57 protein-coding genes and 1 riboswitch (2 of these 58 only partly in view) are annotated in these 55,899 nt (G+C 71.3%); of the genes, 37 read left to right on the top strand and 20 right to left on the bottom strand.

Going from position 1 to position 55,899, the window contains the following annotated elements; translation table 11 throughout:
* The 3 genes from O7624_RS02345 to O7624_RS02355 form a co-directional block, all read left to right on the top strand.
* Window positions 1-188, top strand: partial view of a ThiF family adenylyltransferase gene (locus O7624_RS02345; protein WP_282238717.1) — the 3' end only. Its footprint begins 913 nt before the window's first position; only the last 188 of its 1,101 coding nucleotides appear in the window; its start codon lies beyond the left edge, outside the window; the stop codon is at window positions 186-188.
* Window positions 185-1,492: a hypothetical protein gene (locus tag O7624_RS02350; RefSeq protein WP_282238718.1), complete on the top strand. Its 1,308-nt coding sequence runs from the start codon at window positions 185-187 to the stop codon at window positions 1,490-1,492. The genes O7624_RS02345 and O7624_RS02350 overlap by 4 nt, the downstream gene beginning before the upstream one ends.
* Before the next feature lie 216 nt (window positions 1,493-1,708).
* Window positions 1,709-2,311, top strand: coding sequence for a DUF6879 family protein (locus O7624_RS02355; protein ID WP_282238719.1), 603 nt, complete (start codon window positions 1,709-1,711; stop codon window positions 2,309-2,311).
* On the opposite strand, the gene O7624_RS02360 is transcribed toward O7624_RS02355, so the two are convergent.
* Window positions 2,235-3,332 carry an NAD(P)/FAD-dependent oxidoreductase gene (locus O7624_RS02360; protein ID WP_282238720.1) on the bottom strand — a complete coding sequence of 366 codons (1,098 nt, stop codon included), beginning with the start codon at window positions 3,330-3,332 and terminating at the stop codon, window positions 2,235-2,237. The genes O7624_RS02355 and O7624_RS02360 overlap by 77 nt on opposite strands.
* Before the next feature lie 62 nt (window positions 3,333-3,394).
* Here O7624_RS02360 and O7624_RS02365 point away from each other — a divergent pair, with 62 nt between their 5' ends.
* From O7624_RS02365 to O7624_RS02445, 17 genes are all read left to right on the top strand, one after another.
* On the top strand, window positions 3,395-3,736 hold the full coding sequence (locus O7624_RS02365) for a metalloregulator ArsR/SmtB family transcription factor (protein ID WP_282238721.1): 342 nt from the start codon (window positions 3,395-3,397) through the stop codon (window positions 3,734-3,736).
* Between the two features lie 78 nt (window positions 3,737-3,814).
* Window positions 3,815-4,501, top strand: coding sequence for a helix-turn-helix domain-containing protein (locus tag O7624_RS02370; protein ID WP_282238722.1), 687 nt, complete (start codon window positions 3,815-3,817; stop codon window positions 4,499-4,501).
* Window positions 4,498-5,157, top strand: coding sequence for an arsenate reductase ArsC (locus O7624_RS02375; protein ID WP_348774974.1), 660 nt, complete (start codon window positions 4,498-4,500; stop codon window positions 5,155-5,157). Before O7624_RS02370 ends, O7624_RS02375 begins: the two co-directional genes overlap by 4 nt.
* A 22-nt stretch (window positions 5,158-5,179) precedes the next feature.
* Complete coding sequence (locus O7624_RS02380; protein ID WP_282238723.1) at window positions 5,180-5,923, top strand: MIP/aquaporin family protein; 744 nt, start codon at window positions 5,180-5,182, stop codon at window positions 5,921-5,923.
* Between the two features lie 55 nt (window positions 5,924-5,978).
* Window positions 5,979-6,386, top strand: coding sequence for an arsenate reductase ArsC (locus tag O7624_RS02385; protein ID WP_282238724.1), 408 nt, complete (start codon window positions 5,979-5,981; stop codon window positions 6,384-6,386).
* A gap of 112 nt (window positions 6,387-6,498) precedes the next feature.
* Window positions 6,499-6,894, top strand: coding sequence for a DUF1330 domain-containing protein (locus O7624_RS02390; protein ID WP_282238725.1), 396 nt, complete (start codon window positions 6,499-6,501; stop codon window positions 6,892-6,894).
* Between the two features lie 91 nt (window positions 6,895-6,985).
* A complete protein-coding gene (locus O7624_RS02395; protein ID WP_282238726.1) occupies window positions 6,986-7,561 on the top strand; it encodes a GNAT family N-acetyltransferase in 576 nt (191 codons plus the stop codon).
* A gap of 111 nt (window positions 7,562-7,672) precedes the next feature.
* Window positions 7,673-8,386 (top strand): siderophore-interacting protein, encoded by a 714-nt coding sequence (locus tag O7624_RS02400; protein ID WP_282238727.1) that lies wholly within the window; start codon window positions 7,673-7,675, stop codon window positions 8,384-8,386.
* Window positions 8,387-8,411: 25 nt separating this feature from the next.
* Window positions 8,412-9,581, top strand: a complete 1,170-nt coding sequence (locus O7624_RS02405; RefSeq protein ID WP_282240521.1) for a siderophore biosynthesis protein — start codon at window positions 8,412-8,414, stop codon at window positions 9,579-9,581.
* Window positions 9,578-11,200, top strand: a complete 1,623-nt coding sequence (locus tag O7624_RS02410; protein WP_282238728.1) for an IucA/IucC family siderophore biosynthesis protein — start codon at window positions 9,578-9,580, stop codon at window positions 11,198-11,200. The genes O7624_RS02405 and O7624_RS02410 overlap by 4 nt, the downstream gene beginning before the upstream one ends.
* Entirely contained in the window at window positions 11,197-12,864 is a 1,668-nt protein-coding gene (locus tag O7624_RS02415) for an IucA/IucC family protein (protein WP_282238729.1), read from the top strand. The genes O7624_RS02410 and O7624_RS02415 overlap by 4 nt, the downstream gene beginning before the upstream one ends.
* Window positions 12,861-13,988, top strand: a complete 1,128-nt coding sequence (locus O7624_RS02420) for an alanine racemase (RefSeq protein WP_282238730.1) — start codon at window positions 12,861-12,863, stop codon at window positions 13,986-13,988. The genes O7624_RS02415 and O7624_RS02420 overlap by 4 nt, the downstream gene beginning before the upstream one ends.
* Window positions 13,989-14,114: 126 nt before the next feature.
* Window positions 14,115-14,900 (top strand): hypothetical protein, encoded by a 786-nt coding sequence (locus O7624_RS02425; RefSeq protein ID WP_282238731.1) that lies wholly within the window; start codon window positions 14,115-14,117, stop codon window positions 14,898-14,900.
* A 123-nt stretch (window positions 14,901-15,023) separates the two neighbouring features.
* Window positions 15,024-16,112 carry an iron ABC transporter permease gene (locus tag O7624_RS02430; RefSeq protein ID WP_282238732.1) on the top strand — a complete coding sequence of 363 codons (1,089 nt, stop codon included), beginning with the start codon at window positions 15,024-15,026 and terminating at the stop codon, window positions 16,110-16,112.
* Window positions 16,113-16,137: 25 nt separating this feature from the next.
* Window positions 16,138-17,127: an ABC transporter substrate-binding protein gene (locus tag O7624_RS02435; protein ID WP_282238733.1), complete on the top strand. Its 990-nt coding sequence runs from the start codon at window positions 16,138-16,140 to the stop codon at window positions 17,125-17,127.
* A complete protein-coding gene (locus tag O7624_RS02440) occupies window positions 17,124-17,909 on the top strand; it encodes an ABC transporter ATP-binding protein (RefSeq protein WP_282238734.1) in 786 nt (261 codons plus the stop codon). Before O7624_RS02435 ends, O7624_RS02440 begins: the two co-directional genes overlap by 4 nt.
* A gap of 22 nt (window positions 17,910-17,931) precedes the next feature.
* Window positions 17,932-18,645, top strand: a complete 714-nt coding sequence (locus O7624_RS02445) for a class I SAM-dependent methyltransferase (protein WP_282238735.1) — start codon at window positions 17,932-17,934, stop codon at window positions 18,643-18,645.
* A gap of 82 nt (window positions 18,646-18,727) precedes the next feature.
* On the opposite strand, the gene O7624_RS02450 is transcribed toward O7624_RS02445, so the two are convergent.
* The 4 genes from O7624_RS02450 to O7624_RS02465 all read right to left on the bottom strand — a co-directional run bounded on the left by O7624_RS02450 (window position 18,728) and on the right by O7624_RS02465 (window position 24,107).
* Window positions 18,728-19,723 carry a ribonucleotide-diphosphate reductase subunit beta gene (locus O7624_RS02450; protein WP_282240522.1) on the bottom strand — a complete coding sequence of 332 codons (996 nt, stop codon included), beginning with the start codon at window positions 19,721-19,723 and terminating at the stop codon, window positions 18,728-18,730.
* Between the two features lie 35 nt (window positions 19,724-19,758).
* On the bottom strand, window positions 19,759-22,086 hold the full coding sequence (locus tag O7624_RS02455) for a ribonucleoside-diphosphate reductase subunit alpha (RefSeq protein ID WP_282240523.1): 2,328 nt from the start codon (window positions 22,084-22,086) through the stop codon (window positions 19,759-19,761).
* A 187-nt stretch (window positions 22,087-22,273) separates the two neighbouring features.
* A riboswitch (cobalamin riboswitch) is annotated at window positions 22,274-22,479 on the bottom strand.
* Between the two features lie 232 nt (window positions 22,480-22,711).
* Window positions 22,712-22,954, bottom strand: a complete 243-nt coding sequence (locus O7624_RS02460) for a hypothetical protein (RefSeq protein ID WP_282238736.1) — start codon at window positions 22,952-22,954, stop codon at window positions 22,712-22,714.
* 145 nt (window positions 22,955-23,099) lie between these two features.
* Window positions 23,100-24,107 (bottom strand): helix-turn-helix domain-containing protein, encoded by a 1,008-nt coding sequence (locus O7624_RS02465; RefSeq protein ID WP_282238737.1) that lies wholly within the window; start codon window positions 24,105-24,107, stop codon window positions 23,100-23,102.
* A gap of 253 nt (window positions 24,108-24,360) precedes the next feature.
* Between O7624_RS02465 and O7624_RS02470 the strand changes: the two genes are divergently transcribed.
* Together O7624_RS02470 and O7624_RS02475 are read left to right on the top strand one after the other, a co-directional pair.
* Window positions 24,361-24,648: a hypothetical protein gene (locus tag O7624_RS02470; RefSeq protein ID WP_282238738.1), complete on the top strand. Its 288-nt coding sequence runs from the start codon at window positions 24,361-24,363 to the stop codon at window positions 24,646-24,648.
* Between the two features lie 111 nt (window positions 24,649-24,759).
* Entirely contained in the window at window positions 24,760-25,221 is a 462-nt protein-coding gene (locus O7624_RS02475) for a hypothetical protein (RefSeq protein ID WP_282238739.1), read from the top strand.
* On the opposite strand, the gene O7624_RS02480 is transcribed toward O7624_RS02475, so the two are convergent.
* Window positions 25,222-25,473 carry a hypothetical protein gene (locus O7624_RS02480; protein WP_282238740.1) on the bottom strand — a complete coding sequence of 84 codons (252 nt, stop codon included), beginning with the start codon at window positions 25,471-25,473 and terminating at the stop codon, window positions 25,222-25,224.
* A gap of 207 nt (window positions 25,474-25,680) precedes the next feature.
* Between O7624_RS02480 and O7624_RS02485 the strand changes: the two genes are divergently transcribed.
* A complete protein-coding gene (locus O7624_RS02485; RefSeq protein WP_282238741.1) occupies window positions 25,681-26,391 on the top strand; it encodes a hypothetical protein in 711 nt (236 codons plus the stop codon).
* 186 nt (window positions 26,392-26,577) lie between these two features.
* On the opposite strand, the gene metH is transcribed toward O7624_RS02485, so the two are convergent.
* Entirely contained in the window at window positions 26,578-30,093 is a 3,516-nt protein-coding gene (gene metH, locus O7624_RS02490) for a methionine synthase (RefSeq protein WP_282238742.1), read from the bottom strand.
* A 303-nt stretch (window positions 30,094-30,396) separates the two neighbouring features.
* Here metH and O7624_RS02495 point away from each other — a divergent pair, with 303 nt between their 5' ends.
* Complete coding sequence (locus O7624_RS02495; protein WP_093402074.1) at window positions 30,397-31,266, top strand: PAC2 family protein; 870 nt, start codon at window positions 30,397-30,399, stop codon at window positions 31,264-31,266.
* A gap of 129 nt (window positions 31,267-31,395) precedes the next feature.
* Window positions 31,396-32,187, top strand: a complete 792-nt coding sequence (locus tag O7624_RS02500; protein WP_282238743.1) for a GntR family transcriptional regulator — start codon at window positions 31,396-31,398, stop codon at window positions 32,185-32,187.
* A 360-nt stretch (window positions 32,188-32,547) separates the two neighbouring features.
* On the opposite strand, the gene mshC is transcribed toward O7624_RS02500, so the two are convergent.
* From mshC to O7624_RS02520, 4 genes are all read right to left on the bottom strand, one after another.
* Window positions 32,548-33,786 (bottom strand): cysteine--1-D-myo-inosityl 2-amino-2-deoxy-alpha-D-glucopyranoside ligase, encoded by a 1,239-nt coding sequence (gene mshC / locus O7624_RS02505; protein ID WP_282238744.1) that lies wholly within the window; start codon window positions 33,784-33,786, stop codon window positions 32,548-32,550.
* Between the two features lie 65 nt (window positions 33,787-33,851).
* A complete protein-coding gene (locus O7624_RS02510) occupies window positions 33,852-34,670 on the bottom strand; it encodes an SCO1664 family protein (protein ID WP_282238745.1) in 819 nt (272 codons plus the stop codon).
* Window positions 34,667-35,248: a DUF3090 domain-containing protein gene (locus tag O7624_RS02515; RefSeq protein ID WP_093402070.1), complete on the bottom strand. Its 582-nt coding sequence runs from the start codon at window positions 35,246-35,248 to the stop codon at window positions 34,667-34,669. The genes O7624_RS02510 and O7624_RS02515 overlap by 4 nt, the downstream gene beginning before the upstream one ends.
* Before the next feature lie 118 nt (window positions 35,249-35,366).
* On the bottom strand, window positions 35,367-36,077 hold the full coding sequence (locus O7624_RS02520) for a histidine phosphatase family protein (RefSeq protein WP_093402069.1): 711 nt from the start codon (window positions 36,075-36,077) through the stop codon (window positions 35,367-35,369).
* Window positions 36,078-36,857: 780 nt separating this feature from the next.
* Here O7624_RS02520 and O7624_RS02525 point away from each other — a divergent pair.
* Window positions 36,858-37,445 (top strand): hypothetical protein, encoded by a 588-nt coding sequence (locus O7624_RS02525; protein ID WP_282238746.1) that lies wholly within the window; start codon window positions 36,858-36,860, stop codon window positions 37,443-37,445.
* 311 nt (window positions 37,446-37,756) lie between these two features.
* Here the strand turns inward: O7624_RS02525 and O7624_RS02530 are convergent, their stop codons facing one another.
* Both O7624_RS02530 and O7624_RS02535 read right to left on the bottom strand, forming a co-directional pair.
* A complete protein-coding gene (locus tag O7624_RS02530; protein ID WP_093402796.1) occupies window positions 37,757-38,593 on the bottom strand; it encodes an undecaprenyl-diphosphate phosphatase in 837 nt (278 codons plus the stop codon).
* Window positions 38,590-39,642, bottom strand: coding sequence for an LLM class F420-dependent oxidoreductase (locus O7624_RS02535; RefSeq protein ID WP_210935793.1), 1,053 nt, complete (start codon window positions 39,640-39,642; stop codon window positions 38,590-38,592). The genes O7624_RS02530 and O7624_RS02535 overlap by 4 nt, the downstream gene beginning before the upstream one ends.
* Before the next feature lie 139 nt (window positions 39,643-39,781).
* On the opposite strand from O7624_RS02535, the gene O7624_RS02540 reads away from it, so the two are divergent.
* A complete protein-coding gene (locus O7624_RS02540) occupies window positions 39,782-40,753 on the top strand; it encodes an aldo/keto reductase (protein ID WP_282238747.1) in 972 nt (323 codons plus the stop codon).
* Window positions 40,754-40,808: 55 nt separating this feature from the next.
* The gene (locus O7624_RS02545) at window positions 40,809-41,000 is read left to right on the top strand and encodes a DUF5703 family protein (protein ID WP_093402794.1); all 192 of its coding nucleotides are present in this window, start codon (window positions 40,809-40,811) and stop codon (window positions 40,998-41,000) included.
* 72 nt (window positions 41,001-41,072) lie between these two features.
* Here O7624_RS02545 and O7624_RS02550 read toward each other — a convergent pair whose 3' ends face one another.
* Both O7624_RS02550 and O7624_RS02555 read right to left on the bottom strand, forming a co-directional pair.
* Window positions 41,073-41,726, bottom strand: a complete 654-nt coding sequence (locus O7624_RS02550) for a hypothetical protein (RefSeq protein ID WP_282238748.1) — start codon at window positions 41,724-41,726, stop codon at window positions 41,073-41,075.
* 34 nt (window positions 41,727-41,760) lie between these two features.
* The gene (locus O7624_RS02555) at window positions 41,761-43,089 is read right to left on the bottom strand and encodes a M20/M25/M40 family metallo-hydrolase (RefSeq protein WP_093402792.1); all 1,329 of its coding nucleotides are present in this window, start codon (window positions 43,087-43,089) and stop codon (window positions 41,761-41,763) included.
* A 114-nt stretch (window positions 43,090-43,203) separates the two neighbouring features.
* On the opposite strand from O7624_RS02555, the gene O7624_RS02560 reads away from it, so the two are divergent.
* The 3 genes from O7624_RS02560 (at window position 43,204) to O7624_RS02570 (ending at window position 45,135) form a co-directional block, all read left to right on the top strand.
* Window positions 43,204-43,803, top strand: a complete 600-nt coding sequence (locus tag O7624_RS02560; protein WP_093402841.1) for a hemerythrin domain-containing protein — start codon at window positions 43,204-43,206, stop codon at window positions 43,801-43,803.
* A gap of 77 nt (window positions 43,804-43,880) precedes the next feature.
* A complete protein-coding gene (locus O7624_RS02565) occupies window positions 43,881-44,879 on the top strand; it encodes a LysR family transcriptional regulator (protein ID WP_282238749.1) in 999 nt (332 codons plus the stop codon).
* 19 nt (window positions 44,880-44,898) lie between these two features.
* Window positions 44,899-45,135, top strand: coding sequence for a hypothetical protein (locus O7624_RS02570; RefSeq protein ID WP_282238750.1), 237 nt, complete (start codon window positions 44,899-44,901; stop codon window positions 45,133-45,135).
* Between the two features lie 62 nt (window positions 45,136-45,197).
* Here O7624_RS02570 and O7624_RS02575 read toward each other — a convergent pair whose 3' ends face one another.
* From O7624_RS02575 to O7624_RS02585, 3 genes are read right to left on the bottom strand one after another with little or no spacing between them, the layout of a single operon-like run.
* A complete protein-coding gene (locus O7624_RS02575; RefSeq protein ID WP_282238751.1) occupies window positions 45,198-45,548 on the bottom strand; it encodes a DUF3140 domain-containing protein in 351 nt (116 codons plus the stop codon).
* Window positions 45,548-45,712, bottom strand: coding sequence for a hypothetical protein (locus tag O7624_RS02580; RefSeq protein ID WP_282238752.1), 165 nt, complete (start codon window positions 45,710-45,712; stop codon window positions 45,548-45,550). The genes O7624_RS02575 and O7624_RS02580 overlap by 1 nt, the downstream gene beginning before the upstream one ends.
* Window positions 45,713-45,726: 14 nt before the next feature.
* On the bottom strand, window positions 45,727-48,273 hold the full coding sequence (locus O7624_RS02585) for an ATP-dependent Clp protease ATP-binding subunit (RefSeq protein WP_282238753.1): 2,547 nt from the start codon (window positions 48,271-48,273) through the stop codon (window positions 45,727-45,729).
* 114 nt (window positions 48,274-48,387) lie between these two features.
* Between O7624_RS02585 and O7624_RS02590 the strand changes: the two genes are divergently transcribed.
* From O7624_RS02590 to O7624_RS02610, 5 genes are all read left to right on the top strand, one after another.
* Window positions 48,388-48,777 (top strand): hypothetical protein, encoded by a 390-nt coding sequence (locus tag O7624_RS02590; RefSeq protein WP_282238754.1) that lies wholly within the window; start codon window positions 48,388-48,390, stop codon window positions 48,775-48,777.
* A 147-nt stretch (window positions 48,778-48,924) separates the two neighbouring features.
* Entirely contained in the window at window positions 48,925-49,185 is a 261-nt protein-coding gene (locus O7624_RS02595; RefSeq protein ID WP_092379879.1) for a hypothetical protein, read from the top strand.
* Between the two features lie 8 nt (window positions 49,186-49,193).
* Window positions 49,194-50,123 (top strand): hypothetical protein, encoded by a 930-nt coding sequence (locus O7624_RS02600; protein WP_282238755.1) that lies wholly within the window; start codon window positions 49,194-49,196, stop codon window positions 50,121-50,123.
* On the top strand, window positions 50,116-52,785 hold the full coding sequence (locus O7624_RS02605) for an FtsK/SpoIIIE domain-containing protein (RefSeq protein WP_282238756.1): 2,670 nt from the start codon (window positions 50,116-50,118) through the stop codon (window positions 52,783-52,785). Before O7624_RS02600 ends, O7624_RS02605 begins: the two co-directional genes overlap by 8 nt.
* Window positions 52,782-53,450: a hypothetical protein gene (locus tag O7624_RS02610; RefSeq protein ID WP_282238757.1), complete on the top strand. Its 669-nt coding sequence runs from the start codon at window positions 52,782-52,784 to the stop codon at window positions 53,448-53,450. Before O7624_RS02605 ends, O7624_RS02610 begins: the two co-directional genes overlap by 4 nt.
* 96 nt (window positions 53,451-53,546) lie before the next feature.
* Here the strand turns inward: O7624_RS02610 and O7624_RS02615 are convergent, their stop codons facing one another.
* Together O7624_RS02615 and O7624_RS02620 are read right to left on the bottom strand one after the other, a co-directional pair.
* On the bottom strand, window positions 53,547-54,860 hold the full coding sequence (locus O7624_RS02615; protein ID WP_282238758.1) for a cupin domain-containing protein: 1,314 nt from the start codon (window positions 54,858-54,860) through the stop codon (window positions 53,547-53,549).
* Window positions 54,861-54,869: 9 nt separating this feature from the next.
* Entirely contained in the window at window positions 54,870-55,112 is a 243-nt protein-coding gene (locus O7624_RS02620) for a hypothetical protein (protein WP_093402782.1), read from the bottom strand.
* A 201-nt stretch (window positions 55,113-55,313) separates the two neighbouring features.
* Here O7624_RS02620 and O7624_RS02625 point away from each other — a divergent pair, with 201 nt between their 5' ends.
* A protein-coding gene (locus O7624_RS02625) for a PIG-L deacetylase family protein (protein WP_282238759.1) crosses the window boundary here: on the top strand, window positions 55,314-55,899 show its 5' portion. It continues 152 nt past the right edge of the window; only the first 586 of its 738 coding nucleotides appear in the window; it begins with the start codon at window positions 55,314-55,316; its stop codon lies off the right edge, out of view.

The raw sequence follows: 55,899 nt of genomic DNA on the forward strand, positions 1-55,899 counted from the left end.
CGGTTGCCGCACCAACGGCGGGAATCTCGGGTCACCTGGCGGCACACCATGCCATGGCGTTGATCACCGGCGTACCGGCGCTGCCGGCGGGGCGGGTCGACGCGGTCAACCTCCTGGCCCCCGACGCGACCTTCGTCCGCGACGACCCACGCCGACCGGACTGCGCCGCCTGCGGGACGCCGGCATGACCGCCCCCGGGGTGAGCGGACGCGCCATGCCGGGGGCAGGCACGTCCGCGCCGCAGGTGTCCGAGACGAAGCCGATCGCCGACCGCAGTCGGGTCCGGCTGCACCGGCTCCATTTGCGTGCCGAGGGCAACTCCTGGGTCGTCGGCCGGGTCGACACCGGGTCGTTCGTCCGACTTCCGCCGATCGGGCACCGGGCCATCACGCTGCTGCCGCACACCACCGTCGGCGAGGTGCGAACCACGCTGCGGGAGGAGAGCGGCGCCGACGTGGACGTCGCCGAATTCGTCTCCGACCTGGTCGCCCTCGGTTTTGTCGCGGAGATCGACGGTCGACCGCTGCCGACGGCGCCGGTACCCAGACCGATGTTGCCGTGGCTGCGTCAACGGCACGTCCGCTGGCTGCTGCATCCGGTGGTCCCGCTGATCGCGGGTGCGGTGGTACTCGCCGCCGCGGTGGCGATCGGACGCGAGCCCGTGCTGGCGCCACGCCACCAGGATCTGCTCTGGAGCGACAGCGGCGGGCTGATCCTGCTCGGCAATTTCGGGATCGTCTGGACGCTTATCGGTCTGCACGAGTTGGCGCACCTGGTCACCGCCCGCGCGGCCGGGGCACCCGGTCGAATCAGCTTCGGTACCCGGTTGCAGTTCCTGGTCGCGCAGACCGATGTCAGCGGCGTGTGGGCGGCGCCCCGCCGCGACCGCCTGGCCGTCTACCTCGCCGGTATCGCGACGAATCTGGTGATCTACGCCGGAACGGTGCTGGCGCGGGCCACCGGTGTCGCGGGTCCAGCCGATGGCCTGCTCGCGGCGGTGGGCCTGCTCTCGCTCGGTCTCGTCCCGGTGCAGTTCCTCGTGTTCATGCGTACCGACATCTACTTCGTGCTCCAGGACGTGACCGGCTGCGCCAACCTGTACGCCGACGGCTCGGCCTATCTGCGACACCTGGCGGCACGGCCGGTGCGCCGGTTCCGGCGGGCAGCCGACCCGGGCGAGGACCCGAGCCGGCGACTCACGGCACGGGAGCGCCTGGCCGTGCGGGCGTACGCCGTCGTGCTGGTCGGTGGGACGGTCGCCTGCCTGGCGGTGGCGGTTCTGGTCACCCTCCCGGTGGCGGTCACCGTACTGACCTCGGCCATCGGCGCCGTGCTGGTCGGCGGCTCGGCCGGCGACCTGTTCGACGCGGGCGCGGTAGCTGCCATCAGCGTCGTCTTTGTCGTCCTTTGGACCCGTGCCTGGTGGCATCGCCACGGGCACCGGGTCCGACGGGGGATCAGCCGCCATCGGCGGCAAACCGGAAGGAGGTGAACCGCATGGAGAAGACGGACGGCCGCAAGGCCGACAAGCCGCAGGCCGGCAAGCTCGACAAGATCGAGATCCGCAAGCTCGACAAGATCGAGACGACCGCGCTGAGCAGCAACCCGTCCGGCTGATGCCGACGGACCGCCGGCTCGACGCGATTCCGGTCGCGCCGAGCCGGCGGCACCCGGGAAGGTAACGGTATCGAGACAGAGAGGTGAGGCCGTGCGGGATCTGCTCGATCAGGCGACCGGGAGGCGGCTGGCGCGGGAGGAGTACCTGGCGGACTTCTGGGAGCGGTTCTGGGCCGTCGACGGCGCGCACATCTGGAAGCTGGAACGACGACAGCACTTTCAGGAGCCGGGCTACGGGGTGTGGGAGGCGTTCGCCCGGGGCGACTGGCCGGAGTCGATGCGGCTGCTCCAGGCCGACCGGCAGCAGATAGCCGCCGAGCACCGGCGGATGGCCCGGCACGCGATCAGGCTGCACTGGGTTCGGGTGGTGGAGCCGCCGCTGAGCGAGTACGTGCGGTGGAACCTGCACGTGCTGCGGATCAGGGCGGAGTGCGGCACCGATGTCCGGATCGTCGGGCCACCACAGGTCGCGCCACTGGAAGTCAGCGAGCCGCTGCCGGAACTCGTCGCGGTGGCCGACGAGACGCTCTACGAGGTGTGTTACGACGTCGACGGCGTACTCGTCGGCGCGGACCGCTACGCAGACGCGGACCTGGTCCGGGCGTGCCGGCAGGTGGTCACCGACCTGCATCGGGCGGGCGAGCCGCTGGCCGACTACTTTCCCCGCGTAACTGCGCGACGACCGCGTTCATGACGTGTGCCGCATCGCGTCCGACACCGCGCAACGTGTTCGAGGCGAAGGAGCGCTGGAACTCCAGGCCAAGGTAGGCAAGGCCGGCATGGGTCGTCGACACTCCACCGACCTGCCGGGGCGCGTTGCGGTCCACCCCGAGCGGACTGAGGTAGTCGAGGTCCGGGCGGTAGCCCGTGGCGAAGATGACAGCATCGACCTTTTCGGTCGTGCCGTCGCGCCAGCACACACCGTCGGGGGTGAAGGCGGTGAACATCTCGTGCCGGGGCAGCGCACCAGAGGCGAGGGCGTCGCGGTAGCGGCCGGTGTCCAGCACGGCGGCGTGCCGGATCAGCCGGGTGACGGCGGACCGTGGAAGGCGGTCCGCGCCGGTGACATGTAGCCAGTGGTGCAGGTCGCGACCCCGGATCCGCTGCGGCAGGAAGCGGACGGGCTCTCGGGTAGCCAGCGTGGTCCGGGCGTGCATGGCCAGTTCGTAGGCGACCTGGACGGCGGAGTTTCCAGCGCCCACCACCACGACCCGCCTACCCGCGTACGCCTGTGGCCGGCGGTAGTGGGCGACATGGCGTAGGTCTCCCGCGTAGTCGGCTTGGCCGGGCAAGCTGGGCAGGTGCGGTCTGCCGAAGGAACCGGTAGCGGCGATGACACCGGCGGCGGGTATTTCGTCGCCGGTGCCGGTTCGGACGAGGTATCCCCCGTCAGCACGGCCGTGTACCGCGACGACCCGGGTCTGGTTGCGGATCTCGGCGTCCAGCACCCGCGCGCAGCGTCGGAGGTAGGCGACCACCTCGTCCCGGTGAGGGTAACGGTCAGGGTCACCACCGAAGGGCAGGCCGGGCAGGGAACTGTAGCGGGCGGGAGAGAAGAGGGTGAGGCTGTCGTAGTAGTCCGGCCAGGACCCCACCGGCTCGGCACCAGCGTGCAGCACGATCGGTCGCAGACCGGCGGTGAGAGCGGCGCGGGCGGCGGCGAGGCCGGACTGGCCTGCACCGATGACGACGAGAGGGTCGCTGGAGGGGCGCACGCCGCGACCATATCGTCATTTCGTTGAATGACAAAATGACTGGTTGAGGGAAAGGTGGAACGATGAGCGACAGCGCCGCCGACACATCCCCCGGGACGCCGGTCACCGACGGAACCGATTGGCACCTCGCACCGCAGACCCAGGACTTCCTGAAGGCCCTCGGCAGCCCGACCCGACAGCGGATGATGATGCTCTTCTCCGCCGGCGCGGAACTCTCGGTAGGGGAAGTGGCCGAGCGGGTCGGCGTCAGCCAGGCCACCGCGTCGCAGCAACTGACGCTACTGCGACGCGGCGGGATCGTCAGGTCACGTCGCGACGGCAAGACCGTGCTGTACCGAGCCGACCCAGAGGGTGCCCTGACCGCCCTGTCGGACCTGCGCTCCTATCTGACGAACTGCTGCTGAGTCACATCGGTCCGAGGAACTGCGGACGCCGGGGGCGCGAGCTTGACGGACGAGAATTAGTCAGCAATAGTTGAGTCTATGGAGGTTGAGCTTTCTTCGTTGGCGGCGCGAGCGCGCACCCATGCCGCACTCGGTGACCCGGCGCGCCTGGCGATCGTGGACGCGCTCACCCTCGGTGACGCCTCGCCCGGCGAGATCGCCAACCGGCTCGACATGCCGACCAACCTGGTCGCCCATCACGTCAAGGTCCTCACCCAGGCCGACCTGGTGGTGAAGGTCCGCTCCGAGGGCGACCGACGGCGCACCTACCTCCAGTTGCGCCCCGAAGCGCTCGCCGCCCTCGCCACCCCCCGGCTGACCGGGGTCGGTCGGGTGGTCTTCGTCTGCACTCACAACTCGGCCCGCTCGCAGCTCGCCGCCGCGCTGTGGCGACACCGCACCCGCGGCGCCGCCGCCTCGGCCGGCACCCAACCGGCGGCCCGGGTCCACCCCCGCGCGGTCGCCGTGGCCCACCGCCACCACCTCGACCTCGACCCCACCGGCACCGCCCACGTCGCCGACGTCGTGCGCAGCGACGACCTCGTCATCGCCGTCTGCGACAACGCCCACGAGGGACTGACCGACCAGCTACGCCCCCGGCTGCACTGGTCGGTGCCCGACCCGGTCCGGGTGGACACCGACGAGGCGTTCGAATCCGCCTACGCCGACCTCGCCGACCGGGTCGCCCGGCTCGCTCCCGCCGTCCTACCCGGAGACCCACGATGACCCACCTCACCCGCAGTCCCCGACCAGACCTCTCGGTCGATCAACGTCTGGCCCTGCGTACGGCCGCAACCCGCCTCGCCGAAGAGTTCCACGGCACGTACGGCAGCGAGACGATCGAACGTTTCCTGCACAGCAGCTACGACCAGTTCGCCGTCGACGGTCGGATCCCCCACTACCTGCCCCTGCTCGCCGAACGCTTCGCCCGCCAGCGGCTACAGGCACTGGCCCGCGTCGAAGGCCTTCACCGTGACGGCCGGCCCGTCGTCCTGTTCCTGTGCACCCACAACGCCGGCCGCTCGCAGATGGCCCTCGGGTTTCTCACCCACCTGGCCGGCGATCGGGCCGTGGCCTGGTCCGGTGGCAGCGAACCGGGCACCGAGATCAATCCCGCCGCCGTGGCGGCCATGACCGAACGCGGTATCGACATCTCGGACGAGTTTCCCAAGCCCTGGACCGACGAGGTGGTCCGCGCCGCCGACGTAGTGATCACCATGGGCTGCGGTGACGCCTGCCCGGTCTTCCCGGGGACCCGCTATGAGAACTGGGACCTTGCCGACCCTGCCGGCCTCGACGTCGACGATGTCCGGCCGATCCGCGACGAGATCGAACGGCGGGTACGGCGGCTCCTCGACGAGTTGAACGTTCCCACCCCATAGCCATCGAGGAGAAGCACAACCGATGACCATCGCACTCCCGCGGCGCCTGCTGGCCGAGTTCACCGGCACCGCCCTGCTGGTCACCGCCGTGGTCGGCTCCGGCATCATGGCCGCCGACCTCTCCCCGGACGACGTCGGCCTGCAACTGCTGCAGAACTCGATCGCCACGGCCTTCGCCCTCGGCGTACTGATCCTGATGTTCGGGCCGGTCTCCGGCGCTCATTTCAACCCGGTCGTCTCCGCCGCCGACTGGCTGCTCGGCCGCCGCTCGGGCACCGGGCTCTCCCCCCGGGAGCTCGCCGGCTACGTCGCGGCACAGGTGACCGGGGCCATCGCCGGGTCGGTGCTGGCCAACCTGATGTTCGACCTGAGCGCGGTCAGCTTCTCCGGCCGGGACCGCAGCGGTGGCAACCTGTGGCTCGGTGAGGTCGTCGCCACCGCCGGCCTGGTCCTGCTGATCTTCGCGTTGGCCCGGTCCGGCCGCGCCACCGTGGCGCCGGCCGCCGTGGGCGCCTACATCGGAGCCGCCTACTGGTTCACCTCGTCCACGTCGTTCGCCAACCCCGCCGTCACGGTCGGCCGGGCGTTCACCGACACCTTCGCCGGCATCGCCCCGGCCTCCGTACCAGGCTTCGTGGTGGCACAGGTCGTCGGTCTCGCCGTCGGTGTCGGCCTACTGGCGGCCCTCTACCCGGACGCCGGTGCCGCCGCCGACCTGGTGGTCGTGCCGGCCGACGACCAGGCGACCGCGAGCCGACACCCATGACCTCCACGCACGACCGACCGCCAGCCACGACCCCCGTACCGCAGAAAGGCACCTCGTGACCGACAAGCCAAGCATCCTGTTCGTCTGCGTACACAATGCCGGCCGCTCGCAGATGGCCGCCGGCTGGCTACGCCACCTCGCCGGCGACACCGTCGAGGTCCGCTCCGCCGGCTCCGCGCCCGCCGAGACGATCAACCCGGCAGCCGTCGCGGCCATGCGCGAGGTGGGCATCGACATCACCGACCAGACCCCCAAGCTCCTTGAGTACGCGACTGCGGAGTCCTCCGACGTCATCGTCACCATGGGTTGCGGTGACGCCTGCCCCGTGTTTCCCGGCAAGCGCTACGAGGATTGGAAGCTCGACGACCCGGCCGGCAAGGGCGTGGCGGCGGTACGCCCGATCCGTGACGAGATCCGTACCCGGGTCGAGGCGCTCCTGGCCGACCTGCGGAGAGCCGGCTGACGCCCGCCGGCCAGAAACGTGCACCGTGAGTGCAAAATCCCACCGCCTTTTCGTTGACGAGCCTGACCTCGATGCCGGAATACTGCTTCCAGTCCCGAGATCGGAGGCAACGATGACGGCGGATCCACACGGCAAGCTTCCCACCGGGTTTCTCGCCGACGGACCTGACGAACCTGTGGTCATGCTCAATCTGCTGCGGTTCGCCGACGGCGGCCGCGCGCGGTACCAGCAGTACGCGAAGGCTTTCGCCACGACCGTCGCGCCGCACTACGGAGTCGAGGTCGTCTACGCCGGCGACGGTGACGACGCCCTCATCGCCGCGGCGGATCAGCAGTGGGACGCGGTCCTGCTGGTGCGCTATCCAACCCGCCGGGCGTTCAGTCAGATGATCGCCGATCCGGCGTACCAGCGGATCGCCCACCTGCGGCGGGAGGCACTGAGCGATGCCGTGCTGCAACCCACCCGCCCCTGGGGACGGACGCCACGAGACGATTCCAGACAGCCGTGACCGACGCGCGCACCGCGCCACGAGACGGAGACTTGCCCGAACGCCGACCGGCTGGTTAGGTATGCCTAACCAAAGTTCGGGGAGGGTTCACATGTCGTCGCCCGCTGTGTCCGAGGCGATCGACGGTCTGGACAGCGCCGTCGTCACCACCGACCAGGTCGACATCCCGGCGCTGGCCGAGGTCTACCGCCGCGTGCACGCCGCCGACCTGCACCTGGTCGACCACACCGTGCCGACGGTGGAGGAACGCCTGCGGCGGACCGCCGAGGCCCCCGGTTTCGAGGCGGCGCTCGGGTACGTCGACGGCCGGCTCGTGGGGACGGTCATGGGTTGTCCGCTACCACCGGAGACCCTCTGGTGGCGTGACCTGACCTCCGCCAAGGATCCCGACCTGGCGATCGAGTGGCCGGGCCGCACCTTCGCGGTCTGCGAGGCGTTCGTGCTGCCCGAGTACCGCCGCCACCGGCTCGGATTCCGGATGACTGTCGAGTTGCTGGCCCGACGGCGCGAGGAGCGGGTGTCACTCGCCGTCGCCGAGACCAACACCCGGGTGTGGCACGCGCTGCAACGAACCGGGTTCGACCACGTCGGCGACCTCGTGCCGTTTCCCGGCTGGCGCTCGCACCGGATGCTGGTGCGGGCACTGCCACTTGCCGCTCGGCCCTGAGCCCGACGCCCACGCGCGCCCGTCGGCAGTCGCCCGGCTTCGACCAGGGACGTGCCATCGAGGGTCGGCAGGCTCCTCGTCGCCCGAACCGCATCCACAGTGGAGAACCGAGTGAAACGCAACTGGGAAGCCCTCGTACTCAAGGCGTTCGGGGGCCGGAACTTTGAGCTGACCGTCCTGGAGAACGAACCCGTCGGAGACCGCTACCAGCGGCTGCTCGTCGACGGGGGCGACCTGCTGCGTACCTGCGGTGTGCACCCCACCATGTGGATCCGGCTGTGGTTCGACAACGAGGGCCGACCCCACCAGCGGGCGTACACCCTTGTCGACCCGGACGCGGACAGCGGGCGCTTCCAACTCGTGTTCGCCCTGCACGACGGCTGCGCGGCACGCTGGGCCACGACGGCTCGGCCCGGAGACACCATCGAGGCGACCGTGCAGGGCAGCTCCTTCACGCTCCCCGAACCGGTGCCCGGCCGGCTCTACCTGGTCGGCGACGCGGCGTCCCTACCCGCGGTCAACAGCCTGCTCGACGCCGCCGGGCCGGTGTCGGCGAGCATCTGGCTCGAGTACGCCCATGATGGCGAGCGGAACCTGCCGCTGCGTACCCGGCCACACGACGAGGTGGTGTGGGTGCCGCGTCGCGACGAGGGTCAACACCTGGTGGACACCGTCACCGCCGCCCTGAACGCCGCCCAGGAGGACGGCCTGTACTGGGTGGCCTGCGAGGCGGCCAGCACCCGCAGCATCGTCAGACACCTGCGGCGCGGGCTGGGCGTCGGCAAGGAGCAGGTGGCGGCGCTGGCCTACTGGCGCGCTCGGTGACGGCCCATCACCGAGTCGGCTCGTGATGCTGTACCTGACCGCCCTCAACCCGACCGACTCCGTGCTGGACGGCCTGCTGCCGGCCGCCGACACGCTCGGCGTGCCGGTCACCGTGTTGACCGACCGGCCCGACGACTGGCCCACGGCGGTGCCGACGCGGGGCTGCCCGGTGCGGGACCCGCAGGCCGTCATCGACGTGGTCCGGAACGGGCCAGCCGCGGTGGGACTCTTCTCCAACAGCGATCACCTACAGGCCGCGACGGCGCTCGCCGCCCGTCGTCTCGGCCTGCCCGGTAAGGATCCCGAGTCGGCGCGACGCTGCAAGGACAAGGCCGCCACCCGGCAGGCCGTCGCCGACGCCGGTCTCGACGTGGTCCACGCCCAGCGCCTCACTCCGGGGCAGCCACCGACGTTCGACGTCTTCCCCGCTGTGGTCAAGCCGCGTGACGGCGTCGCCAGTGAGGACGCCTACCTGGTCACCGACGCGGACGAGTTGGCCCGGCGGGTGACCGAGATCCGCGGTCGCCGACCGGACGCGGCACTGGTGGTGGAGGAGTACCTGCCGGGTGAGGTGCGCACCCACGACACGCTCGGAGACGCCGGGACGCTGGCCGTGCTCGGTGGCTGGCGTACCACGCTCGGCCCGCCGCCCACCTTCACCGAGCTGTGCCTGGAATGGGCACCCGCGACTCCGGCGACGGCCGAGCGGCTACGCGCTCAGCTGGACGCGCTCGGCGTACGGTTCGGCCCCTGCCACACCGAGTTCGTCATGCACCGGGAGCGACCTCGGCTCATCGAGGTCAACGACCGGTTGATCGGTGACCGGATGGATCTCATCCTGGCCGAGCTGCTCGACGTGCCGCTGTTCGAGTACGTCATCCGGCTGCACCTCGGCGAATCCGTCGCCGACCTCGGTCTGCCCGACCCGACCGCGATCAACCAGACCGCCCGGGTGGAGTACGTCTGCGCCGAGCGCGGCGGCACCCTCGTCGCCGCCCCCGGTCCGATCGACGCGGTACGCGACGGGATCCGGCTCGGCTGCCGCCCGCTGCGGCCGATCGGGACCACCGCTGAGCACACCGGCACCAACCGCGACTACCTGGCCGTCCTGCACGCCATCGGGTCGGATCCGGCCGTGGTGCGCCGCGCGCTCGTCGAGTTCCGCGCCGGACTGGACTGGGTGATCGACACGTGACCGATCCGGTGGAGCAGCAGCTGTTCCGCCGGGTGCTGGACGCCCTGCTGCGCGAGGACCATCTCGGCCTGAGCAGCGGCGGCGGCCCCGACGGCCCCGGCTGGTGGCAGGCAGCGCACCGCGCCGGCCGGTTACGCCTTCCTGTTCGACCCGACGGCTTCCAACACGCCGTCCGCCTCGCCCGCGCCGAACTGCACGTGCACCCGCCCGGCCGGGCGCCACACCGGGTGGACACGCTTGCGGGGCTGCTGGAGCTGCTCGCGCCGCACGACGACGTCGAGGCCGAGCAGGGGTGGCGCGCCTTCACCGACGAATGCCGGCAGGACCTGCTCGCCCGCCGGCTGGCCGAGACCACCCGGTCGGAGACGTACGCCCGGATCGCCGCCGACCGGGTCGACCCGCCCACCGGCTTCGGCGGCGCGCTCCTCGACGACGTGCTCGCCGCCCACGCCGGCCACGCCGTCTACCCCACCGACCGGTGCCGGCACGGCCTGGACGAGGCCGAACTGCTCCGGTACGCACCCGAGCACGCCCCCACCTTCGCCCTGCGTTGGCTGCCCGTACCGGCCCGGACCCTGCGGCTGAACGGGCGGCTGCCCGCCTGGTGGCCGACGCCGCGCCAGGCCGGGGAGGTGCTGCTGCCGGTGCACCCGCTGACCGCCGACCGGTCGGCCCTACCGGTACTCGACGTACCGGAGATCACCGTGCGACCCACCCTGTCGATGCGGACCGTCGCCCTGGACCGCTATCCGACGACCCACCTGAAACTGCCGCTGCCGACCGCGAGTCTGGGTGCCCGCAACCGCCGTACCCTCGCGCCTGACGCGCTCTCCGACGGCGCGGCGGTGGCCGCGCTGCTCGACCGCATCGCCGCGGAGCAGCCGCGCTTCGCCGACCGGATCACGCACGCTGACGAGAGCGTCTTCGGTCACTGCGACGACGACGAGCTGCGGTCCTTTCTGTTGCGTCGGCTACCCGCCGGGCTGGAGCGGGCGACCGTGGTGCCGGTGGCCGCGCTCGCCGCGACGGATCCCACCGCCGGCACGGTCGCCCAGCGAATCGGCGGCGCCGACCCGACCCGGCTCCTCGGGTCCTATCTGGATCTCCTGCTCGACTGGCACGTGTGCCTGTGGTTACGGTACGGAGTGGCGTTGGAAGCACATCCGCAGAACATCCATCTGGTCCTACCGTCCGACGGTCCGATCCGGCTGTTGTACAAGGACAACGACGGCGCCCGGCTGGACCCCCGGCACGCGGGCACGGTCCGACTGCGCGATCAGCGGATGTGGATCCGCCATCCCGGGGAGCTGGCCGACATGTTCGTCACGATCACACTTCACCTGGCGGCGACGGCCCCCCTGCTGGCCCTGGCGGATCAGGGGGTCGCCGTGCCCTCCCCGGCCGAGGCCCTCGCGCCCCGGCTGCGCGCCGCCCGCGACCGGTGGGGCGACACACCCGCCGCCCGAGAGCTGGTCGACCGCGTCCTGACCGCCGACCGGTTGCCGGTCAAGGCGATGCTGACCGCCGGCACACTGCTGCCCAAGCAGCGGATCGGCTGCACCGACGTGAACAAGTTCTACCACCGCACCGGACCCAACTACCTGCGGAACGCCTCGTGACGCCGCAGACCGCCGAGGCCACCGCCGGGCCGGCGGAACGCGCCGCCGACCTGGCCGCCACGCACACCCTGCTCTCCTGCTACCTGCGGGAGGTGGCCGCGCCCGACGGTGCGGCCGAGAACGTGGGCGGGCAGCTTCGGATCCGGTTGCCACACCTGGGGCTGACGCTCTCCTGCCGACTGGCCCGGGTCTCCCCCGTGCTGGCGCACCGCTACGTCGGTCCGGTCCGCTGCCGGCCTGCGGCGGCACCGGTCGCCCGCCGCCACCCGGCGGTTCCGGATCCGCCGGCCGCCGACACGCTGGGCGACGGCTCGACGGACGCCGACGGGCCGGTCGACGGCGCACAGCTCGCCCGGCTGCTCGCCGCCGAGCTGCGCGCCCGCACCGGGCTGGTTAACGACGAATTCGTCGAGCAGGTGCTCGGCAGCCGGGACGCGTTGGCCACCCTGTTGCGGCAGCGCCCGTCCAACGACCCCACCCCCACCGGCGACCCGGTGGTCGACGACTATGTCGACTCCGAACAGTGCCTGGTACACGGCCACCCGCATCACCCCAGTCCGAAGTGGCGCAGTGGTGATCCGGCGAGCTGGCGTCGCTACGCCCCGGAGCTGCGCAGCAGCTTCCGGCTCGACTGGCTCGCCGTGCCCGCCGACCTGGTGGCGGGCGACGGGCCGGTGGACGACCTGATCGCGCCGCTGGATCCGCCGGACGCACCGCCCGGTCACCACCTGCTGCCGGTGCACCCGTGGCAGTTGGACCTGATGCCACCTACCGATCCGAGGTTGCGTCGGCTCGGCCCGGCCGGCGTACCGGTCCGCCCGACCGCGAGCGTCCGTACGCTCTACGCCCCCTCGGTCGACCTGTTCCTCAAGACCAGCCTGCACGTGCGCATCACCAACTGCCTGCGCAAGAACGCCCGCTACGAGTTGACCGGGGCGGTGGCGTTGACCCGGTTCCTGTCCGGTGTGCCGCTTCCCGCACGGGTCGGGTTGCTGCGGGAGCCCGGCTACCGGACGGTCGACCTGCCGGGGGCGGACGAGGCGTACGGCACCATCCTGCGGACCGGGGTACGCGAGCATCTGCGGCCGGGCGAACGGGTGGTGTTGGCGGCGGCGCTGGCCAGCGCGCCGCTGACCGTGCCGGACCCGATCGACTGGTGGCGGGCCTACGTCGAGCTGCTGGTGCCCACGGTGCTGCGCCTGTGGCTCGGCCACGGCGTGGTCCACGAGGCACACCTGCAGAACGTGCTGGTGGTCCTGGATCCGGACGGCCGCCCGGCCCGCCTGATCCTGCGTGACCTCGAAGGATTGAAGCTGGACCTCGGACGGTTGTCGGCCTGGCCCGAGCGGGTGCCCCGGCAGGCCGCCTACACCCCCGCACAGGCGGCCCGGCGCGTCGTCTACTGCCTGTTCGTCAACAATCTCGCCGGTCTCGCCGGTGCGCTCGCCGACGGCCACCCCGGCACCGAGCCTCGGCTGTGGCAGACGGTCCGGCGAGCCGTCGAGGCGGCGTACGCACAGCTGGGTGAGCCGGCCGAGCTGACCCCGCTGCTGCACGGCGCTCCGCTCGCTGCGAAGGCGAACCTGTTGGTCCGCTGGCACCGGGCCGCCGACCAGCAGGCACCCTACGTCGAGGTGCCCAACCCGCTCGGCGGTGCCGAATGACCCGACCGACGTACGTCTACGATCTCGCCGCCCTGGCCACGCACGCGGCTGCCGTCCGGGCGGCCCTGCCGGAGCGGGTCGAGCTGCTCTACGCGGTCAAGGCCAATCCCGACCCGGGGATGCTGCGTACTTTGGCCGCCACGGTCGACGGTTTCGAGGCGGCCAGCCGGGGCGAACTGCGGCACCTCGCGGGCGTGCTGCCCGGGCGGCGGGTGGCCGCCTTCGCCGGGCCGGGCAAGACCGACGCGGATCTCTCGGCAGCGCTGGCCGCCGACGTGCACCGGATACACGTCGAGTCCGCCGCCGAACTGCACCGGCTGGCCGCCCTGGCGCGGGCCGTCGGGCGTACCGTCGATGTGCTGCTGCGGGTGAACCTGCCGGTCGCGACCCCGGGCGCGGTCCTGGTGATGGGCGGACAGGCGAGCCCGTTCGGCCTGGACCCACCGGAGGCGGTCCGGCTCGCCGTCGACCCACCGCACGGGGTCCGGGTCCGTGGCGTGCACGCCCACCTGGCCAGCGGGCTCGACGCGCCGACCGCCGCCGCGGTGGCGCGCGAGGTGACCGACTGGGCGGTGCGGCAGGTACGCGCCGAGGAGGTGAACGTCGGCGGCGGCATGGCCGTCGACTACCGCCGCCCGGAGCACCGCTTCGACTGGCCGAGCTACGGTCGGCTGCTCGGCGAGGTGTGCGACGCCCACCCGACGGTCCGGCTCCGGATCGAGCCCGGCCGGGCCGTGGCGGTCTACTGCGGGTCGTACGTGACCGAGGTGATCGACGTGAAGCGGTCCCGGGGTCAGTGGTTCGTAATCGTCGCTGGCGGCACCCACCACCTGCGGACTCCGGCGGCCAAGGGCCACTCCCAACCCTTCGTCGTGGTGTCCCGCGACGGTGCCGGGCCACGCACCGACGGCGGGCTGGTCACCGTCGTCGGCCAGCTCTGCACGCCCAAGGACGTGCTGGCCCGCGACGCCGAGAGCGGCCCGATCGCCGTCGGGGACCTCCTCGTGTTCGGAATGGCCGGCGCCTACGCGTGGAACATCAGCCACCGCGACTTCCTCATGCACGATCCGCCCGACTTCCGGGTAGGAGACCCACTCGCCGTCGCCCACAGCTGGGGTCGTTGATCACTGTGATCCGCCCTCCGGCATGACGACCCTCGGCGCCACCGCCGTCGAGCGGCCACTTGCCATGCCGATGGCCGTGCTCGACGCTGACAGCGTGGATCTGGCGGCGGATGGTGCGGAGGCGGCATGCTGACGGCTCTCGTTCCGGGCTTCCGGGAGATCCGGTCGTCGCTCGCGGCGGGCTACCTCTGCCTGGCGACTGTGTGGCTAGCGTTTCGCGACAGCATTCCACTCGTGCAGCCGGAGACGGGCCTGTGGCGGGACATGTGGATCGTCGGTGGCGCCCTCGGCGTGCCGACGCTGCTTGTCACGCTCAGCTTCGTGGCATACCTTGTCGGCTCAACGCTGTCGCTCGACGCGCAGTCCGGCCGAGCGATGAAGCTGGCCCAGCGCCACCTGCCCAGCAGCGGTCGCGGATGGGCGAGCGTCCTGGGCACCGAGCTTGCCAACATTTCGGTGGTGGCGCACGGTCGAGGCTGGCCGATGCCCGACGTCACGAGGCTTGCCGACGCGGTCATCCGGGAGACGCACGACGCGCGGCCGCTCGGGGTGCAACTGCTGGTCAGCAACGAGGTCGTCTTCAACGAGTACGACCGGGCCCAGGCCGAGGTCGACCTGCGGTGGAACCTGTGGCTTCCGGCGCTGGCCTTCTCGCTGGTCGGCGCGTTCACCGTCAATGTGTTCTTCCTTCTCGGCCTCCCCTTTGCCGCGGTGGTCTTCTGGCAGGCGGTCACACGGCAGACACGGGCGTACCGCATCCTCGCCACGGCCCTCCGGGCCGGCGTCATCAGCACGGCCACTCTTGATCAGCTCCGCTCGTTGTGCTACACGACGCCCGACGACGACGTCCCGGCCGTTTCGGGGCGACCGGCGGTGCCGATCATCGGCCAAGGCGGGGATTCCGCCCCGTAGACCTCGGTGCACGAGCCGGCGGCCACGTGGTGAACCACGACTCATCCGTTACCGCCGTTCTGATCTTGCTGGTAGCTTTTGCCAAGATTTTGCAAGAGCAAAGTGAGTGCAGATGGAGGTGCGGTGATCACCACCGCCCAGCCCGAGAGCCGGCCGGACCTGCTCGGTCTCGCGGCGCAGCGCCGCCGTACCGGGATCTGGCTGGTCGCGCTGACGGTCGGGCTGATTCTCACCGGGGTGGCCGCGGTCGGGTCCGGCGCGATCGGCATCCCGCCGGCGACGGTGGCGCGGATCATCGGGCACAACCTCGTCGGCCTGCCCGGCGAGGTGAGCTGGACGCCGCCGCAGGAGGCCATCGTCTGGCAGGTTCGGCTGCCCCGGGTGCTGCTCGGCATGCTTGTCGGTGCCGGGCTGGCCGCCTGCGGGGTGGCGTTGCAGGCCATGGTGCGCAACGTGCTGGCCGACCCGTACCTGCTGGGAATCAACTCCGGCGCTTCCAGCGGGGCCGCCGCCGCGATTCTGTTCGGCGCGGGCGCCGGCTTCGGGCAGTACGCCCTGTCCAGCAGCGCCTTCCTCGGCGCGCTCGGCGCGTCGCTGCTGGTGTTCCTGATCGCCCGCAGCGGCGGACGGGTGACCTCGATCCGGCTGCTGCTGTCCGGCGTCGCCGTCGGCTACGCCCTCTACGCCACCACCAGCTTCCTGATCTTCGCCTCGGGGTCCGCCGAGGGGGCCCGCTCGGTGATGTTCTGGCTGCTCGGCTCCCTCGGGCTGGCGCGGTGGAACGCCCTGCTGCTGGTCGCTGCGGTCGTGCTCTGCGGCATGATCGGCTACCTGACCATCGTCGGACGACGGCTCGACGTGCTGGCCATCGGCGACGAGACCGCTCAGACCCTTGGCGTGTCACCCGACCGGTTCCGCCTGCGGTTGCTCGTGCTGGTGTCGCTCAGTGTCGGCGTGCTGGTCTCCGCCGCCGGCAGCATCGGCTTCGTCGGCCTCGTCGTGCCGCACCTGGCCCGCCGCATCGTCGGCGCGCCACACGTCCGCGTGGTGCCGGTCGCCGCGTTGCTCGGCGCCATCCTGCTGGTCTGGGCGGATGTGCTGGCCCGGGTGCTGCTGGCCCCCCAGGAGATCCCGATCGGCATCATCACCGCCCTGCTCGGCGCCCCCTTCCTGCTGGTCCTGATCCGTCGTCTGCACGTCACCGGCGCCTGAGCGCCCCATGAGCCGAGGAGCACCGATGAAGGCAAACCGTCTCACCGTCACCGCGGCCACGTCCGTTCTCGCGCTGCTGGTCGCCGGCTGCGGCGGTTCCGCCGCCGACGAGCCGACGACGGCTGGCCCGGGGTACCCGGTCACCGTCACCAACTGCGGCGTGGAGGTGACCTTCGACGCCGCGCCGGAGCGGGTCGTGCTGCTCAAGAGTGCGGCCGTGCCGTACCTGCACGCCCTGGGCGTGATGGACCGGGTCACCGCCCGCGCCGGGCAGTACCCCCGCGAGTACTACGTCGCCGAGACCCTCGCCGAACTGGACCGCATCCCCCTGCTGACCGACAAGACCGACACCAGCGGGCACCTCCAGATCTCCAAGGAAGTGGTGATCAGCCAGGAGCCCGACCTCGTGCTCGGGGAGGTCGACAACCTGTCCCGCGACACCCTCTCAGCCGTGGACATCCCGCTGCTGGAGGAGCCGGCCATGTGCCCGGACAACACCGCCACCCCCAGCTTCGACGACATCTACCGGCAGCTGGAGACCTACGGTCGGGTGTTCGGCCGCGAGACGCAGGCGGCCACGGCGGTAGGCGCGCTCAAGGACCGGATGACGGCGGTCCAGGCCGGGGCGGGCGCGGCGTCCGGTCGTACCGCCGCCGTGCTGTATCCGACGGTCGGCGGCGGCACCACGTACGCGTACGGCGCCGCCAGCATGGCCCACCCCCAGCTGGCGGCGGCCGGCTTCCGCAACGTCTTCGGTGACACGCCGGAACGGGTCTTCGAGGTCACCGTCGAGGAACTGCTCGGCCGTAACCCCGACGTGCTGATCCTGCTCTACAGCGACGGCGATCCCGCTGCGGTCGAGCAGGGCCTGACCGGTCTTCCCGGGGCCGAGAAGCTCAACGCGGTCCGTGACGGCAACGTGATGACCCAGCTGTTCAACTTCACCGAACCGCCGACCCCGCTGTCGATCGACGGCCTGGAGCGGATCGTGCAGCGGTTCGGAGGCGACTCGTGATCCGGGCGACCAGGGTTTCCTGGCGCTACGGCGCCAACCCGGTGATCGACGGGGTAAGCGTGACCGCGCGACCCGGCCGGGTGCTCGGGCTGATCGGCCCCAACGGCAGTGGCAAGACCACGCTGCTGCGGCTGCTCTACGGCGCGCTGCGCAGCGGCACCGGACGGGTCGCCGTGGACGGTGACGACCTAGCCACGCTGCCGTCGCGGGAGGCGGCACGCCGGCTGGCCGTGGTGGTGCAGGAGACCGGCGGCGAGACCGCCCTCACCGTGGCCGAGCTGGTGCTGCTGGGCCGTGGACCGCACCTGAACACCTTTCAACGCACCGGGCCGGCGGATCACGAGATCGCGGCGGAGTGCCTACGCCGGGTCGGTGCCGCTCACCTGGGGTCACGGGCGTTCGCCGGCCTCTCCGGCGGTGAACGCCAGCGGGTGCTCATCGCCCGGGCGCTGGCCCAGCAGGCCACCCACCTGCTGCTCGATGAGCCGACCAACCATCTCGACATCCGCTACCAGCACGAGATCCTGCGGCTGGTACGCGACCTCGGCACCTGTGCCGTCGTCGTGCTGCACGACCTGAACCTCGCCGCCCGCTACTGCGACGACCTGGTGCTGCTCGGCCACGGTGGGGTCGCCGCCGCCGGCAGCACCGAGGAGGTCCTCGACCCCGCCGCCCTCGAATCCGTCTACGGCATCGGCATTCAGCGCCTCGACCTCGACGGCACCATCCACCTGCTGTATCACCCGACCGACCAGCCCGCCGTCGAAAGGACCGCCGCATGAGCGAGCGAAGCGGAGTGCCGGCATGAGTGAGCGTGCCGTCACGAGCGAACAGGAACGCATCAACGCGTACTGGACCGGCCGGGCGCCCGGCTACGACGAGTACCAGCAGCGGCCCGACCGGCTGGCCGCCGACACCCGGGCCTGGTCGCAGGTCTGGGCCCAGGCGCTGCCCCCGGCGCCGTTGGACGTGCTCGACGTCGGCACCGGCAGCGGTCAGGTCGCCATGGTGCTGGCCGGACTCGGCCACCGGGTCACCGGGATCGACCTCGCCGAGGGCATGCTGGCCCAGGCCCGCCGGCACGCCACGACGGTGCCGGACGGTCCGGTCATCCGGCACGGCGACGCCGTGCAGCCGGACTTCCCGCCCGCCAGCTTCGACGCTGTCGTCAGCCGCTACCTGATGTGGACGCTGCGGGAGCCGGAGACCGCGGTGGCGAACTGGGCCCGCCTGCTGCGTCCCGGCGGCACCGTCGCCGTGGTCGACAGCACCTGGTTCCCCGACGGCCTGGACAACGCCTCGGAGAACTTCGCCGACCACTACGACGACAAGGTGCGCGCGGCGCTGCCGTTAGCGGCCGCGACCTCCATCGACCAGACCGTGGCCGTGCTCGAACGGGCCGGGCTCACCGGGGTCACCGCCACCCCGCTGACGTCGATCTTCGAGCTGGACCGGCGTTTCGGTGTCGCACCGAACCACGAGCATCGCATGCAGTACCTGGTCGCCGGCCGGGTCTGAGACGACCTGCGGGCCGGGGCGGCCCGGCGATGATCGACACGATCAGCGCCGAGCCGGACCCGGTCAGCGGATGTGACCGCCGTCAGAAGTCGTCGTCGAAGGCGACAGTGCCGGTGACTCCGACCTGATAGGCCGACACTCGCCGTTCGAAGAAGTTGGACAGCTCCTGCACGTCCTGCAACTCCATGAAGGCGAACGGATTCTTCGACCCGTACAGCGGTTCGATCTCCAACTGTGCCAGCCGCCGGTCGGCGACGTGCTGGAGATATTCGCGCATGTCGGCCAGGGACAGCCCGGACACGCCCTGTTCGAGCAGGTCGGCGGCGAACTGCACCTCGCACTCGACGGCCTCGGCCAGCATGTCCCGGACCTGCTGCTCCATCTCGGCGTCGAAGAGGTCCGGCTCCTCGGCGCGTACGGTGTCGACCACGTCGAAGGCGAAGGCCATGTGCATCGACTCGTCCCGGAACACCCAGTTGGTGCCCGAGGCCAGGCCGTGCAGCAGGCCCCGGGACCGCAGGAAGTACACGTAGGCGAAGGCGCCGTAGAAGAACAGTCCCTCGATGCAGGCGGCGAAGCAGATCAGGTTCAGCAGGAACGACCGCCGGTCCGCACGGGTCTTCAGCTCCCGCAGCTCGAAGATGGAGTCGATCCATTTGAAGCAGAACTCGGCCTTGCGGGCGATCGACGGGATGTTCTCCACCGCCGCGAACGCCGCGAACCGTTCCCGCTCGTCCGGCACGTAGGTGTCCAGGAGGTTCAGGTAGAACTGGACGTGCACCGCCTCCTCGAACAGCTGCCGGGACAGGTAGAGCCGTCCCTCCGGCGAGTTGACGTGCTGGTAGAGGTTGAGCACGAGGTTGTTGGCCACGATGGTGTCGCCGGTGGCGAAGAACGCGACAAGCCGGGACACCAGGTGCTGCTCCGCCGGGGACAGCTTGGCCAGGTCCGTGAGGTCGGAGTGCAGGTCGACCTCCTCGACGGTCCAGGTGTTCTTGATGGCGTCCTTGAACCTGTCGAAGAACTGCGGGTAGCGCATGGGCCGCAGGGTCAGGTCCATGCCGGGGTCGAGCAGCATCTGCCGCTGGCCGGTGTCGGGTTCGGAAACAGTTGTCACTGGCACGCCTCGCAGCTCTCGGGGTTTTCCAGGGAGCAGGCCAACGCCTCGTCGTCGCTGACCGCGACGATCGGCTTGACCGCCGGGGTGACGGCGACGGTGGCCTGCTGGATCCGGGTCGCCGGACGCGACCGCAGGTAGTAGGTGGTCTTCAGCCCGGCCTTCCAGGCGTACAGGTACATCGAGGAGAGCTTGCCGATGGTCGGCGCGCTCAGGAACAGGTTCAGCGACTGCGACTGGTCGATGAACGGGGCGCGGGCGGCGGCCAGGTCGACGAGCGCCCGCTGCGGCAGCTCCCACGCGGTACGGAACAGCTCCCGCACCTCCTCGGGCAGCTCGGCGATGCCCTGCACCGACCCCTCGGCCCGCTTGATCTGCTCCCGGATCGGCGCGGTCCACAGCCCGCGCGCCTTCAACTCCCGCACAAGGTACGTGTTGATCTGGAGGAACTCGCCGGACATCGTCTCCCGCTTGAACAGGTTGGACACCTGCGGCTCGATGCACTCGTAGCACCCGGCGATCGAGGCGATCGTGGCGGTCGGCGCGATCGCCACCAGCAGCGAGTTGCGCAGGCCGTGGCGGGCGATCTGCTCCCGCAGCGCGGTCCACCGCGACGCCTGCGTCACCTCCGCGCCCCACAGGTCGGGATGCAACTCACCCTTCGCGGCGCGGGTTTCGGCGTACGCGGGGTGTGGGCCGAACCGCTCGGCGAGCCCGGCCGACGTCTCCAGCGCGGTCAGGAAGATCTCCTCCTGGACCCGGGTCGACAACTCCCGGGCCGGAGCCGAGTCGAACGGCAGACGCAGGGTGAACAAGGCGTCCTGTAGCCCCATCAGGCCGAGCCCGACCGGACGCCAGCGCGGGTTCGACACCGCCGTCTGCTCGGCCGGGTAATAGTTGATGTCGATCACCCGGTCGAGGAACACCACAGCCGTGCGTACCGTGGCGCGCAGCTTCTCCCAGTCGACACCGTCGGCGGTGACGTGCGCGCCCAGGTTGACCGACCCGAGGTTGCACACGGCCGTCTCGGTGTCGCTGTTGACCTCCAGGATCTCCGTGCACAGGTTCGACAGGTGGATCGTGTTGCCGGGCGCACCGGTCTGGTTGGACAGCCGGTTCGCCGCGTCCTTGAACGTCATCCACCCGTTGCCGGTCTGCGCGAGCGTACGCATCATCCGGCCGTAGAGATCGCGGGCCTTGACCGTCCGGACGGCCTTCTTCTCCGCCGCCCGGTACGCCTCGTCGAACGCCTCGCCGAACAGGTCCGGCAGCTCGGGCGCGTCCGACGGGTCGATAAGCGACCAGTCGCCGTCCGCCTCGACCCGGCGCATGAACTCGTCCGGGATCCAGTTGGCCAGGTTCAGGTTGTGGGTACGCCGGGACTCCTCCCCGGTGTTGTCCCGCAGTTCCAGGAACTCCTCGATGTCCGGGTGCCACGGCTCCAGGTACACGCAGGCCGCGCCCTTGCGCCGGCCACCCTGGTTGACCGCCGCCACCCCCGCGTCGAGCGTCTTCAGGAACGGCACGATGCCGTTGGAGCGGCCGTTGGTGCCCCGGATCAACGCGCCCCGGCCCCGCACCCGCGACCAGGAGATGCCGATGCCGCCGGAGAACTTCGACAGCTTCGCCACCTGGTGGTAACGCTCGTAGATCGAGTCGAGTTCGTCGCGCGGGGAGTCGACAAGAAAACACGACGACATCTGGGTGTGCCGGGTCCCCGAGTTGAACAGCGTCGGTGAACTCGGCAGGTAGGCCAGGCTCGACATCAGCCGGTAGAACCCGATCGCCTCGCCGGGCGTCTGCGACAGCCCGCAGGCCACCCGCAGCAGCCAGTACTGCGGCGTCTCCACCACCAGGCGGGTCTGCGGATGCCGCAGCAGGTAGCGGTCCGCGACGGTACGCAGTCCGAAGTACTCGAACCGCAGGTCACCGTCCGGGTCGACCGCGTCGTCCAGCTTGCGCGCGTTACGGGCCACGAACTCCGCGGTCGCGTCCCCGATCAGCCCCAGGCCGTGCGCGTACCGGATCGATTGGCTGAAGCTGGCCACCTGCTGCCCACGGACCTCCTTGTCCACGTACGCGGCCAGCAGCCGCGCCGCCAGCTTCGAGTACTGCGGCTCCGTACCGATCAGCTCGGCGGCCGTCTGGATGGACAGCTTGTCCAGCTCGGCGGTGGTGGCACCGTCGTACAGGCCGCTGATGGTCTTGGTGGCCACCCGCAGCGGATCGACCTCGTCGAGGTCGGTCACCCACCGCTCCACCGCCCGGACGATCTTGTTGACGTCCACCGGTTCCGTGGCGCCGTCGCGTTTGCGGACCTGCATCACCTGCCGGCGCTGCTCCGACACACCTGCGTCGGAGGCCGGCGCCTCCCGCACGACCGTCACGTCTCTCTCCTCGCGCCGTCTGCTCAGGGCCTCGGACACGCGGGAGGACGCCACGGAATCCGCGCAGGCGGCACGGCCCGTTCATGGCGTCGGCCGTCCCACGCGGCCTGCGGCCGCCGCCCACGAGTGCGGGCGGCGTGCTGGCAGGTCTTCGGACTCGTGGGCGTGCTTACGCGCTCCTACTGGCCGTCGCTTCCCAGGCCGGAGCCCAGTGCTTCGTGACGGCTGTCGTTCCCACTCACCGCTGCGGGGCAGCCCCGGATTCACACCGGGTTCCCTCTTGCCTCGGCCGCCCCGGATGGGCGCCGAACCAGCTACGAGTGACACCATATATGGGTGGCCCACGAACGCAAGACACCAGATGGTGTGTCGGCGTGTCCTGCAACGTGGGTCACATCCTGCTACGCCGGTCCGTGCTTGACCGGTCGCAGGCCGGCCAGCGTACGAAAAGGACGGCGGATGCGACGGGATGCTGATCGTCGGTCACGCCCCGGCGTGGCTACCCGTCCCGCAGGTGCACCGCAGCCACGCGAGGAACCGGGTCGTCAGCTCGCCGGGATCCTCACGCGGCAGGTCGTCCAACGCCGCCGTCAACAAGGCACCCGCGTACATCGACAGGCCCACCCGGTCCCGGCCGTACGCCTCGGCGGCCGTCGCATGCCGGCCACCGGGTGTTGCGCCGGGCCTGGTCGAGCAGGCGTTGCCGGGCGGCCTTCTGCTCGACAGCCTCCCGCCACTGCCCGCCGTCCGCCAGCGGTATCGGCCGCCGCCGCAGCCACCACCAGAACCTGCGCCACCTGCTCACGCCATCACCTCCACCGAAGTTCGGGACGGGGGCGGCGGTACGTGGGGGCGCACCGCCACCACCCACAAGAATCGTGCGATGGCGGTGGGTGCTCAGGGCAGGTGCGAGGCGTCCGGCGCCCTGTCCGGGACGGTTGACGGACAGCTCAGCCGGTGGCGACCGCGAGTGCCTGCCGATATTCCTGCGTCCATGCGGCTTCCCGCTGGTCAGGCGGCAACCCGGCCAACCCGGCCCGCAGGTTGTCGATGCCGGCCGACGTGTCGCCGAGCGCCAGATAGGCCAGCCCGAGACCCATCCTGCTGAACGTGGGCGTCAGCCAGTAGGCCAGGACCGGCGCCTGCTCACGCTCGGCCGCCTCGGTGAGGTCGCTCGCCTCCCCGAGGAGCCCTACCGCTGAGTTCCGGTCGCCGAGTAGCGCAAACCCATGGGCGGCCTGGACCGCGTCGCCGACGCGTTGCAGCGCCGTCGCCCCGGGTGTGTGGTACGCGGTGAGGAAATGGCGCACGATGCCGCGCGGGTTGCCTCGCTGCCGCTCCAGGTAGCCTCGGAAGTTCTCCACCTGCGCCGCGAGCGGGCCACTGTCAACGGCGTCGGCCTGCCTGGCGGCCTCGATCAGCACCTGTATCGCCTCACCGTCGTTGCGGGCTTCCGCGTGCAACCAGCCGACGAACTGCGTCCACTCCGCCACCACCTCGTGCAGTTGGCCGGCGTACGGCCCGGCAGCCCGCTCGGCGAGTTGCTGCATGGTGGACCACTGCGCCACCATCGCCGGCAGTGTCACCGGAGCCGGCAGGACGTCGTCGAGGCGGCGTTGCGCGGCCAGCACCTCGGCGAGCAGCCGCACCGCAGCGGCGTCGAGGCGGGTCGGTTCGGCGAGCACGTACGCCAGGCGGTCATCGTCGTCGGGGGTGGTCACGGTCGGCGCATCGACGACCATCGCGGCCAGCGTCCCGCCGGCCTGCAGGGTGTCGTCAAGGTGCGCGGCGAGTTCTCGGGACGGTCGGGTCCGGCCCGTCTCGAGGTCGTGCACGTAACTCTTCCCGACGTACGCGAGGCGGGCCAGATCACGCAGTGACAGGCCACGGACACGTCGAAGTCGGGCAAGCTCAGCGGGAAACCGTGGGTCAACGATGGTGCGCGCACTCGGCGGCATGACGAAGCTCCCGGGTGAAGGACTGGGCGACGATCTGCTGGCCTCCCACCAGCGAGCCGCCACAATCGACGGTACCCGGCTCCGACACGCAGCGGCCGGATCCGCCGGCCGAGCCGGGCACGTGTCGGCGAGATGGCGAATCGCGCGGACCTGTCGAATTCAGTCAGCGAAGGCGGGATGGCTACGCGTCTTCGTCACCGTCCTGAAACCCAACCGAGGTGGCAGGTCGACGCCGCGCTGTAATCGTCAGAGCATGGTCGCTCGAACGCGCGCGAGGACACGGCGGATCGTCGCCACCCTGGCCGCCACACTGCTCGTGCTGACCGCGCTGACCGCCTGCACGCCAGAGATCAAGGGCATCACCGGCCTCACCGTGGATGCTGACGGCCGACCGCTCGCCGCGCTGGCCTGGTGCGCGGACAAGCCGCCGGACGTGATTGTCCTTGCCACCGAACGCGCGGTCTCGCCCACCCCGTCCGGCGCTCCGGAACCATCCGCGAATTGGCCGAGCTGGCCGGCCTGCAACCAGGATCAGCCATGATCACCGCAATCGTGAACAACGACGAGGTACCGAAGTACGTCTCCCTCGACGAGTTCGCACGCCTCGGCAGGGCCGAGTGCTGACCTCGCTCGGTTCTGCCATCCTGGCCGGGTGAAGCCCAACCTGGAGAGAATCCCGGGGAAGCAGGACCGACTCGCGGAGGAGATCCTCGCCCGCGCGCCGCGACGCATCGAGCAGAGCTTCGTAGGCTCCCTCGACCCCACCAACGCGCTCGCCCTCGGCCGCTACGGTGCCCGCCTCGCCACCCTGGCATTGCGCCAGAACTCCGTCGATCTGCTACGCCGCTCAGTGCTGGCGACCGGCCTCGCCCGATGTCTGGCGTCCGATGACGACCGGGACTTCATGCTGGCTCTGGCAGTGCCGTGGATCGTGGCACAGCAGCTCGGCGAAGCCCCCGTCGAGGTATTCGCCACGGTCGGCGACAGCCTGCCGGACGGGCCGGTCGCCAGACTGGTCCACACCTTCGGTGCCCGTACCGACATCACCCTGGAAGCCTTCGGCTGGGAACTGGTGACGACATCCGACGGCCCGGACTTCCGGCCGGCGTCCTGATCACAGAAGCACCTCGGGAGTGCCGGCTTGCGCCTGGCCGACGGCCTGAGCGATGGCGAGGGTGTGCTGATACTCGCGCCACTGGGCCAATTTGCCGTGGCTGGTCCGCAGTACCCCGATGAACGGCGCCGAGGCGGTGACCCCGGTCGCCGTGTGTGTGCCGACCAGTTCGTACTCGACCACGATCACGTCGGGGTCGCCGGTCTCGTGCACGACCACGTTGCGGCAGCCGCCGCAGGTGACCGCAGCCATGTTCAGTGCGGCGACGACCAATCTGGCGTCGTGGTGGGCGCGCCGGAAGTGGTACGGCGAGTGTATGAACTGGGAGCACGCCAGCACACGCGCAAATGGGGCAATGGGTTGCCTGCGCAGCGCGAAAACAGCACCGGCGTGCCGCCGGACGTTCGTCTATGCTCGCTCGTATTTCCTGCAACTGCCGAGCGGTGGAGAGGGAGAGCCATGTCGGACTGGTTGGACTTGTTGGAACGGGGGTCCTGGTTTGCGGCGATAGCAGGTACGCTGGTCGCTGTCATCGTGGCCGTACAAGCGTCGAACACCTCCTCTAGGATGAAATCGACGCTGGATATGGCGAGGCCCTTTGTCCGCGCGTTGGCGCTCTCCCTGGACAAGCCAGAAATCCTGGCCGCATACGAATCCGAGTGTACGACCGCCAAGGAGATCCTGCGCAAGAAGACGCGCCGCAGGCTCGGTGTGGCAGGAGTGGTACTTGGCATCCCGGCATTTTCGGTAACCGCTGCCTTACTTCTTCCTGAGGTTCCTAATCGCACCGAGATGCGGTTCTCCATCGGCGACGCAGCACAGCAGGAATGCACGACCGGCGGTCTGAACTTCGCAATGCATACCACCTGCACCAATCGCTGGTTCCTTGACTCGCCAGGGCAGGCAATCCAGGCACAGGCCACCCTCTCGGGTCCGGCACGCCAGAGAGATCTGAGCATCGTCGTTGATGGCTGCTCGGACCGCGCGCAGGTTCGGTGGGAGCTACTCGCCGATGGCGAAACTCTCGGCAATGGCGTGGCTGGTTCTGGGAGCCAGGAACAGGAACTGCGCGTACCTAAGGGCAAGTCATCGCTCACCATCCGAGCCGAGCGAATCGATGATAATTCGTGCTCCGCAGAACTCGTCGTCGAGGCCATCCAGTGGCCCTAGTACTTCAGTAGGAGATCCGTTTCCGGGCTCGGTGGGGTCATGTCGGGTGTAGTGACTGATCTTGGCTTTGGTTTGGTGCCGGCCTCGGAAGGTGGACCACACGATGACGTTGCCGACGCGTCGGGTGGGTTCTGGTTCAACGCCTACCGCAGGTGCCGGAAGTGCAGGTCACGGCACCTGCGGGCGTCACTTGGCGTTGAAGTAGCTGGCCTCGGGGTGGTGGACGACGATGGCGTCGGTGGCCTGCTCCGGCATCAGCTGGAACTCCTCCGACAGCTGCACACCGATCCGTTCGGCGCCGAGCAGCTCCACGATCTTCGCCCGGTCCTCCAGGTCGGGGCAGGCCGGGTAGCCGAACGCGTACCGGCAGCCCCGGTAGTCGGTGCGCAGCAGGCCGGCGAGGTCGGCCGGGTCGTCGTCGGCGACGGTACGGCCGTCGGGCAGCTTCCACTCGGACCGGACCCGCTTGTGCCAGTACTCGGCGAGAGCCTCGGTGAGCTGCACCGACAGCCCGTGCACCTCCAGGTAGTCGCGGTACTCGTTGCGGGCGAACAGCTTCGCCGCGTACTCGCTCACCGGCTGACCGACGGTGACCAGCTGCAACGCGACCACGTCCAGGGCGCCGCCGCGCGGGCGGAAGAAGTCGGCCAGGCAGAGCCGCCGCTCCTGCCGCTGCCGGGGGAAGGTGAACCGGGCCCGCTCGGCGTGCCCGTTCTCGTCCAGGACGACCAGGTCGTTGCCCTCCGAGTACGCCGGGAAGTAGCCGTACACCACGGCCGCCTCCAACACCTGGTCGGCGATCAGCCGGTCCAACCAGTAGCGCAGCCGGGGTCGGCCCTCGGTCTCCACCAGCTCCTCGTACGACGGGCCCTTGCCGCCGCGCGCACCGCGCAGCCCCCACTGGCCCATGAAGGTGGCCCGCTCGTCCAGCAGCGCCGCATAGTCGGCCAGCGGCACCCCCTTGACCACCCGGGTGCCGTGAAACGGTGCGACCGGCACCGGCACGTCGACCGCGACGTCGGAGCGTACCGAGGTGTCGTGCAACTCCGGCAGCGACTCGGCGACAACCGCGCGCTGCCGTTCCCGACGGGCCCGGCGGGCCGCCAGGGCCGCCTCCCGCTCGGCGTCGACCACGGGAGCGCCGCCGCGCTTGGCGGCCATCACCCGGTCCATCAGGGACAGCCCCTCGAAGGCGTCGCGGGCGTAGTGCACCTGGCCGGGGAACATCGACCGCAGGTCGTCCTCGACGTACGCCCGGGTCAGCGCCGCGCCACCGAGCAGGACCGGCCAGCGCTCCGCGACCCCGCGCGACGCCATCTCGACCAGGTTCTCCTTCATGATGACGGTGCTCTTGACCAGCAGGCCCGACATGCCGATGGCGTCGGCGCGGTGCTGCTCGGCGGCGTCGAGGATGGCGGAGATCGGCTGCTTGATGCCGATGTTCACCACCTCATAGCCGTTGTTGGACAGGATGATGTCGACCAGGTTCTTGCCGATGTCGTGCACGTCGCCCTTGACGGTGGCGAGCACGATGCGACCCTTGCCGCCGTCGTCGGCCTTCTCCATGTGCGGTTCGAGGTACGCCACCGCGGTCTTCATCACCTCGGCGGACTGCAACACGAACGGCAGCTGCATCTGACCGGAGCCGAACAGCTCACCGACGACCTTCATGCCGTCCAGCAGGATGTCGTTGATGATGAGCAACGGGGCGGTGCCGGCCGCCATCGCCGCGTCGAGGTCGGCTTCCAGGCCGTTGCGCTCGCCGTCGATGATCCGTCGCTTGAGCCGCTCGTTGAGCGGCAGGGCCGCCAACTCCTCGGCCCGGGTGGCGCGCGCCGAGGCGGCGTCCACACCCTCGAAGATCTCGATGAACCGCTGCACCGGGTCGTAGCCCTCGCGCCGCCGGTCGTAGACCAGGTCGAGGGCGATCTCGCGCTGCTCGTCGGGGATCTTCGACATCGGCAGGATCTTGCTCGCGTGCACGATCGCCGAGGTGAGCCCGGCCTGCACGCATTCGTGCAGGAAGACCGAGTTGAGCACCTGCCGGGCCGCCGGGTTCAGTCCGAACGAGACGTTCGAGACGCCCAGCGTGAAGTTCACCCCGGGCCAGCGCCGGGCGATCTCCCGGATCGCCTCGATGGTCTCGATGCCGTCGCGGCGGGTCTCTTCCTGACCGGTGGCGATCGGGAAGGTCAGCGCGTCGATGAGGATGTCCGAGCGGTGCATGCCCCACCGACCGGTGAGGTCCTCGATCAGCCGCCCGGCAACCCGTACCTTCCACTCCGCCGTACGGGCCTGACCCTCCTCGTCGATGAGCAGCGCGACCACGGCGGCGCCGTGCTCGGCGACCACCGGCATCACCCGCGCGTACCGGGACTCCGGGCCGTCGCCGTCCTCGAAGTTGACCGAGTTGACCACGCACCGGCCGCCGAGCATCTCCAGGCCGGCCTCGATCACCGCCGGCTCGGTCGAGTCCAGCATGATGGGCAACGTGGAGGCGGTGGCGAACCGGCCAGCCAGCTCACGCATGTCGGTGGTGCCGTCCCGGCCGACGTAGTCGACGCAGAGGTCCAGCAGGTGCGAGCCGTCACGGGCCTGGCTCCGGGCAATCTCCACGCAGGACTGCCAGTCGGCGGCGAGCATCGCCTCCCGGAACGCCTTGGAGCCGTTGGCGTTGGTCCGCTCCCCCACCATCAGCACGCTGGCGTCCTGCGCGAACGGCACGTGGTGGTAGATCGAGGAGACCCCCGCATCGGTACGCGGCTCGCGGGCCACTGGCCGCACGTCGCGCAGCCGCTCGGCGAGCACCCGGATGTGCTCGGGAGTCGTGCCGCAGCAGCCACCCACCAGCGCGACGCCATAGTCGGCGACGAACCGTTCCAGCGCATCGGCCATGTCGTCCGGGCCCAACGGGAAGTACGCCCCGTCCGGGGTGAGCACCGGCAGACCCGCGTTGGGCATCACCGACACGGGGATGCGGGAATGCTGCGCCAGGTAGCGCAGATGTTCGCCCATCTCTGCCGGCCCGGTCGAGCAGTTCAACCCGATCAGGTCCACGCCGAGCGGCTCGATGGCGGTCAGCGCCGCGCCGATCTCGCTGCCCAGCAGCATGGTGCCGGTGGTCTCGACCGCCACGTGACAGATGATCGGCACCGTACGGCCCGCCTCGGCCATCGCCCGCTTGGACCCGACCACCGCCGCCTTGACCTGGAGCAGGTCCTGGCAGGTCTCGACGATCAACGCGTCCGCGCCGCCAGCGATCAGGCCGCCGGCGTTCTGCTGGTACGCGTCACGGAGGCTGGCGTACGAGGCGTGACCGAGGGTCGGCAGCTTCGTACCCGGACCGATCGAACCGAGCACCCAGCGGGGCCGCTCCGGGGTCGAGTACGCGTCGGCGGCCTCCCGGGCCAGCCGCGCCCCTACCTCGGACAGCTCCCAGATCCGGTCGGCGATGTCGTACTCGGCGAGGTTGGGCAGGTTCGCGCCGAAGGTGTTCGTCTCCACACAGTCCGCGCCCGCCGCCAGGTACGCCTCGTGCACCCCACGTACGACGTCCGGGCGGGTGACGTTGAGAATCTCGTTGCACCCCTCCAGACCGTCGAAGTCGTCCAGGGTCAGGTCCGCAGCCTGCAGCATCGTGCCCATCGCCCCATCGGTGACGAGGATCCGGTCTGCCAGCGCATCGAGCAACGAAGTCCGCACGACCTCAGGTTAGTGCGGCGGGCCAGGCCCGCACCCCTGCGTACCGTCCGATCCCACATTGTGTCATCGGGATCACGCTGCCCGCTTTGGTGCGCATTGCCCGAGACGTGCCCTGCCGGCCCGGTGCCCGCACGGTCCCACGCCGGTGTCGACGCCCTCCCCATCCGGCGCGGCCGACGGGCCGGGTCCGGGCCTGGCACGTAGGCTGACTGACGTGAAGGACTACAGCGACACCGCCACGCACCGTGGGCGGACGACCGGGACCATCTCCCGGACCGCCGGTGACGAGCAGGAGGTGACGGCGTGACCGAGTTCGACGGGCTGCCGGTGCTGCGGTCCCCGGTCGCCATCTGCGCCTTCGAGGGGTGGAACGACGCGGCGGACGCATCCACCGCGGCGGTCGAGCACCTGGAGCAGGTGTGGGAGGCCCGGCCCGTCACCGAGCTGGACCCGGAGGACTTCTACGACTTCCAGGTCAGCCGGCCCACCATTGCCATGTCCGACGGCGCCACCCGCCGGGTGGAGTGGCCGACCACCCGGTTCACGGTCGCCAGCCCCGCCGGCACCGAGCGGGACGTGGTGCTGATCCGCGGCATCGAGCCGAGCATGCGGTGGCGGACCTTCTGCGAGCAGGTGCTGGAAATCTGCCACAGCCTGGAGGTCGAGCGGGTGGTGCTGCTCGGTGCTCTGCTGGCCGACGTGCCGTACACCCGGCCGCTGCCGATCAGCGGCAGCGCCTCCGACGCCGACGCCGCGCGCCGCTACCAGCTCACCCCGACCCGATACGACGGGCCGACCGGCATCGTGGGCGTGCTGCACGACGCCTGCACCCGGGCCGAGGTCGACGCCGTCTCGTTCTGGGTCCACGTGCCGCACTACGCCAACAACCCGCCCTGCCCGAAGGCCACCCTCGCCCTGCTGCACCGGGTCGAGGAGGTGCTGGATCTGCCGGTGCCCATGGCCGACCTGGCCGAGGAGGCCGCCGAGTGGGAGCAGCGGGTACGCAGCGCCGCCGAGCAGGACGCCGAGCTGGGCGAGTACGTCCGCGAGCTGGAGGAACGCGTCGGTGACGCGGGCATCACCCCGTTGACCGGGGACGAGATCGCCCAGGAGTTCGAGAAGTACCTGCGCCGCAGGGGCGGATCTGCCGGCCCCACCGCCGGTTCCTGGTAACCCGCTACCCCGTTCCGCTTTCGAGACCCCGGGTCGTTCGTCGGCCCGGGGTCTCGACGTATGTGTCGGGGTGGCGGCGCTCACCACCCGTACGGCATCCTAGGAACCTAGCTGAAATGAGGAGGCGGGATGCAGATCAACCCGGGGGCGGCCGAGTTCCCGCACCGGCAGATCGCCGCGCAGCTCAAGACCCAGATCCGCCGCGGCGACTGGGCGCCCGGCGAACGGCTGCCGTCCATCCCGGCCATCGCCGAGATGTTCGGGGTGGCCAAGCAGACCGTGCAACGCGCCGTCGACCAGCTGCGGGTCGAGGGCATCCTGATCACCAAACCCGGTTCCGGTACGTACGTGCGGGGCACTCGGCGGCGACTCAACCGGCTATCCCGGGGCCGCTATGGCGGCTTCCGCGGCTACCACACCGACCTGGCGGCCCGATATCGCCAGCAGCTCGTCTCCGTTGGCCGCTCCCCCGCGCCGCCCGAGGTGGCCGATGCGTTCGGCGTACCCGACGGCACCGAGCTGCTCTGCCGCCGCCACCTCGTCCGCACCGAGGACGCACCGGTCGAGGTGGGCGCCTCCTGGTTCCTGCCCACCGACACCGCCGGCACCACACTGGAGCGGGCCGAAGCGTTCGGCCGCCCGCTCTACCAGGAGGCCGAGGAGGCCACCGGCCGCCGGTACGCGACCGCCACCGACACCATCACCGCCCGCCAACCCAGTCGCGAGGAGTCGGAGACCCTCCAGATCCGACCGGACACCCCGGTGCTGCACCTGCTGCACGTGGCGTACGACCCGCAGCGCAAACCGATCGAGGTCGCCCAGGCCACCTGGCCGGGCCCGGTCACCACGCTGACCGAGGAGTACCAGATTCCCGCCCCCACCGCCGAGCCGGACCCCGACCCCGGCCTCGTCCTCGGCTGACCCCCACCACCTCACGTCCGCCACCCCTGGGGACCTCGACCCGACGGGGAACAGGTAGCAGCAACATCGGCGATGTTGTCCCCTCCCGAGCGCCCGAGACAGCAACATCGGGAAAGTTGCTGTCTCAAGGCGTCCGGGAGGGGCGCGCACGACAACAGGATCGGGGACGTTGCCCTACGGCGTCCGAGGCAGCAACATCGGCGATGTTGTCCCCTCCCGGGCACGCCAGGCAGCAACATCGGGGATGTTGTCCACCGGGGCGGGAGGGGGTCCCGGCGCGGAGGGGCACCGCGCGGGAGGGCACCGCGCGGAGGGCACCGTGGGAGGCGGGGACGTCGGGGACTTTGCCGGCTCGGGCTGTCAGAGACGGATGCCGAGCAGGGCGTCGACGGTCTCGGCGAAGAGGCGCGGCGCGGCCGGGTCGTCGTCGGCGCCGGCCAGGGTCCGCTCGGCCCACTCGTCGGCCAGCCGCAGGGCACCAGGGGTGTCGAGATCGTCGGCGAGTCGTTCGCGTACGCCGGCCAGGAACGCCGCCCCGGACGGTCCGGCGGTCGCGGCGGCGGCCCGCCGCCAACGACCCAGCCGTTCCTCGGCGGCGGTGAGCAGGTCGTCGGTCCAGGACCGGTCGGCGCGGTAGTGACCGGAGAGCAGGGCCAGCCGGACCGCCATCGGATCCACCCGGTCGGCGCGCAGCCGGGAGACGAAGACCAGGTTGCCCCGGGACTTGGACATCTTCTCGCCGTCCAGCCCGATCATGCCGGCGTGCACGTAGTGGTTGGCGAACGGTGCTGCCCCGGTCAACCGCTCGGCGTGCGCGGCGGAGCACTCGTGGTGCGGAAAGAGCAGGTCGTTGCCGCCGCCCTGCACGTCGATGGTGGAGCCGAGCAGGCCGAGGGCGATCACCGCGCACTCGATGTGCCAGCCCGGCCGGCCCGGACCGAGGTCTCCGCCCGGCCAGGACGGCTCGCCGTCGCGGGCACCGCGCCAGAGCAGCGGATCCAGCGGGTCACGCTTGCCGGCGCGGTCCGGGTCGCCGCCGCGCTCGGGGAAGATCTCCAGCATCTCCGCGCGGGACAGGTTGGACTCGTAGCCGAAGCTCGGTGCGGCCGAGATGTCGAAGTAGACGTCACCGGTGCCGTCGTCGAGGCGGTACGCGGCACCGTCCTTGAGCAGCACCAACACCTTCTCGGCGATGTCCGGGATCGACTCCACAGCGCCGACGTAGTGGGCCGGCGGGATGATCCGCAAGGCCTCCATGTCCTCCCGGAACAGCGCCGTCTCCCGCATCGCCAGGACCTTCCAGTCCTCGCGGTCGCGTTCGGCCCGTTCCAGCAACGGGTCGTCGATGTCGGTGACGTTCTGTACGTACCGGACCTCGTGACCGGCGTCGCGCCACATCCGTTGCACCAGGTCGAAGGTGATCATGGTGGCGGCGTGACCGAGGTGGGTGGCGTCGTACGGGGTGATGCCGCAGACGTACATGGTGGCGGTGCCGTCCGGATCGCTCGGCTGCACACTTTCCCGCGCCGAGTCGAACAACCGCAACGTCTCGCTCCGGCCCGGCAGCCGCGGCACCTCGTGCCCCACCCAAGACTCCATGACCGTCAGCCTAGCCAGCCGTTGGGCGACGTCACGCCGGCCCGAGAGTGATCAACGCGACAGGCTCAGATCGGCGGCCAGGGCACCGCCGGCCAGTCCTGGGACGGCTGCGGATAGCGACCGCTCTCGCACAGCCGGTCGACCCGGGCGGTCAGCTCGGCGATCTCACCGAGGGTGAGGTGCTCGGCCAGTTCCTCGCCGAGCGGGCCGGCGAGCTGACGGGACAGGCGGCCGAGCATGTCGACGGCGTCGGCCGGCAACGACCGGCCGGCCCAGCCCCAGAGCACCGTACGCAGCTTCTCCTCCACGTGGAAGCTCACCCCGTGGTCGACCCCGTGAATCCGGTCGTCCGGACCGACCAGGACGTGGCCACCCTTACGGTCGGCATTGTTGATCACCGCGTCGAGCACCGCGAGGCGGGCCAGCCGCGGATCGTCGGCGTGAGCCAGCGCGTACGGGGTGCCGTCGTCGTCGCGGGCGGCCGCGATCGGGAACCAGCGGGGTGGCACCGAGTCGGCCGGCACGAAACCCACGAGTGGCTCGGCGTCGGGCGGCTCGTCGATCCACAGTTGGCAGGAACCGGGCCCGAACGGCCCGTCCCGCAGCACCGTCGGCGGCACCAGATCCCAACCGGTGGCGGCGGAGACCAGGTAGGCGGCCACCTCGCGGCCCGCGAGGGTGCCGTCCGGAAAATCCCACAGCGGTCGCTCGCCGCGCACCGGCTTGTACACGCACCGCGCCGACGCTCCGTCCAGGGTCAGCACGCCACGCAGGGTGGTGTTCGAGGCATCGACGAGCCGCCCTTCGACGGTCAGCTCACCGTCACGCAACAGGCGCAGCGCGGCACCCCCGTCCTGTCGGGGAGCCACGCCGGACGAGGTCACCGGTGGTAGCCGTTGTTCCGGGGGCAGAGGTGGCCAGCCGGGTCGAGGGGCTGACCGCAGAGCGGGCACGGCGGCCGGCCGGCGTTGACCACGCGCCGGGCCCGCTCGATGAACGCGCGGGTCGCTTCAGGGGTCAGCCGGACCCGGAGCCGGTCGAGGTCCTCGTCGGGCTCGACATCGTCGGGGTCGTCCTCCTCCTCCGACTCGCCAAGCTCGATCTCGGTCTCCGCCTCGCCGACCGCGATCGCCTCGATCACCACGGTCGCGGTGTCCGCGTCGAAGGCCAGGCCCAGCGTGCCGACCCGGAACTCCTCGTCCACAGGTGTCTCCAGCGGGTCGTTGTCACCGACCGGGACGGCAGCAGCCTCAGGCAGTTCCACACCGAACCGACGCTGGGCCTCGGTGAGCAGTTCCTCCAGCTTCTCGGCGAGCAGGGAGACCTGGACCTTCTCCAGCGCGACGCTGACCAGCCGGCCACCGCCGCGCGCCTGAAGGAAGAACGTGCGCTCCCCCGGCGGCCCGACGGTCCCGGCGACGAACCGCTCCGGCGGCTCGAAGGCGTGCACCTGGTGGGTCATACCCACGACCCTATCCGGCGGCCCCGCACAGCGCGCACCCCACCGACCCGAATAGCGACGCCGCCGACACCGCGTGTCCCGCTCGCGGTGCGCGCCGCGGAACACGGAGCCGGGCGGCTCACCGGGACGCCCCCGCCCCACCGCCGACCGCGGCGTCCGAGTCCGCCGGCCGGCGGGCCCGCCGACGCCGTTTACCCGGCGGTGGCACCAGGCCGGCCAGGTCACCGCCGACGTCGTTGAGGCGTACCAGGAAGGGCCGCAGAGGGGTGTAGCGGATCGCGGTCACCGACGCCGGGTCCACCACGATCCGCTGAAAAAGATCCAGATGTACGCCGAGCGCGTCGGCGACGATGGCCTTGATCACATCGCCGTGGCTACAGGCCAGCCAGACCGCCTCGGGACCGTGTTCGGCACTCAGTCGGGCGTCCCAGGCGCGTACCGCCGCGACCGCTCGGGTCGCCATCTGCGCCATCGCCTCGCCACCGGGGAAGACGGCCGCGCTGGGGTGCTGCTGCACCACCGGCCAGAGCGGTTCCTTGGCCAGCTTCTTCAGTGGCTGACCCTCCCAACTGCCGTACCCGCACTCGATCAGACCGTCGTCCACCACCGGCGACGCCTCGGGCAACGCCAGGTCCAGGGTCTGCCGGCACCGGATCAACGGGCTGGTAACCACGGCCGTCAACGGCACCAACCGTAGGCGTTCACCAACTGCGGTGGCCTGGGCTCGGCCGGTCTCGTCCAGTTCGACGGGCTGCCGACCGGCGAGCCCACCGTCGGCGTTTGCGGTGGTGCGTCCGTGCCGCAGGAGCAGAAGTGTCGCCACCCGCACAACCCTAGGCCCTCGCCCCACACCCCTCAGGGCAGTGCCCAACTCCCCCCGACGGCAACCCCGGCCACCTGCCACTCGCCACCACGCAGCAGCTGCGCGGTGGCGGGTGGCGGGTGGCGGGTGGCGGGGAGATCTTGGTGCGATTCGGCCCTCTGGTGGGCGGTTTCGGACCAAGATCCGGGGCTGTGGTGGTTCGGCAGCCCGGCGTTTCGGGTGGCGGGCGACTTGGCTCGGGCCTGCTGCGCGTTGGCGGGCGCCGGATGCGGCAAGTCGGGCCTTCCCGGGCGCCGGAGACCGCGACTTGCCGCATGTCGTGAATCGGCGAGCCATTTGGCTCGGTGGGGTGGAGCGCGGGTGGCGGTGTGGCGTGGTGTGGTGTCCGGGATTCGCGGCGGGTGCGGTGGTGTGGTGTGGTGTCCGGTTTTCGCGGGCGGTGGCGGGTGGCCGGACGGAATGATCGGCGGTCGGTCGGCGTTGTAACCAGTGACTGACCACGCAGCACTTACCCACCTACCCACCTACCCCCTTGGTGGGCCCGGCGGGACACGGGAATGACCCGCCCCGGTCAGTCGTTGGACATGGTCCCGGCGCGTGAAGTGGCACCGCCCCACGCGTCACCCCCTTCGGGCCGACAGTTCGGCCCAGACCCTCGGAACCGAAACGGCCCACCCCAGAGGCCGACGGTCCCACCAGTCCTTCTGGCACCCCACGTGCACGGTCCCACCGCCACCCCCTGTGCAGGCGGGCCGGACCTCACCCCCGAACGCGAAGGAGCCCCCCATGAACACCACGCTGCGCAAGAGCATCCTGGGCATCGCCGGCCTCACCGCCGCCGCCGGACTCGCCGCCGGCCCCCTGAACCACGCCACCAGTAACGAGCCCACCCCGATCACCCCGATCGCCGCGGTCCAGGCCGACAAGCCGGACATGGGCAAGCTGCTGCCGCACGGCACCCCCAGCAACCAGTCGCATGTTGAGTTGAACGATGAGCAAATCGCGAACGTGAAGGCGATCATCGCGGCGACGAAGAAGGCCGGCATGGACGAGCGGGCCGCGGTCGTGTCGATCGCCACCGCGCTGCAGGAGTCGAAGTTGGAGAACCTGGGTCACCTGGGTGACCGCAACGACCACGACTCGCAGGGCCTGTTCCAGCAGCGCCCGTCCTCCGGCTGGGGCACGATCGAGCAGATCACCGACCCCGAGTACTCGACCCTGGCGTTCCTGAAAGGGTTGAAGCAGGTCGACGGCTGGCAGGACATGCCCCTCACCGAAGCAGCGCAGACGGTGCAGGTGTCGGCCTACCCCGACCACTACGCCCAGTGGGAACAGCAGGCCGCCGACCTCGTCGCCGAACACTGGACCAGCTGACCCCCACCACGGTCAGACAACAACCGAAGACATTCCTCCACAGGGGGAGCAAGAACCGCTGGCCGGCACCCGAAACCCGGGTGCCGGCCAGCGGCATACCCAACAACACCAGACAGCAGACAGCAGACAGCAGGATCCTGGGCCGGCTGGCCTACCTTCGCGCGGAGGCGGACCAGGTCAGGCTGGGGGCGACCGTGCCCGGCGCAGGGATCAAGCCTGACCGCCCGAAGCCGGGCACGGTCGCCCCCGCCCAAACCGCAACCACCCTTAAACCGCAACCGCGCCGGAGCCGCACACCCCAGAACTCAGGCTCAGGTGGCGCTGATGGTGCCGGTGAGCAGCAGGGCCAGGACGAGCGTGCCGATCGCGACCCGGTAGAGCACGAAGATGTAGAGGGTGTGATGCGCGACGTAGCGCAGCAGCCAGGCGATGGCCGCGTAGCCGACACCGAACGCGATGAGCGTGGCGACGACCATCTGCGCGACGCTGGGTACCGAGGTGCCGGGTGCCGCCGGTTCGAAGACGTCACCCAGGCTGAACACCCCGGACATCACCACCGCCGGGATGGCCAGCAGGAACGAGTAGCGGGCCGCCGTCTCCCGGGTCAGGCTCAGGAAGAGACCGAAGGTGAGCGTCGCTCCCGAGCGTGACACGCCGGGGATGAGCGCCAGCGCCTGGGCGAAACCCATCACCACGCCGTCCCGCATCCGGAAGTCCCGCAGCGTACGGGTCTGCCGGCCCCAGTACTCGGCGAAGGCGAGCACGAAGGCGAACACGATCAGGGTGGTGGCCACCACCCACAGGTTGCGGGCGGTTTCCCGGATCTGGTCCTTGAACAGGAAGCCGAAGAGACCGATCGGGATCGAACCGATGATCACGTACCAGCCCATGCGGTAGTCAAGGCTGGAACGGACGGATTTGTCCCAGATGCCGACGACCCAGGTTCGGCCGATACGCCAGATGTCCTTGGCGAAGTACAGCAGCACCGCCGCCTCGGTGCCCAGCTGGGTGACCGCGGTGAACGATGCTCCGGCGTCCTGTTCGAAGAAGATCGCCGAGGTGATCCGCAGGTGACCCGACGAGCTGACCGGAAGGAACTCGGTCAGGCCCTGGACGATGCCCAGGACGATGGCTTCGATCCAGGTCACTCCCCGACTCCCGAGAGGTCCAGCGCCTCGGCGACGGTCCGCAGGGTCTGCACACCGGTGTCGCGGTCGGCGGCGAAGAGGGTCACCGACAGGGTGGTGACCCCGGCCTCGGCGTACTCGCGCATCCGCTCGGCGATGCGCTCCTTCGGACCGAGCAGCGAGGTCCGGTCGATGAACTCCATCGGCACGGCGGCTGCGGCGTCGCGCTGCCGCTTGGCCAGGTACAGCTCCTGCACCTCGCGGGCGGCGTCACCGTAGCCCATCCGGGTGGCCAGTTGGTTGTAGAAGTTCTGCTGGCGGCTGCCCATCCCACCGACGTACAGCGCTGCGTACCAGCGGACCAGCTCGGCGCAGGAGTTCAGATCGTCACCGACCACGACCGGCACGGACGGCACCACGTCGAAGCCGGCCAGTTCCTTGCCGGCCTTGGCCCGGCCGGCACGCACCGCCGCGAGCTGCTCCTCGGCGAACTCGGGCGCGTAGAAGACGGCCAACCAGCCGTCGGCGATCTCACCGGCCAGTTCGAGGTTCTTCGGGCCGACCGCGGCCAGGTAGATCGGGATGTGTTCGCGCGGCGGGTGGAAGCCCAGCCGCAGCGCCTTGCCGGGGCCGTCGGGCAGCGGCAGCGTGTAGAACTCGCCGTCGTAGGCGACCTCCTTGCGGCCCACCGCCAGCTTGACGATGTCCACGTACTCGCGGGTGCGGGCCAGCGGCTTGCCGAACCGTACGCCGTGCCAGCCCTCGGAGACCTGCGGGCCGGACACACCCAGACCGAGCCGGAACCGCCCCCCGGACAGCGAGTCGATCGTGGCCGCGGTCATCGCGGTCATCGCGGGCGTCCGGGCGGGGATCTGCATCACCGCGCTGCCGATGTCGATCCGCTCGGTCTGCCCGGCCATCCAGGCCAGCATGCTCGGCGAATCGGAACCATAGGCCTCGGCGGCCCACACCACCGAGTAGCCGAGCCGGTCCGCCTCCTGAGCCAGGGCCAGGTGATCGGCCGGCGTGCTCCACGCTGTCTGGTATCCGAGGCTTAGCCCGAGTCGCACAGAGTCCTCCCCCATCCGCAGTCGCATCAGGTTACGCGGTGTGGGTGGCCGGGACGATCACCGGCTCACCCCGATTCGCGGGCAGACTCGACGGGAGCGAGGATATCCGTCCGGCCCTGGTTCGAAATAAGGTTCACCCATGCAGCAGCGACCGCTCGGCCGCAGCGGGCTGGCGGTTTCCCGGCTCGCGCTCGGCACCATGACCTGGGGCCGGGACACCGACGCCGACGACGCGGCCGCGCAGTTGAAGAGTTACCTCGACGCCGGTGGCAACCTGATCGACACCGCCGACGTGTACGGCGACGGCGACGCCGAGTCGGTGATCGGCTCGCTACTGGGCAGCCTGGTGCCCCGCGATGAATTGTTGATCGCGACGAAGGCGGGGCTTCGACCGGGCGGCAGCCGACGCCGGGACGGCTCCCGAGGGCACCTGCTACGCACGCTGGACGCCTCGCTGCGACGGCTCGGCACCGACCACGTCGACCTGTTCCAGGTGCACGGCTACGATCCACAGACTCCGCTGGAGGAGACCCTCGCGGCACTTGATCATGCGGTGGCCAGTGGCCGGGTCCGCTACGTCGGCGTGTCGAACTTCTCCGGCTGGCAGACCGCCCGGGCGGCGGCCTGGCAGGCGGCCTGGCCGGGGCGGGCCCCGGTGGTGGCCGCCCAGGTGGAGTACTCGCTCCTGGAGCGGGGGGTGGAGCGGGAGGTACTGCCCGCCTGCGAGGCGCTCGGGTTGGGTGTGCTGCCCTGGTCCCCGCTCGGTCGCGGCGTGCTGACTGGCAAGTACCGGCACGGTCGCCCGGCGGACTCCCGAGCGGTTTCGCCCCATTTCGAGCGTTTTGTCGCCACCTACCTGGAGCCGCGCTGCTCCAGCATCGTAGAGGCGGTGGCCACGGCCGCGGGTGGCCTCGGCGTCTCCCCGCTGGAGGTCGCGTTGGCCTGGATCCGGGATCGGCCGGGAGTGACCGCCCCGATCCTCGGTGCGCGCACCTCCGGACAGCTGCTCGGGGCGCTTCAGGTGGAACGGATGACCCTGCCCGACGAGATCACCACGGCGCTGGACGACGTTTCGGCGCTGGAGGTCGGCTATCCGGAGCGCGATGGTTGAGCATCACCCGGTGAAGGGTGGCGCTTCCGGGGTCCAACTGGGCAGCATAGGCCCCATGGACTACGAATACGCGCCGCTGCGGTTACCGCCGAACGTCGATCGGTTGACCGCCGCGGCGCAGCTGGCGATCCAAGCGGAATACTCCGGCTGGGAGCTGGCCCGGGTGCGGCTGTTCCGCGACGGTACGCGGCAGGTGATGCTGCGCCGCCGACGGGTCAACCAGCCGCAGCCGGGCCTGTCGTACTGACCGTCGGCGGTGCGGCAATCACCGGGCCGACCGTACCGGCCGGCCCGGTGACCGATGGGACAGCCTGTGCTGTCAGTGCACGTGGTCGTGCTCGTCGTCGAGTTCCAGGAACGGGTGCTCGTCGAGGCGGCCGACCAGGCGGTCGTCGGCGCCGGGCTGGAACGGACCGGCCGGGTCGTCGTCGGCGAACGACTCCAGGTCGACCGGGGTACCGACCTCACTGACCATCACCACACCGTCGAGCGGTTCCAGCTCCGGCACGTCGAGCGCGCCGAGCGAGCCGTCGCCGCTCTGTAGCAGCTCCAGCACGGCCTCGCCGACGCCCTCCACCGGCGGCACCTCCTCGTCGCCGGGCACGCCCTCGCGGCGGGCGGCCTCGGCGATGCGGATCAGCGCGGAGACGCTCGGCACCCGGTAGTCACGCCGCTGGCGTACGGAGATCACCTGCGGGTGCGGGTCGGTCGACTCGACGCCCTCGCCGCCGGCGAAACGCTGATCGGCCTCGTCGGGGTCGATGGACTCGACGTCCCACGGGGTGACCTCGCCGAAGGCGTCCATGAGTTGCTCGTCGTAGGCGAACGACGCATTGTTCAGCGCGACGTACGCCTGCCAGACGTCGTCGTCGTCGATCCGGCCCTGCGCGGCCCGGACGGCGGCCAGGTGGTGGCGGGCCGCTTCGATCACGCGCTCGAGAGCGACGTCCAGCTCACCGTGCTGGTCGGTCATGTGAGGCGTCCCCTTCACGAAGAATCCAGGATGTCTAGCAGGTACGCAGGAACCGGTCGAGAACCCGCACGCCGAACTGTAGTCCGTCCACCGGGACCCGCTCGTCGATGCCGTGGAACAGCGCCGAGAAGTTCAGGTCGGCCGGCAGGCGCAGTGGTGCGAACCCGAAGCAGCGGATGCCCAGCTGCGAGAAGGCCTTGGCGTCGGTGCCGCCGGAGAGCATGTACGGCACGGGTCGGGCACCCGGGTCCTCGGCCCGCAGCGCGGCGCCCATGGCCGCGACCAGCTCGCCGTCGAAGGTGGTCTCCAGCGCCGGCTGCCGTTGGACGTACTCGATGGCGATGTCCGGGCCGATCAGCTCCCGCAGCTGCCGCTCCAGCAGCTCCGACTGTCCGGGCAGGCTGCGGCAGTCGATGGTGGCGCTGGCCCGGCCGGGGATCACGTTGTCCTTGTAACCGGCGGCGAGCCGGGTCGGATTCGCGGTGTTGCGGATGGTGGCGCCGACGATGTTGGCGATCGGGCCGAGCTTGGCGATGGCGGCCTCCGGGTCGTCCGGGTCCAGGTCGATCCCGAGCACCTCGGAGACCTCCTCGAGGAAGGCCCGCACGGTGTCGGTGACCACCACCGGGAAGCGGTGCCGGCCGATCCGGGCCACGGCCTCGGCCAGCGCGGTGACCGCGTTGTCGTCGTGCAACATCGAGCCGTGCCCGGGCCGGCCCTTGGCGTACAGCCGCAGCCAGTCGATGCCCTTCTGAGCGGTCTCGATGAGGTAGAGCCGCCGCGCCGGGTCCACCGTGTACGAGAATCCGCCGACCTCACCGATGCCCTCGGTGCAGCCGTCGAAGAGCTCACGGTGCCGGGTGGTCAGGAAGTGCGCACCGTACTCGCTGCCCGCCTCCTCGTCGGCGGTGAACGCGAGCACGATGTCCCGTGGTGGGCGCACCCCCGTACGCTGCCAGTGGCGTACCACCGCCAGGACCATCGCGTCGAAGTCCTTCATGTCGATGGCACCGCGACCCCACAGGTAGCCGTCGCGCAGCTCACCCGAGAACGGGTGCACCGACCACTCGTCGGCATCGGCCGGTACGACGTCCAGGTGCCCGTGCACGAGCAGCGCGCCACGGCTGGGGTCGACACCGGGTATCCGGGCGACCACGTTGGCCCGACCGGGCGCGGACTCGTGGACGACCGGGGTGATGCCGACATCGGCAAGCTTTTCCGCGACGTACTCGGCCGCGCCGCGTTCGCCGACGCTGGTGGCGTTGTCGCCGGTGTTCGTGGTGTCGATGCGCAGCAGATCCCGGCACAGCTCGACGACCTCGTCGGTCGGCGCGGGAAGGGCGGCGTGGGCGTCGCTCGTCATCGTGCCTTCATATCAGCCTAGAGTTTCGGTTCGGGCGGCCGCGGGTACTGCCGCGCCTGCCCGATGCCCGTCGAAGCCCTCTCGTCGCTCCGCCCGCCCGCCCAGGAGGCGACCATGTCCGTCCATCTGCCGCCGCTGCCACCCACCCCCGGGGACGCCTACCAGCCCACCGGGCGCAGCATCGCCGACCTGGTCGCCGAGGAGCACCGGCAGTTGCTGCAGTTGACCCGGCGCCTGATCGAGCCCGGGCCGGACCCGGAGCACGGCCGCGACGTCCTGGTCGCCGCCCTGTCGCGGCACCTCTCCGGCGAGGAGCAGTACCTGCTGCCCGCCGTCCGGCACGCCGTCGAGGGCGCGAACCCGCTTGTCGACGAGGTGTTGACCGGCGACGTCGAGCTGCTGCGCGCCCTGCGGGAGCTGACCGACGAGAACCTGCCCGACATCGCCGCCCGGGTCGAGGCGCACGCCCGTGCGGTCGATCCGCTGATGCAGCGGCTGTGTGCCTCCGCCACCGAGGAGGAGCTGATCCGGCTCGGCAACCGGTTGGAGATCGCCGAGGAGGCGGCACCGACCCGACCGCATCCGGCGGTGCCGCACAACCCGCCGTGGAACCGGATCGTCGAGCCGGCGGTCGGGGTGGTCGACAAGGTTCGGGACGTCCTCGCCGGTCGGCACACCCAGTTGGGTGAGCTGACCGAGCCGCCACCTCGGTGAGAGACCCACGCCACGTTCATGGTCGTTGATCCGTCCAGGCACTACCGCCGGCTGCGCCGTGGCCCTACCGTCACGCTATGAACCTGGAGTTGCGCCACCTGCGGGTGGTCTGCGCCATCGCGGAGACAGGGAGCGTGACCAAGGCGGCCTCGACGCTCGGCCTGGCCCAGCCGGCGTTGACCGCCCAGCTCCAGCGGATCGAACGCACCCTCGGTGGGCCGCTGTTCGAACGGGACCGGCGCGGCGCGCGGCCCACCGCCCTCGGCGAGCTGGTGCTCGCCCGGGCCCGGGTGCTGCTGCCGGCGATGAAGGGCCTGCAGGACGAGGCGGCCCGATTGGCCGGCGCGGGCGACGCCCCCCGCCGGTACCGGTTCGGCGGAGTGAACAGCCCGATCCTGGGTCGGCTGGTGCACCGGCTGGCGGCCGAGCAACCGCAGGCGCAGATCAGCACGCATGCCTCCTGGTCGGTCGACGAGCTGGCCCAGCTGGTCGCTGGCGGACGGCTGGACTACGCGCTGACCGGGGTCTGCGGTGACTCGACACCGTCGGCGGACTACGGGCTGAGCTGGCGGGAGGTCGCGGTCGACCCGGTCATGGTGCTGCTGCCGGAGACCCACCCGCTGGCCGGGCGCGACGAGGTGGACCTGGCCGACCTGCGGCACGAACAGTGGGTGGCGGCCCCGGGGGACGGTTGCTTCGGTGACTGCTTCGCCGCCGCCTGCGCCCGGGCCGGGTTCACCCCCCGCAAGGTGTACGAGGCCGACGTGCGCAGCTGCATCGATCTGGTCGACGCCGGCGAGGCAGTGGCCCTGTGTCAGGCCACGTTCCGGCCGGTCGCCGGTCTGGTGACCCGCCGGCTGGTCGAGGCGCCGCTGCGCTGGCGGTTGATGCTGGGCTGGCACCCGGAGTCCGCCGCCGCCCGCACCGCCGATCTGGTGCTGGAGACCGCTCTGGTCGCGTACACCGATGCCCTCGCGCCGCATCCGGCGTACCTGGCCTGGCTGCTGCGGAACCCGGCATTCGGAGTTCGGCGACCGGCACCGGTGGTGTCAGCGCATCGGGTGCGAACCGGCTGAGCGCGGGTAAGGGGCGGGTATGACCGACCTCTATCCCGCCGCCGACGACCGCGAACTGCTTCGTCGGGCTGCCGCCGCGCACACCGCCGCCGTCCGCGAGTGCGAAGCGTTCCTGCGCCGGTTGCCGGAGGTGCCCGACCCGGCCGACCTGGCCGAGTACGCGAACCTGCTCACCCGCGAGGAACAGACCCGCGCCGAGCGGCAGGCCGCCGCCGACGCCGCCGGGCTGGCCATCGCCAGCCTCGAAGCCGAGTAGCCCGCGCGGACGTACGGTCGTCCCCGGCGCGATGCGGCGGCGCCGGGGACGACCGTGGCGGGTCAGCGTTCGACGAGCACGTCGTGGCCCAGGTCGAGCAGGCTGTGCCGCCATTCGTCGTCGGAGTTGCCCCGGCCGGGCTTGGCCGCGGTCAACGATCGGATCCGCTCGACGGCGTCACGCATCACGTCGATGTCCTCCGGCGTCAGGTCGACCTTGCGTTTCCGCAGCACGGCGAGGATCTGCCGGCCCGGCTCCGGCAGGTTCAGGTCCGGGTCGGGGCCGAACGCGCTCTCGCCGGAGCCGCGGGTCAGCAGCCACTGTCGAAGTTGCTCGGACGGCACGTTGACCTCGGCGTGGAAGTCCTCCCAGAGCACTTCCACCTCTGGGTCGAGTCGCTGTTCGCGTACCATCAGCCCTCCTCTACCGGCGGCGACCCGGACTCCTCCGGGTGCCCCTCGTCGGTCTGCCCGCCCAGCCCCTCCGGCGGCACCTGCACCCGGGCGGGGTTGGCCGTCGGTGGCGCCAGGATCGCCTCGGTCCGCTCGTCTTCGCGGGCCTCGTCCGGTTCGGTCATCAGTACCCTTCCGGTCAGCGGGGATGCGAGGTCTCCGCCCTGGCATGACCCCGGCCGGCCGCCACGTCGAAGGCCAGCCGGTCGTCCCGGGCGTCGACGGTGACCCGCTGACCGGGCGAGATCTGCTGCTCCAGCAGCATCCGGGACAGGTGGTTGTCGACCTCCCGCTGGATCACCCGGCGCAGTGGCCGGGCGCCGAACTCCGGCTGGTAACCGTGGTCGGCGAGCCAGTCGATGCCGGCGGCGGTGAAGTCCACCTCGATGTCCTGGGCGTGCAGCCGGCGACGGGTCTCCTCCAGCAGCAGTTCGGTGATCTGGCGCAGTTGCTCGGCCTCCAGCCGACGGAAGATGATCACCTCGTCGATCCGGTTGAGGAACTCGGGGCGGAAATTCTCCTGCAACCGGCGCATCAGCCGCTCCCGCAGCTCGTCGCTCTCCTGCCCCGGCTCGCCGGCGCCGAAGCCGACCGCGCGCTGGGTGCCGGTGATCAGTTCGGAGCCGAGGTTGCTCGTCATGATGAGTACGGTGTTCTTGAAGTTGACGGTGCGGCCCTGGCTGTCGGTCAGTCGCCCGTCGTCGAGCACCTGCAACAGCACGTTGAACACGTCCGGGTGGGCCTTCTCGATCTCGTCGAGCAGCACCACCGCGTACGGGCGGCGACGGACCGCCTCGGTGAGCTGGCCGGCCTCCTCGTACCCGACGTAGCCGGGCGGAGCGCCGACCAGTCGACTGACCGTGTGCCGTTCCTGGAACTCGCTCATGTCGACCCGGACCATCCGGTCCGCCTCACCGAACAGCGCCTCGGCCAACGCCCGCGCCAGTTCGGTCTTGCCGACGCCGGTGGGGCCGAGGAACAGGAAACTGCCCATCGGCCGGTTCGGGTCGGCCAGGCCGGTACGGGAGCGACGGACCGCCTCGGCGACCGCGGTGACCGCGTCGTCCTGCCCGACGACCTTCTCGTGGAGTTGACCCTCCAGCCGCAGCAGCCGGTCCCGTTCCTCCTCGGTGAGCTGGCTGGCCGGGATGCCGGTGGCCCGGGACACCACCTCGGCGATCTCCTCCGGTCCCACCTCCGGCACCTGGTTGCCGCTGCCGTCGTCGCCGCGGGCCCGGTGCACCTGGCTCTCCAGCTCGGCGACCCGGTCGCGCAGCGCGGAGGCACGTTCGTACTGCTCGTCGGCGACGGCCTGCTCCTTGTCCCGCCGTACCTCCTCCAGCTGCTGTTCCAGGTCGCGCACGTCGGCGTCCGGGGTCCGGGTGCGCAGCCGGACCCGGGCGCCGGCCTGGTCGATCAGGTCGATGGCCTTGTCGGGGAGGAAACGGTCGGTGAGGTAGCGGTCGGACAGTTCCGCGGCGGTCACCAACGCCTCGTCGGTGAACCGCACCTGGTGGTGTGCCTCGTAGCGGTCCCGCAGCCCGCGCAGGATGGCCACGGTGTCCTCGACTGTGGGTTCGGGTACGAACACCGGCTGGAAACGCCGGGCCAACGCGGCGTCCTTCTCGATGCTGCGCCGGTACTCGTCGAGGGTCGTCGCGCCGATCACCCGTAGTTCGCCGCGGGCCAGCGCCGGCTTGAGCATGTTGGAGGCGTCCATGCCGCCCTCGCTGCCCGCGCCGCCCGCACCGACCAGGGTGTGGATCTCGTCCAGGAAGATGATCAGCTCCTCCCGGTGGGCCCGGATCTCGTCGATCACCTTCTTCAGCCGCTCCTCGAAGTCGCCCCGGTACCGGGTTCCGGCGACCAGGCCGGCCAGGTCGAGCTGGATCACGCGCTTGCCGAGCAGTGTCTGCGGCACGTCGCCGTCGCAGATCCGCTCCGCCAGTCCCTCCACGATCGCGGTCTTGCCGACACCGGCCTCGCCGATCAGCACCGGGTTGTTCTTGGTACGCCGGGACAGGATCTCCACCGCCTGCTCGATCTCGTCGGCGCGCCCGATCACCGGGTCGATCTGGTCGTTGCGGGCCAGGTCGGTGAGGTCCTGGCCGTACTGGTCGAGCGTCGGCGTGCCCCGGTCCGGTCGAGGCCCGCCGGCCGGACCACGTTCGGCGTTGGCGGCCTGCAACGACTCCGGCTGGATCCGGCCGGCGGCGAGCATCCGGCCGGCGGGCGACTCCGGGTTCAACGGCAGGGCCATCAGGATGTGTTCGGGCCCGATGTAGTTGGCGCCCATCGCCCGGGACAACTGATGCGCGTCGAGCAGGGCCCGCTTGGCCGCCGGGGTCAACGACAGGTTCGGCGGCACCTCACCCTGTGGGGCGCCGTCACCGCGTCCGCCCAGGGCGTTGACCAGGGTGTCCGGGTCCGCGCCCGCCCGCCGGACCAGGTCGCGCAGCGGCTCGCGTTGCAACGCCGCCCAGAGCAGGTGGTCGGTGTCCAGGTCGTTGCTCTGCTTCTGCGCGGCCCGACGCGCCGCGTCGGCCAGCATCTCCCGCGCGTCCGCAGTCATCAGTCGGGTGATGTCGACCCGATGCGCCGGGCGTCGCCCGCCCTCGCCCCGACCGAAGTACCGCGCCAGGAACTCGTCCCACGGGTCGGAGCCGAAGTCACCGGGTCCAATCATGTCTGTCCTCCGCGGTCGGGCGAGACGGTCGGCACGGGCTACCCCGGCGCCGGCCGGACAAACGCCACGAAGGGCCAACCAGCCGTTGCCGACACCGGATGGCAGGCTGAACGGATGGAACCGACACCGCTGCTGATCGTGGACGCGGCCAACGTGGTCGGCTCGCGCCCGAACGGCTGGTGGCGCGACCGGGCCGGCGCCACCGCCCGACTACGCGACACGCTCGTCCCGCTGAGTGGGCGGGGTCTGCCGCCGGAACTGCCACCCCCGGTCGAGGTGGTGCTGGTGGTGGAGGGGGCGGCCCGGGACGTGCCGGGCGTCGAGGGAGTACGCGTGGTCTCCGCCGCCGGCTCCGGCGACGATGCCGTGGTCGACCTGGTGGCCGGCACCGGGCAGCGGCGACGGGTGGTGGTGACTGCCGACCGCGAGCTGCGGCAGCGGGTCACCGCGTACGGCGCGGAGGTGCGGGGACCACGGTGGCTGACCGGTGGTGGCGGTGGGTGAGCGGCCGCCCACCGGTCCCACGAATCGGACCCGGGGCGTCTATGGTCGACAACCGGTCAGCGGGGCAGGAACACTGACAGGGCAGTTGTTCTGTCCCCTACCGGCATAGGCTCTAATGGAGTCCTCCCCGCCCCCAGGAGGTTCCGCGTGGCGAGCGTCGCCGAGCTCAAGGCAGCCATCGATGTCGCACTTCAGCAGATCGGTGACGGTCAGAGCGCCGTGCAGGCCGCCGGCGAGAAACTGGCCGAGGCGCAGCAGACCCTCGCCGGGGCGCTGGAGGGCAGCGGTCACACCACGGTGGAGGCGGCGCAGGCGTCGCTGACCCAGGCCAGCCAGGAGCTGGAGGAGTGCCTCGCCGCGACACTCGTCGCGGTCGAGCAGGCCCAGCAGTACGTCTCGACGCTGTAGGGGCGGGCGTGTCCATCGTCGAGGAGGTCGGCGCGCAGGTCCGCGCCGCCGCCGAGGAGTTGCCGCTGGGTCTGCTCGGGCAGGCGCTGGAGAAATTCGGCCTGGCCAGTGAGCGGCTGCGCTGGGTACGTCAGGAGTCGGCCAACCCGATGGGGGTACCGGAGCTGTCCGCCGCCACCGAGCACGCGGAAACCGCCGGCTACGCGTTGCGGCTGGCCCAGGAGCAGCTGACCGCGTACCTCGCCGCGATCGGGCTGGCCCCCGACGGCGCGCCACCGACGCCGGGGCAGCCCGAACGGCGGCCGGTGCACGACGCGCCCGGGGCGGCCGAACCGGTGGTCGCCGCGCCCGAACCCGCCGGCGAGGTGCGGCTGCGTCGCTGGTGGTCGGTGCGGGTGGCCGAGCTGACCGGCGAGCGGGAGGGTCCGGCGGAACAACCTGACGAACGCATCGCTGACTCCCGGGAACTGCTGCACCGGGTGGTACGCGGTGTCCGGGCCGGTGATCGCGACCGGCTGCACCGCGAGCTACGTGGCGCGCACGCCGACGTCGGTCTGGGGCTGGCCGCCGTGGCCCCGCCGCTGCTGCGCGACCTCGCCAGCGAACTGCTGGGTCATCCGCCGCGCGGCGACGACCTCGCCCGGCTGCACCGCGAACTGGACGGTCGGGTCCGCGACCTGCTCCCCGGCCTGCCAGCCCCGGTGCTGGAAACCCTGCTCAGCCGGGTCTGCCGGATGCCTCCGCCGCGGCGCGGCGAGGGCGAGCAGCCGCACGCCGCCGACCCGGCGGTCACCGCCGGGGTGCTCACCGGCGTCCTGCTCGACCGTCTCGGCCGCGACCTGCCGCCCGAGCCCGGTGCCGGCGACCGGCCCTCCCACGGCCGGCCCACCTCCCCCGACGAGCCAGTCAGCCAGCCGAGGCGCGGTATCAATGGCTGACCGGCGCAATCAGCTGGTCACCCGCGTCCGGGAACTGCTCGCCGAGGCACTCGGCGCGTCCCGGCAACGGTCGGCCACGGCACAGATCACGCTCTCGGCGGCCCACGATCGGGCGGTGCGGGTACGTCGGGCCGCCGCCGGCGTGCCGGAGCGTGTCGGCGCCGAACGCGACCGCCGCCTCGCCGAGATCGACTCCCGGCACGCGGCACGGTTGGCGGTGCTGGCCCGGGAGGCGGCCGAGGCCGCGGCCCGGGAGGCGCCCGGCGCAGGTTCGGCGGACTGGCCTGGGTGGCGCCCCACCCCGGCCGAGCGAGCCGAACCACCGGGAGCGACCCGGATCGGCACCGTACGGCTGGCCGGCACCGAGCCGGTACCGGCACTGGTACCGCTGCTCGATTCCGGGCACGTGACGCTGGACGGGGACGCCGACGGCTGCGCCGCCGTGGTCGCCGCGCTGCTGCTGCGCAGCCTGGGCCGGGCGGCACCGGGCAGCGTACGGCTGGTCGGCTACGACCCGGACCGGCTCGGCGGCGGGCTGGCCGGATTCGCTCCGCTGGGTCCGGCGGGGCTGCTCACCTTCGTCGGCCCGGGTGGTCTGGGTCGACTCCTGGACGACCTGGTGGAACAGATCCGCCGGATCAACGAGACCGTCCTGGCCGGCGAGCACGCGTCGCTGCGCGACCTGGCCGCCGCGACGGGACGCCGGCCGGAGCCGTGGCGGGTCGCGGTGCTGCTCGGCGGCGACGAACTGTCCCGGCACGAGCGCGGCCAGCTCGACCGGGTGGTCCGTGCCGGCGCGGCCTGCGGGGTCCACCTGATCGTGCGGGGTGTGCCGGTGCCCGACCAACAAGCGGTTACCCGGGTGACGGTGACCGCCGACGGCGCCCGGATCGGCAGCCTGCCGGTCCGGCTCGACCCGCCTCCGCCGGCTTCCCTGGTCACCGAGACCTGCCGGGACATCGCCTCCGTGGTCAGCGCCGGCCCCGCGCCCACCCCATTCACCGATCTGCTGCCGCCGGCCGACCAGATGTGGCGAGAGGACTCGTCGACCGGGCTGACCGCGCCGATCGGTGAGGGACCACAGGGCCGGCCGGTGCTGCTCACCCTCGGCGACTATCCACCGCACGCGTTGATCGGGGGCCCCTCCGGCACCGGCAAGACAAACCTGATCTTCGCCTGGATCGGGGCCCTCGCGGCCCGGTACTCCCCCGCCGAGTTGGAGTTCTACCTGCTGGACTTCAAGGAGGGGGTGTCCTTCGCCCGGTTCGCCCAGGGCCGGCGGGACCCGAGCTGGCTGCCGCACATGCGGCTGGTCGGCATCAACGTCAACACCGACCGGGAGTTCGGCCTGGCGCTGCTGCGCTTCCTGGCCGAAGAGTTGCGCCGACGGGCGGACGCGGCCAAGAAACACGAGGTCACCAAGCTGGCCGAGCTGCGCGCGGTGGACCCGACCGGACACTGGCCGCGCATCGTCGCGGTGGTCGACGAGTTCCAGATGCTGCTGGCCGGCCGGGACGCGGTCGCCCGGGAGGCGGCCGACCTGTTGGAGGACCTGGCCCGCCGGGGCCGCTCCCAGGGCATCCACCTGGTGCTGGCCTCACAGGACGTACGCGGCATCGAGGCGCTGTGGGGTCGACCCGCGCTGGTGGCCCAGTTCACCCTGCGGATCGCGCTGCCGAAAGCGCTGCGCATCCTCGCCGAACGCAACGACGCCGCCCAGTCGCTGCCGAAGTTCCACGCCGTGGTGAACGCCGAGTCGGGCCTTTCCGAGGGCAACCAGGTGGCCCGGATCCCGTCGGCCAGCGACTGGGAGACGTGGAGCGACCTGCAGCACCGGCTGTGGCGGATGCGTCCGGCGGAGGCGTCGCCCGCCCGTCTCTTCGACGGCGACGCCGTTCCTCGGCTGGCCGACGCGCCGGACTTCCGGGCGCTGCGGGCGCCGGAGGTCGGTACGCCCCGGGGGCCGGTCGCGCTGCTCGGCGAGATCATCGACGTGCAGGCCCGCTCGGCGGTGCTGCGCCTGCCCCGGGCACCCGGCCGCAACCTGGCCGTGCTGGGTACCCGGGTCGACGAGGCGTGCGCGGTGCTGGACTCGGCGGCCCGATCGCTGGCCCGGCAGCACCGCCCCGGCAGCGCCCGCTTCTCGATCGCCTGCCTGGATCCGGACGCCGACCCGGCGGCCCGGGCCCTGTACGAGGATCTCGCCGACGACGCCGCCTGGTACGACGAGGAGACCGTGGCCGAGCTGATGGCCGAGACGGCCGACGCACTGGGTGCGCCCGGCGCCACCGGAGCACCTCACTATCTGCTGCTGTTCGCCGTCGATGCGGCGGCTGGGACGCTCGCCGCACGCACCGGCCGGGCCACCGGGCTGGAGAGCCTGCGCCGGATCCTGCACGACGGCCCCGAACGGCGTACCCATGTGTTGGCATGGTGGCGTGGGGTGGCCCGGATGCGCGCCGACCTGGGCGGCACCGGCGCGCGTACCGATCAGATCGGCGCCTGGGTGGCACTGGACACCCACGGCGGGGAGTTGGGCCCGTCATTGTACCCGGGCAGCGGTGGGCCGGACTGGTACCCCCGCCCGTGGCGTGGGCTCTTCTTCGACCGGGCGGTGCACCGGACCGGGCAGACCATCATTCCCTACGGGCCGGCCCGATGAACGAACCGGTCACCAGCCAGACGTACACCGCCCAGCTGCGACGGCTCGCCGAGCTGGCCGCCCGGGTGCGCGAGCAGCGCGACGAGGCGCGGGACTGGTACGACCAGCAGTGCGCGGCGGCCGACCGAGCGGTGGCCGAGTCCGCCGACGAGGTGTACCAGGCCGAGCGGGAGCTGGCGGCCGCGCGCGAGGCGCAGGAACGGGTGGACGCCGAGGTGGCGGTGCTGTGGCAGGAGCTGAACAGCCGGCTGGGCGGTGGCGGGCGACGGGCCGGGGCACCGCCGGCGCCTGCGCCGGACGCGACCGGCGACCCGGTCGCGCTGTTGGACGCCGTACGCGATCTGCTGCGCCGTACCCGTCAGCCCGGCGAGCTGCCGGGCAACGTCAATCCGCTGTTGGCGTTGTGTGGTGTCGGCGGTGCGGTGCTGGCGTACGCGCTGGGCGCCGTCGCCCGCGCCCTGGGTGTCCGCAACGACGGTGACCTGGCTGTCGGCCTGCCGGTGTTGGCTCTGGTGGTGACGCTGCTCGGCCCGGTGCTGGGCCTGATCCCGGCGCGCCTGATCGCCGACCGTCGCCACGCCGTGCTGAGCCCTCGCCCCGTCCTCATCGTCGTCATCGCCGGCCTCACCGTCACTCTTCTCCTCCTGGCCCTCCCCCTCCCCTGACCACCCTTCCCCCCTCGTTGATCAAGAGTTCGCGTCGGGATTTCCGGCGAGACCGACGCAAACTTCTTGATCACGGTGAGCTGGGCGGCGGGACGATCAGGCGGGGGTGAGGGCGGCCTCGCGGAGGAGGCGGCGGGTGAGGGTGAGGCGGTCGGCGTCGGTGTCCAGGCCGGGGAGGTCGCCGACGCGGACCGCCGGGCCGGCGAGCAGCGCCCGCACCGCGGGTCCGCACTGCGCCGGCAGGGTGACCGTACGGTCGAACAGCCGCAGCGCCACCCGCTCGCCCTCGGCGACCAGCTGCCAGCGCAGGCCCGCCCGGACGGTGACCCGGCTGTCGGCGGTGAGCGTGGTGATCGCGGCGGCCTGAGCCAACGGCCGGATCGGCGCCGGACGTGACGCCGACCAGGCCCGTTGCCGCAACCGGCCGGCCACGGCGGCCGGGTCGGCCCGCAGCAGCCACTCCCGCAGTGCCTCGACCGTCTCGGTCAGCTCCGGTTCGATGGCGTCCGGATCGGCCACGTCGACGCCGAACGGCAGGGTCGCCCGCAGTCGCTGGTCCTCGGCGGCCAGCGCGAGCAACTCCTCGACCAACGCGTACCGGGTCAACGCCCGGACACCGACGGTCAGGTGCAGCGAGCTGGATTCCTGCGCCTGGGCGCTGTGCAGCCAACCCCGGGGCAGGTAGAGCGCGTCACCCGGTTCCAGGACGACGTCCAGCGCGGCGGGCCCCTGTGCGGTCGCGGCGACCTCGTCGGCGCGGCCGCCCCATGGTTGCCGCTCCAGCGGGTCGGGCAGCACCGGCGGATGGATCCGCCAGTGCTTGCGGCCGTCGACCTGAAGCACGAAGACGTCGTGGGTGTCGTAGTGGGTGGCGAAACCCTGGCTGTCCGGCGGGGTGAGGTAGGCGTTGACCTGCAACGGCTGCCCCACGGCCAGGCTCAGGTCCCGGGTGAAGTCGATCAGCGCCGGCCAGGTGCGGTGCAGACCCTGCAGGACCAGGGTGGCACCGTCGGCGTACAGCTGGAGGATCCTCTCGTCGAGGACCTGATCGTCGATCTCGGCGCCGGCGCCACCGCCGCCGGTGTACCGCGCCGCCGGCAGCACCTGGCCGTCCTTGGCCACCCGCAGGAAGGGGGTACGCAGGCCGCGCCGGCTGAGCAGTTCGTCGGCGTCGGCGGGGCTGAGCAGATCAGTGAAGCCGGCCGGGTTGGGCAACTCGTCGGCGCGGGACAACAGCGGGGTGCGCCCCCAGTGCGCGGCGGCGAACTTCGCCGCTTCCACGCTGACGCAGCGGGCCAACGCGACCGCGGCCGACGCCCGATCGGCGGGCTCGTCGAGGCCGGACGGCACGGCGGCCGGAGACGAAGCCGCCGGGCGGCCGTGGCCGCCCGGCGGGTCGAGATACGTCATGGCGATCCGTTACCGGGCTGCGCCGTCGGCGCCGCCGTCCTGCTGACCGGGGGTCGCGCCGCCGTCGGCCGGACCCTCGGCGCTACCGTCCGCACCGCCGTCGTGCTGACCCGGGGTCGCGCCGCCGTCGGCCGGACCCTCGGCGCTACCGTCCGCACCGCCGTCGTGCTGACCCGGAGTGGCGCCGCCGTCGGCCGGACCCTCAGCCCCGCCGCCGCTGGTGGTCTGCATGTCATCGTCGTTGAGTGGCATCGTGCTCCCTCGGATTGACCCGCCCCCGCCGCCATTGGTCGGTTGCGTCCTGCCGCGGGTGGTACCCCGCTCCCGATCTTCTCTAACCACACACCTGGTCCCACCGTAATCGCCCGAACCGTCCGACATGACCAGTTCGCCGCTGCGGGCGGGCCAGCGCCTCGGGTGGCAGGATTGCCGGACACACCGACGGAGGTGCTCATGACTGAACCACTGGAGCCGGTGACCGAGGACTGGCAGCGCGCCCTGGCGATCGTGGCCCATCCCGACGACCTGGAGTTCGGTGCCGCCGCCGCCATCGCCCGCTGGGCCGGGCAGGGCAAGCAGATCGTCTACTGCCTGGTCACCAGCGGCGAGGCGGGCATTGACGGGATGCCGCCGCCGCGTGCCCGAGAGGTACGCGAGCGAGAGCAGCGGGAGTCGGCAGCCCTGGTGGGCGTGGACACGGTCGAGTTCCTGGGCCTGCCCGACGGGGTGCTGGAGTACGGCGTACCGCTGCGCCGGGAACTGGCCGCAGTCGTCCGGCGGCACCGCCCGGACATCGTCATCACCAACAACTTCCGGGCCACCTGGGACGGCGCTGACGTGCTCAACCAGGCGGACCACATCGCGGTGGGGCGGGCCACCCTGGACGCGGTCCGTGACGCCGGCAACCGGTGGATCTTCCCGGAGCAGCTCACCGACGGCGTCGAACCGTGGGGCCGCGTACGGCAGGTGTGGGCGGCCTCGTCGCCGCGTTCCCGCCACGGGGTGGACACCACCGCCACGTTCGACCAGGGGGTCGCGT

The organism is Verrucosispora sp. WMMD1129 (assembly GCF_029581255.1).
GTDB lineage: Bacteria > Actinomycetota > Actinomycetes > Mycobacteriales > Micromonosporaceae > Micromonospora > Micromonospora sediminimaris.

Excerpts from the sequence above, each read along its gene's own strand:
- O7624_RS02350 (WP_282238718.1), top strand. The coding sequence starts at position 185 with ATGACCGCCCCCGGGGTGAGCGGACGCGCCATGCCGGGGGCAGGCACG.
- O7624_RS02365 (WP_282238721.1), top strand. The coding sequence starts at position 3,395 with ATGAGCGACAGCGCCGCCGACACATCCCCCGGGACGCCGGTCACCGAC.
- O7624_RS02370 (WP_282238722.1), top strand. The coding sequence starts at position 3,815 with ATGGAGGTTGAGCTTTCTTCGTTGGCGGCGCGAGCGCGCACCCATGCC.
- O7624_RS02375 (WP_348774974.1), top strand. The coding sequence starts at position 4,498 with ATGACCCACCTCACCCGCAGTCCCCGACCAGACCTCTCGGTCGATCAA.
- O7624_RS02380 (WP_282238723.1), top strand. The coding sequence starts at position 5,180 with ATGACCATCGCACTCCCGCGGCGCCTGCTGGCCGAGTTCACCGGCACC.
- O7624_RS02390 (WP_282238725.1), top strand. The coding sequence starts at position 6,499 with ATGACGGCGGATCCACACGGCAAGCTTCCCACCGGGTTTCTCGCCGAC.
- O7624_RS02395 (WP_282238726.1), top strand. The coding sequence starts at position 6,986 with ATGTCGTCGCCCGCTGTGTCCGAGGCGATCGACGGTCTGGACAGCGCC.
- O7624_RS02405 (WP_282240521.1), top strand. The coding sequence starts at position 8,412 with ATGCTGTACCTGACCGCCCTCAACCCGACCGACTCCGTGCTGGACGGC.
- O7624_RS02420 (WP_282238730.1), top strand. The coding sequence starts at position 12,861 with ATGACCCGACCGACGTACGTCTACGATCTCGCCGCCCTGGCCACGCAC.
- O7624_RS02425 (WP_282238731.1), top strand. The coding sequence starts at position 14,115 with ATGCTGACGGCTCTCGTTCCGGGCTTCCGGGAGATCCGGTCGTCGCTC.
- O7624_RS02435 (WP_282238733.1), top strand. The coding sequence starts at position 16,138 with ATGAAGGCAAACCGTCTCACCGTCACCGCGGCCACGTCCGTTCTCGCG.
- O7624_RS02445 (WP_282238735.1), top strand. The coding sequence starts at position 17,932 with ATGAGTGAGCGTGCCGTCACGAGCGAACAGGAACGCATCAACGCGTAC.
- O7624_RS02450 (WP_282240522.1), bottom strand. The coding sequence starts at position 19,723 with ATGCTGCTCGACCCCGGCATGGACCTGACCCTGCGGCCCATGCGCTAC.
- O7624_RS02455 (WP_282240523.1), bottom strand. The coding sequence starts at position 22,086 with ATGCAGGTCCGCAAACGCGACGGCGCCACGGAACCGGTGGACGTCAAC.
- O7624_RS02465 (WP_282238737.1), bottom strand. The coding sequence starts at position 24,107 with ATGCCGCCGAGTGCGCGCACCATCGTTGACCCACGGTTTCCCGCTGAG.
- O7624_RS02470 (WP_282238738.1), top strand. The coding sequence starts at position 24,361 with ATGGTCGCTCGAACGCGCGCGAGGACACGGCGGATCGTCGCCACCCTG.
- O7624_RS02480 (WP_282238740.1), bottom strand. The coding sequence starts at position 25,473 with ATGGCTGCGGTCACCTGCGGCGGCTGCCGCAACGTGGTCGTGCACGAG.
- O7624_RS02485 (WP_282238741.1), top strand. The coding sequence starts at position 25,681 with ATGTCGGACTGGTTGGACTTGTTGGAACGGGGGTCCTGGTTTGCGGCG.
- O7624_RS02500 (WP_282238743.1), top strand. The coding sequence starts at position 31,396 with ATGCAGATCAACCCGGGGGCGGCCGAGTTCCCGCACCGGCAGATCGCC.
- mshC (WP_282238744.1), bottom strand. The coding sequence starts at position 33,786 with ATGGAGTCTTGGGTGGGGCACGAGGTGCCGCGGCTGCCGGGCCGGAGC.
- O7624_RS02515 (WP_093402070.1), bottom strand. The coding sequence starts at position 35,248 with ATGACCCACCAGGTGCACGCCTTCGAGCCGCCGGAGCGGTTCGTCGCC.
- O7624_RS02525 (WP_282238746.1), top strand. The coding sequence starts at position 36,858 with ATGAACACCACGCTGCGCAAGAGCATCCTGGGCATCGCCGGCCTCACC.
- O7624_RS02540 (WP_282238747.1), top strand. The coding sequence starts at position 39,782 with ATGCAGCAGCGACCGCTCGGCCGCAGCGGGCTGGCGGTTTCCCGGCTC.
- O7624_RS02545 (WP_093402794.1), top strand. The coding sequence starts at position 40,809 with ATGGACTACGAATACGCGCCGCTGCGGTTACCGCCGAACGTCGATCGG.
- O7624_RS02550 (WP_282238748.1), bottom strand. The coding sequence starts at position 41,726 with ATGACCGACCAGCACGGTGAGCTGGACGTCGCTCTCGAGCGCGTGATC.
- O7624_RS02555 (WP_093402792.1), bottom strand. The coding sequence starts at position 43,089 with ATGACGAGCGACGCCCACGCCGCCCTTCCCGCGCCGACCGACGAGGTC.
- O7624_RS02560 (WP_093402841.1), top strand. The coding sequence starts at position 43,204 with ATGTCCGTCCATCTGCCGCCGCTGCCACCCACCCCCGGGGACGCCTAC.
- O7624_RS02565 (WP_282238749.1), top strand. The coding sequence starts at position 43,881 with ATGAACCTGGAGTTGCGCCACCTGCGGGTGGTCTGCGCCATCGCGGAG.
- O7624_RS02570 (WP_282238750.1), top strand. The coding sequence starts at position 44,899 with ATGACCGACCTCTATCCCGCCGCCGACGACCGCGAACTGCTTCGTCGG.
- O7624_RS02575 (WP_282238751.1), bottom strand. The coding sequence starts at position 45,548 with ATGGTACGCGAACAGCGACTCGACCCAGAGGTGGAAGTGCTCTGGGAG.
- O7624_RS02580 (WP_282238752.1), bottom strand. The coding sequence starts at position 45,712 with ATGACCGAACCGGACGAGGCCCGCGAAGACGAGCGGACCGAGGCGATC.
- O7624_RS02585 (WP_282238753.1), bottom strand. The coding sequence starts at position 48,273 with ATGATTGGACCCGGTGACTTCGGCTCCGACCCGTGGGACGAGTTCCTG.
- O7624_RS02590 (WP_282238754.1), top strand. The coding sequence starts at position 48,388 with ATGGAACCGACACCGCTGCTGATCGTGGACGCGGCCAACGTGGTCGGC.
- O7624_RS02605 (WP_282238756.1), top strand. The coding sequence starts at position 50,116 with ATGGCTGACCGGCGCAATCAGCTGGTCACCCGCGTCCGGGAACTGCTC.
- O7624_RS02610 (WP_282238757.1), top strand. The coding sequence starts at position 52,782 with ATGAACGAACCGGTCACCAGCCAGACGTACACCGCCCAGCTGCGACGG.
- O7624_RS02615 (WP_282238758.1), bottom strand. The coding sequence starts at position 54,860 with ATGACGTATCTCGACCCGCCGGGCGGCCACGGCCGCCCGGCGGCTTCG.
- O7624_RS02620 (WP_093402782.1), bottom strand. The coding sequence starts at position 55,112 with ATGCCACTCAACGACGATGACATGCAGACCACCAGCGGCGGCGGGGCT.